The sequence below is a fragment of the Conchiformibius kuhniae DSM 17694 genome, assembly GCF_000428785.1.
Taxonomy (GTDB): Bacteria; Pseudomonadota; Gammaproteobacteria; order Burkholderiales; family Neisseriaceae; genus Conchiformibius; species Conchiformibius kuhniae.
In genome coordinates this window covers 1-57671 of sequence record NZ_AUAP01000002.1, presented here as the reverse complement: position 1 = coordinate 57671, position 57671 = coordinate 1, and the positions used below count along the sequence as shown (strand labels likewise).

Sequence of the window (57671 nt, the reverse complement as noted above, 5' to 3'; positions counted from 1 at the left end):
GGTGTTCCGCCGTGATGTGAAGCGGATAGGGGCTGTTCGGTGCGGTGCGTTCGGAGTGGTTGAAGGTTTTTTTGAACGGGCGCACGATGATTTGGTCGTATTTGTCCAACACCAGCCCGCGCATTTCCAGCAGGGCATCGTCAAAACGGTTTTCGTAAAACACGCTGCGGTGGTATTTGAGTACGCGCAGGTCGGGATAACGGCGCGAGGTTTTGGCGGTGAAGTTGCGTTGTCCGAAGCGTAAATAGTCCGCGCTGACAAAGGTTTGCCGTATCGGGTCAAACGGAGGCGGGGCTTTGGCAAAACGCTCGGCATCGGCAAGGGCTTGCGCTTGTTCCGCCGACATCGGGCGCACGGCGGGAACGTGGATTTCTTCGCGCAGGGGATTGGCGTTAAGCTTTTGGTAGGCGGCAAGCACGTCCGCTTCGGCTACGCCGTGCAGATTGGGGAAAAAATTGTGCAGGCGGTAAACTTTTGTTTCAAAACCGTGTTTGCGGGCTGCCTGAAGCAGGGCGATGCAGGCGCGGGCTTTTTGGTTGGTGTTGGAATGGACAATCAGCATCGGCGCGTGCGGCTGTTTGCGCCCGCGTTTCAGGGCTGCCTGAAAGCGTTTGCGCCCCGCTTCCTGCGCCTGGGCGAGCGCGTCCGCGCTGAAACGGTACACGCCGTGTTCATCGGTCAGCAGCAGGTCGTTTTCAATGTGGACGACTTCGCCGTTCGGATAGTCGCGCTGAAAGGCGGCGATTTGTTCGCGGGCGAATGTGGATTTGCCCGAGCCTTGGTGTCCGCGTATCAAAATAAAGGTTTGCATGATGGTTCCTAGGGTCTTGTGCCGTTGTCGGGCGCGGCAACGGCGACAATCCGCCAAGCCGTTCCGTCAAAATGCAGGCGCGACACGGCGGCGTTGGGCGGGCTTTTGTACAAAATGGCTTGGGGATTGAGGCGTTTGATGAGGGCGACAATCGCCATGCCGTGCGACACCACCAACACGCGCCCGCGTTCGGGGCTGCGCGCCGCCACCGCGTCCATACCGCGCCACAGCCGTTCGGTAAACGCTTGTTCGGTTTCCGAATGTTGCGGTTGCAGGCGCGACAGGACGCGGGCGAACAGGTTGTGTTCGGGGTGGTGGCGGTAGCGGTGCAGCAGGGTTTCGGTGTCGGCGATGCCCAGTTCGTCTGCCAAACGGCGGTACAAAACGGCGGCATCGCGCCCTTCAAATTCGCCAAAGCCGTATTCGCGCAAATCCGCCAAGGCGGTTACGGGCAAATCGGGCTGCCCCGCCGCGCTCAAGATGATGCGGGCGGTGGCGGCGGTGCGGGCAAGGCTGCTGCAAAACGCCGCGTCAAACACGGGCGCGGGCAGCTCGCGGCGCAGGGTGTCGCCCAATTGCCGCGCCCCTTCGCGCCCCGCTTCGGTGAGCGGCGAATCGGCATGACCCTGCAAGCGCAGTGCGGCGTTAAATTCGGTTTGCCCGTGCCGCACCAAGTAAACGTCCAAATCGCGCTTCATGCCCGCACCGCCGCATTGACTTGCCGCAACACGGCGGCAGGGTCGGCAGCGCGGGTAATCGGACGACCCATCACCAGATAATCCGCGCCCGCCGCCACTGCCTGTTCGGGCGTCATCACACGGCGTTGGTCATCGCCGCCCGCGCCGTCCGCCAAACGGATGCCCGGCGTAACCAGCAGAAAATCCGCGCCCGCGTCCTGCCGCAACATCTGCGCTTCCTGCGCCGAACACACCACACCGTCCAGCCCCGAATCCTGTGCCAACGCCGCCCAACGGCGCACCAGCGTTTGCGGCTCGTCCGCCCAGCCCAATTCGCGCAAATCCGCCGCTTCCATGCTGGTCAATACCGTTACCCCCAGCAGCTTCGGGCGTTCGGCAAACCCCGCCACCGCTTCCGCCGCCGCTTCCATCATGCGCCGCCCCCCGCCCGCGTGGACATCGAGCAGCCACACCCCCATTTGCGCCGCCACCTTGCACGCTTGGGCAACCGTATTGGGAATATCGTGGTATTTCAAATCCAAAAACAATTTAAAACCCTGCGCCATCAGCTGCTCCGCCAACGCCCGTCCCGTTGCGGTAAACAGCTCCTTGCCGATTTTCAACTGGCACTGCGCGGGGTCAAGACCGCGCACAAACGCCAAAGTTTGCGCCGCATCGGCAAAATCCAATGCCACAATCACCGGCGCGGGCGCGGCGGGACGGGCAAAATCACCAACCAAAGGATTCATCAAACACTCCTGATTCCGACTCAAAAAGCCCATTATACCGTCAAATTGCGTAAAGACCGCCGCCGCCGTGTTTCGGCAAGCGCCAAAACAGGCTACACTCGCACGCTTTTCACCCCAATTTTTATCCGGAGAAACACATGGGTTTGTTTGACTCGATTTCCTCACTGGCGAACGCCGCCAACCTGCTCAAAGACACCGACGGCAACGGACAAATCCAAGCCGTAGACTTGGTACGGCAACTGGTACAACAAAACGGCGGCAATTTCGGCGCCCTGCTCGGACAACTGCAACAAGGCGACTTGGCAAGCACCGTGCAAAGCTGGATTGGCAACGGCACCAACGCCCCCGCCGATGCCGCCCAAATCCAAAACGCCTTGGGCGGCGGCTTGCAGGAAGCGGCTGCCAAACTCGGCTTGGACGCCAATCAGGCGGGCAACCTGCTGGCACAACACCTGCCGCAAATCATCAACACACTCACCCCCAACGGCACCGCCGCCGATGCAAACGGCTTCGGCTTGGACGACATCGCCCGCTTGGTCATCGGCAATTTTCTGAAAAAATAAAAACAACAAAACGCGGTTTTCCCCCTGTCGGAAAACCGCGTTTGCACAAACACCATGAGCATCAAAGACTGGCACGAAAACGAACGCCCCCGCGAAAAACTGCTCGAACGCGGCGCGGGCGCATTAAGCGATGCCGAACTGCTCGCCATCTTGCTGCGTACCGGCACGCAAGGCATGAGCGCGGTGGACATGGCACGTTCCCTGCTCCACCGCTTCAACGGCTTGGGCGGCGTCATGAACGCACCCTTTGCCGAATTGTCGCAACATCGCGGCATGGGCTTGGCATCGTATGCCCAATTTTGCACCGTCATGGAAATCGGACGGCGCGTTTTGGGCGAACAACTGCGCCAAGCCCCCGTGTTCGACTCGCCCGACACCGTCTCCGACTACCTTCGGCTGCGCTTGGGACACGAACCCGTAGAAGTGTCGCTGGCACTGCTGCTGGACGCACAAAACCGCCTGATTGCCTGTCGCGAAATGGCACGCGGTACCGTGGCGGAAAACACCGTGTACATCGGCGAAATCGCCAAACACGCTCTGCAACACCACGCCGCCGCCGTCATATTCGCCCACAACCACCCCTCCGGCAACCCCGCCCCCTCCCCCGCCGACCACACCTTCACCCGCAAACTGCGTGCGGGGCTGGCACTGCTGGACATCACCCTGCTCGACCACTTCATCGTTACCGCACGGCAAACCGTATCGTTCGCCCGACAAGGCTGGCTTGCCCCCGAAGCACACGCGCCATGTTTCAAGCCGCAGGACGACACATAAGCACCGCCTTGGGCGCACCACCATCTAAATTTTTCTACTTAAAATTCAGTTCGATAATAAAAATGCGCCGTCATTCCCGCACAGGCGGGAATCCATTGTCTGATGTGTGGCAAACGATGTTTTATCACCGTTTATTGTGCTTCAACTTGGATTCCCACCTGTGCAGGCATGACGGTGCGGTGTTTTTTTCGGTCAATTGATGAATTTTCCAATGAAAATCAGTAAAATACAAAAACACCATCATGATTTCATTCGGTTCTGATACGAAATCCCCATCAATAACGCCAAAATCATCATAATGGACAGCGTTGCCGTGCCGCCGTAGCTCACCAAAGGCAAAGGCACGCCCACCACCGGCAAAATCCCCGTTACCATGCCCATGTTTACAAAAGCGTAACAGAAAAACGTCATCGTCAGTGCCCCCGCCAGCGTGCGGCTGTACACCGTAGGCGCGAGCGAAGCGATGTACAGCCCGCGCCCCAAAATCACCAAATACACCAGCAACAGCAAAATATTGCCAATCAAACCGAATTCTTCGCCATACACGGCAAAGATAAAATCCGTAGTCGCTTCGGGAATATAGTCCAAATGCGTTTGCGTACCGTTCAGCCAGCCTTTGCCCCACACGCCGCCCGAACCCACCGCTATCATCGATTGGATAATGTGGTAGCCCGCGCCCAAAGGGTCTTTGGTCGGGTCAAGCAGCATCATCACGCGGGTTTTTTGGTAGTCGTGCATGCCGTAGAGCCACACAAACGGCAAGGACGCGGCAAACAGGGCAACAGACGCAAACAGGGCTTTCCACGGCAGTCCGGCAAAAAACACCACAAACAATCCCGAAGCCATAATCAGCGTTGCCGTTCCCAAATCGGGCTGTTTCAAAATCAAGGCGCCCGGCACGAAAATAATCAGCAATGCGCCGATATAGTGAAACCAGCGCAACTTGCCTTCGTAACGCTGGAAATACCACGCCACCACCATCGGCAGGGCGATTTTCATGATTTCGGAAGGTTGCAGGCGCACGATGCCCAAGTTCAGCCAGCGCGTTGAGCCGTTTACGGTTACGCCGAAAAAATGTACGCCCACCAGCAACAATACGCCCAACACATAGGCAGGCGGGGCAAAATTGCTCAAGGTTTGCGGGCGGACGCGGGCTATCAGCCACAGCAGCGCAAATCCGAAAACGGTATGCACGGTTTTGCTGCGGAGCTGGCCGATGTCGCCGCCGTCCGCCGAATACAGCAGAAACAGGCTCATCACATACACGGTGAGCATGGCGAAAAACAGCCATTTGTCCATCGGCTCCCACAGCAGTTTGCGGAGTTTGACCAGCGTGTCGTTGTGTTTGTGGTTCATTTTGTGTCGTGGCTGCCTGAAGCGGCGGCGGGTTCGGAAGTTTGGGACGCGCTTTGGGCGCGGCTGCGGGCGAGTGCGGCATAGGGCGGCAGCGCGGGCGGCGATGCGGCGGCGGACGCGCTTTCCTCTTCCGCCAGCAAGGGATTGGCGGTGAGTTGTGCGCCTTTCACGTCTTTGTCCACGCGCCCCGTTTTGATTTTCAACAGATAAAAATCGGTCAGTTGCCGCGCTACGGGTGCGGCTTTCACGCCCCAGCCGGCGTTTTCCAAAATCACGGCAACGGCAATCTGCGGCGTTTCCACCGGCGCAAACGATACGAACCACGCATGGTCGCGGTGTTGTTCGCGCAAGGCGGCGGCGTTGTAGGTTTTGCCCTGCGCGATTTGCACCACCTGCGCCGTGCCGGTTTTGCCGCCCATGCTGTAGCGCAAACCGCCGCCGATGCGCCGCGCCGTGCCGCCGCGAATCACCCGTGCCATCGCTTCTTTCAGATAATCAAAGTGTTCGGGCGCAAACGGCAGACGGCGTTCCGGCTGCGGGTCAATCACGGTGATGGTTTGTTTTTCGTGGTTGAGCAGTTCTTTGACCAAGTGCGGGCGGTACACCGTGCCGTTGTTGGCGAGCATGGCGGTGGCATGCGCCATTTGCAGGGGCGTGTAAGTGTTATAGCCCTGCCCGATGGACACCGGCACCATTTCGGGCGGATGCCATTTGCGGCGGTTTTCAGGCAGCTTGGCAAAGCGTTTTTCTTTCCATTCGGGGCTGGGCAGCACGCCGCGATATTCGTTGGGCAAATCAATGCCGGTTTTTTGTCCCAAACCGAATGCCTGCAAATACGGATAGGTTTTTTCAATGCCCAATTCGTAGCCGAGTTTGTAGAAAAAGGTGTCGGACGACACCTGCACGGCTTTCATCAGATTCGCCGAGCCGTGTCCGCGCCGCACCGAATCGCGGAACAGATGTTTGCTGCCCGGAATGCTCCACGCGCCCGGTGCGGCCACCACGCTGTCCATGCCGATTTTGCCGCTTTCCAGCAACGCCATGCCCATAAACGGTTTGAAGGTGGAGCCGGGCGGATACAAGCCTTGCGTTACGCGGTTAATCAGGGGACGTTGCCAATCGGTATTGAGCGCATTCCACGTTTCCGTGTCAATGCCGTCAATAAACAAATTCGGGTCAAAATCGGGTTTGGAAACAAAGGCAAGAATACCGCCCGTTTGCGGGTCGATTGCCACCAGTGCGCCGCGTCTGCCGTCCATCAGGCGGTCGGCTTCCTGCTGCAAACGGATATCCATCGACAGGCGCAATGCCTGTCCCGTTTGCGGCGGCTCGGATTTAATCACGCGGATAATGTTGCCCGCCGCGTCTTTTTCCACTTCCTGATAGCCGGGCGAGCCGTGAAGCTGTTCTTCGTAAAACGCTTCCAAGCCGTTTTTGCCGATGTGGGTGGTGCCGCGATAGAGTGCGGCGCGTTTGTTTTCAGCCAGCTTGGTTTGGTCGCGGTCGCTGATGCGGCCGATGTAGCCGAGAAAATGCGCGGTGAGTGCGCCGTAGGGATATTCGCGGAAGGTGCGGGCGTTGATTTCCACGCCGGGAAAACGGTAAAGCTGCGGGGCGAGCCGCGAGGCTTCTTCGGGCGTGAGGCGCAGTTTGAGCGGGATTTTTTCGTAGGCGCGGTATTCGGCGCGGAATTTTTTGAAACGTTTGAGGTCGGTGTCGCCGATGTCGGCGTATTGGCGCAGTTGTGCAATCAAATCATCAAGTTTACCTTCCACATTGCCGATGGTGATTTCCAGCGAGTAGGCGGGATAGTTGTGCGCCAGCACCACGCCGTTGGTATCCAGAATTTCGCCGCGTATCGGCGGGGTGGGAATCAGGGTGATGCGGTTGGTGGTGGCTTTGACGGCGTATTCTTCGTAGCGGAACACCTGCAAATAGGCAAAGCGTGCCAACAGCAGCAGAAACACAAAAATAATCAAGGCAAAAGCCGCCAGCAGACGCACGCGGAAATCTTGCTGTTCCGCATCGTCGGGGCGGGTTTGACCGCTTATTTGGCGGGGGGTGCGCCAAATATCTTTCATCAACATTCCTTTTCGGTTTGAAACCCCGACCCATACGGGGCGTTCGGGCGTGTCGTCATTTCAATTTTCTACTGAAAATCAGTGAAATATAAAAACTGCCGTCATGCCCGCGCAGACGGCCTGCCAAGCAGTATTTCATCAAGGTTTGTTTCAATTTGTTTTGGATTCCTGCCTGCGCGGGAATGACGGTGCAAAGGTTTTTCGGCGGGCTTTATTTGCCCCACCGTTTGCGATGGGCGACAATGCGCATGATTTTGTTGAGTACGGGCCAGAGCAGCGCCGCCGACAAGGAAGCGTAAAATATCTGCCAGCCGGCAAAACGGTGTTCCGTCAGCCAGCGCACCAGTGCCAACACCGCTTCGTTGCCCGCCAGTGCCACCGCCACCGCCAAAGCCTGAAAGCCGTAATTTTGCAAGGTGAATTGGCGGCGGTGGCGCATCAGCCAGTAAGACGACAGGCAATAGGCAAGCGAATGGCTGCCCAAAGGCGACACCGTGCCGATGTCCACCAGCAAGCCCAGCACAAACGCCGCACCCAAGCCGATGCGGCGCGGGTTGTGTATCAGCCAATACATCAGCATCAGGGCGCTCCACTCGGGCAGCCAGTACAAAGGCTCGGTAAAGGGGATAAAATCCGCCACCATGCACAAAACAAAGCTCCAGCACACCCGCTTGAGCGGCACGTGGGCGGTGGCGGAATCGTCATAAGTGTCCATCATCACGGCGATTCGCCTCCCGTTGCGGCGGCGGCTTGCTGCGGCAGCACCAGCACGAATTTGCTGCGCTGGGGGGCGGCGGCGGTGTTCAGGCGCACTTTGTAATACGGGGTGCCGGCGTTGCGGCTGCCCGATGCGACCGTTGCCACCGGTATGCCCGCCGGATAAACGTCGTCCAAACCCGAAGTCAGCAGCACGTCGCCCGCGCGCAAATCGGCATCGGCGGGAAAATAACGCAATGCCAACGCGCCGCCGCCGCCGTACACCAGCGTACGCACCCCCGTGCGCCCGACCAAAACCGGCACGACCAAGGCGCTTTCCGCCAACACGTTCACTTCGGCACTCAAAGGCTGCACCGCCGCCACCTGCCCGAGCAGCCCGCCCTCGTCCACCACCGCATCGCCAACGCGCACCCCGTGCCGTCCGCCCTTGTCAATCACCATCCGCCCCGACGAGTGTTCTTTGCCGCCGGAAACCACCTGTGCCGTTGCGGTGGTTTGCAAACCGTAGCGGCGCAAATCCGCCAAAGTTTTCAGCTCCGCCAATTCGCGCAACTGCACGCCGTGCTGCCCCAATTCGAGACGCAAACGGGTGTTTTCGGCGGTCAGGCGCTGGTTTTCGGTCAAAAGGTAGTTTTGCGAATGAAACAGACTGTCGAAATAACGGTACAGCAAAACGGGGCGGTTTGCCACCCATTGCATCGGATACAGTGCGGTTGCCAAATATTTTTTCGCTTCCGCCACCGCCGCAAAACGCTTGTCCAGCACCAGCAGCAGCAGCGACAGCAGCACCAGCAGCGACAGTTTTACCGCCGGACGCATGCCCCTGCGGGAAAAATAAACATGATTCGGCATCACGCACCCCCGTCCCGCAAGCTGCCGTCAGGGGTTCATGATGAAGATGGAATTGAGCTTGCCGATTTCGTTCAATGCCAAGCCCGCGCCGCGCACCACGCAGGTGAGCGGGTCTTCGGCAATGGTAACGGGCAAGCCCGTTTCTTCGGCAAGCAGGCGGTCGAAGCCTTTGAGCAATGCGCCGCCGCCGGTGAGCACCAAGCCGCGTTCGGCAATGTCCGCGCCCAATTCGGGCGGGGTTTTTTCCAAAGTGCTGCGCACGGCATGGACGATTTGCGAAATCGGGTCGGCAAGCGCTTCCAAAACTTCGTTGGACGTGATGATGAACGAGCGCGGCACGCCTTCTGCCAGATTGCGCCCTTTCACTTCCATTTCGGTAACTTCCATGCCCGGAAACGCCGAACCGATTTGTTTTTTGATTTCTTCGGCGGTGGCTTCGCCAATCATCATGCCGTAGTTGCGGCGCACATAGTGGACGATGGCTTCGTCAAAGGCGTCGCCGCCCACGCGCACCGATTGCGAATGCACCACGCCCGAAAGCGAAATAATCCCCACTTCGGTGGTGCCGCCGCCGATGTCCACCACCATCGAGCCGGTGGGCGACGCCACGGGCAAGCCCGCGCCCAGCGCCGCCGCCATCGGCTCTTCAATCAGATGCACCGCCGATGCGCCCGCCGCTTCCGCCGAATCGCGGATGGCGCGGCGTTCGACCTGTGTCGAGCCGCACGGCACGCAAATCACGATGCGCGGCGCGGAGATGAAACGGTTGTTGTTGGCTTTGTGGATAAAGGCTTTGAGCATGCGTTCGGTTACGCCCAAATCGGCAATCACGCCGTCTTTCATCGGGCGCACCGCCTGTATCGTTTCGGGCGTGCGCCCGAGCATTTTTTTGGCTTCCCTGCCAACTGCCAACGTGATTTTTTTACCGCTTCCCATCGGGTCGTCCTGAACCGACACCACCGAAGGCTCGTCCAACACGATGCCCTTGCCGCCCACATAAATCAAAGTGTTGGCAGTACCCAAATCGATGGCAAGGTCGTTGGAAAAAAAGCGGGCCAAAAAAGACAGCATAAAATATTCCTGATTGATATTTTACCATTCGGTTTCAACACGGTTCGGCGGCGGCAGACGACACACACCCCGCACCGCGCCGCCGCAAACGGCAGACGGAACGCGCCCGCGTTCCGACAACGGTATGAATTTTACGGCATCTTGGCTATAATCGTGCATTGCCGCGCAAACAAGCCCGCAATGATACCCTAATTTCCCCCAATGCTAAAACAGAATTTTAAGGAAAACCGATGGCACTCACCCCCGACGACGTGGCAAAAATCGCCCGTCTTGCCCGTTTGCAGTTGGACGGCGCCGAACAAGCCGCCATGCTGGGCGAGCTGAACGACATTTTCGCCCTGATTGAAAAAATGCAGGCAGTGGATACGGACGGCGTTGAAGCGATGGCGCACCCGCACGAAACCCTGCCGCGCCTGCGCGACGACGCCGTTACCGGACACGACCGCGCCGCCGAGTTCCAAGCCTGCGCGCCCGATGTGCGCCAACGGCTGTACATCGTGCCGCAAGTGATTGAAAGCTGAACACCGGCACAGCACCCGCCCTTTTTGTTTTTCACCGGACCCCACCCGCCATGCTCCGACACACGCTCAAGCAAGCATCACAACTGCTGCAAAACAAACACATTTCCGCCACCGAGTTGGCACAAGAATATTTGTCTGCCATCAACGCCGCCAACCCCGCGCTCAACGCCTATGTGCGCCTCGACCCCGAAGCCACGCTCGCCCAAGCCCGCGCCGCCGACCAACGCATCGCGCAGGGCGACGCCCACCCGCTTGCCGGCGTGCCTTTCGCCCTCAAAGACATTTTCTGCCAACAGGGCTGGCACAGTTCTTGCTGTAGCAAAACACTCGACAACTTTGTCGCGCCCTATACTGCCACTGTGGTGCAAAACCTGCTCGATTGCGGCATGGTTGCGCTGGGGCGCACCAATATGGACGAATTTGCCATGGGTTCTGCCAACGAAACGTCTTTCTACGGCGCGTGCAAAAACCCTTGGCACCCGCAGCACACGCCGGGCGGCTCTTCGGGCGGCTCGGCGGCGGCGGTGGCGGCGCGGCTCGCGCCCGCCGCGCTCGGCTCGGATACGGGCGGCTCGATTCGCCAGCCCGCTTCCCACTGCGGCATCACCGGTCTGAAACCCACCTACGGCACCGTGTCGCGCTACGGCATGGTCGCCTACGCTTCCAGCTTCGACCAAGCCGGCCCGATGGCGCAAACCGCCGAAGACTGCGCCCTGCTGCTCAACGCCATGGCAAGCAGCGACCCGCTCGATTCCACCAGCCTCGAACGCGGCAAAGAAGACTACACCCGCGATTTGAACCGCCCGCTCAAAGGCTTGAAAGTGGGTTTGCCCAAAGAATATTTCGGCGAAGGCTTGGACGCGCAAGTGGCATCGGCACTGCAAAACGTGATAAACCTGCTGCACCAAGCGGGCGCACAAACCATCGATGTGTCGCTGCCGCAAACCGAGTTGTCCATTCCCGCCTACTACGTGCTGGCTTCCGCCGAAGCCAGCACCAACCTTTCCCGCTACGACGGCGTGCGCTACGGCCACCGTGCCGCACGGTTTGCCGATTTGGAAGAAATGTACAGCCACAGCCGCGCCGAAGGCTTCGGCAGCGAAGTCAAACGCCGCATCATGATTGGCACTTACGTATTGAGCCACGGCTACTACGATGCCTACTACGTCAAAGCGCAAAAACTGCGCCGCATGGTTGCGGACGACTTCCGCAACGCCTTCGCGCAGTGCGATGTGATACTCGCCCCCAACGCGCCCACCGCCGCGCCCCTGCTCGGCAGCAGCAGCGACAATCCCGTGCAGGCGTATTTGTCGGACATTTACACCGTGTCCGTCAATCTGGCGGGGCTGCCCGCATTGTCGCTGCCCGCCGGACAAACAAACGCGGGGCTGCCCGTAGGCGTGCAGCTTGTCGGCACACATTTTGCCGAAGCCGCCCTGCTGGGCATCGCCCACCAAATCCAGCAGCAGAGCGATTGGCACACCCTCATGCCGGGATAAGGCAGGCAGGCGGACGTAACGGTCAAGGACGCACCTGCCTGCCGCCGCACATTTGGCGGCAGCACATACGCATACAAAATAATAAAAAACCTTGCCGTTGGGGTGTGTCATCGGGTGATTGCCGTGCGCCGGCACGGACACCGCGCGATGACACGCCCCGCAGTTGTCCCGATGGATGGATTTTTTGATGAACATACCCCTTCCCAAACCCCCATTTGCCAACGCCGGCGGGCGCTATACCCTTCCGGCCGTTTCCGTATTGGTCTTAACCGTCCTGTTGGCTTCGGTTTTGGTGTTCAGCTACAGCTATGCCGACAAACTCAACCGCTTTACCGCCCAAATCGATGCCGCCAACAAATTCGGCGACGCCCTGCACCAAATCAGCGTGTCCGCGCACTACCTTGCCGCCAACAAACGCATCAGCGACATGCAAATCGACGACCTGCTCGCCACCGCACACGGCACGGACGAGCTGGCCGCCACACTGGACGGCGACAGCAGCAAAATCCGTCTCGACGCCCATGCCCGCGAACACCTGCAGCCCCTGCTGGCGTTTTGGCAGAAATACCGCAGCCTGCTGCCCGCCGCCGGTCAAACACAAACGCACAACCAAAACCAACTGCGCCAACTGAACGAATACGCCCACAGCGTCCAAATACAGCGCGATGAAGCCCTGCAAAAACTGCGTACCGCCCTGTTGCGCGACTCGCGCCGTGCCGCTTCGGTATCGCGCATGCTGCACCTGCTCGGCGCACTCATCATTGCGGCGGGGCTGGTGCTGTCGGTACTGCACTTTGTCAAGCAGTGGAAAGTGGACCGCAAACTCGAAGCGGCGCGTTTGGAAACCGATGAAATTCTCGACACCCTGTCCGAAGGGCTGTTTTTGCTCGACAAAGACATGATTATCGGCACGCAGCAGTCGAAAATGCTCGGCACGCTGCTGCCGCAAATCGGCGAAGGCGGACAAAACTTCATGGACTTGGCAGCCGAAATCCTGCCCGACCGCCGCAAATTAAGCTCGGTAAAAATGTTCATCGAACAGCTTTACAACCCCCGCGTGGTCGAACGCCTGATTTACGGACTCAACCCCCTGCGCAAAGTCGAAGTACCGCTCAAACGCGGCTCGGACGAACGCCACGTGCTGGGTTTTCACTTCACCCGCGTGATTAAAGACCGCCAAATCGTCAAAGTACTGGTGAGCGTGCGCGACCTGACCGACACCGTACGCATCGAATCGCGCCTGCAACGCGAGCAGGAACAAAACGACCTGCAAATCGAAATGATTAGCCGCATGCTCAACGCCGATGAAGTGATTATGCGCAGCTTCCTGCACACATCGTTGAAACAACTGGCACAAATCAACACCATTTTGAAAAACCCCGGCAACCACGCCGAAGATTTGCGCAACAAAGCCCGCCTCATCAGCCAAGAAATCCACGCCTTCAAAGGCGAAGCGTCCGTGCTGAACATGAGCGCCTTCGTGCTGGCGGCGGAAGCCTTTGAAGACATCATTCAGCAACTGCGCCAAAAACGCCCGCTCACCGGCAACGACTTTCTGCCTTTGGTGGTGGAATTGGAAAGCCTGTTGGAAAAAGTGGCGCAGGCCGAAGAGCTGCACCGCAAAATCACGGGGCGCCTGAACAACCCCGCCGCCCTGCCCACCGCCGCCACCGCCACCGACTTGGGCACACTGTTCGGGCGTTTCGTGGTCAATATGGGCTACCGCCACAACAAGAGCGTGATTATGGAAACGGGCGGGCTGGAATACCTGAAACAGGAATCCCCCACCTTCCCCGCCGTCAAAGACATCATCATTCAGGTGTTGCGCAACGCGGTGGTACACGGCATCGAACCCGTGCGCGTGCGCACGCTCAACGGCAAGCCCAGCGAAGGGCGCATCCGCTTGAACGTTACGCGGGTGGAAAACAAGCTGCGTATTTTGATTGAAGACGACGGGCGCGGCATCGACTGGAACGCCGTCCGTGCCAAAGCCGTGCAAATGCAGATGGCGACTTTGGAAGAAGCCACCGCTTGGCCGGAAAGCAAATTGTACGGTCTGCTGTTCCGCTCGGGCTTCAGCACCCTGCCCGAAAGCAACCAAGACGCAGGACGCGGCATCGGCATGGACATCGTCCGCGCCCGCATTCAAACCCTGAACGGACGCATTGCCATCACCACAGAAGCGGGCAAATTTACCTGTTTTGTGATAACCTTTCCCATTCCGAAATAACGTGCCGCCGCCAACACACGGCGGGCGGGCACGCCCGTGCCATACCGTGCCGCCCCTGCCGGCGGCACAGCTTCAAACCGAAAAGGAATTTCGATGAAACGTCTGCTGATTGTTGACGATTCGGACGTCATCCGCAACAAAATCGACCGCGATGTCGCCAACGGCGTCCACCCGCCCCTGCAAGTGGTGGGCAAGGCCAAAAACGGCGTGGAAGCCATCGTCATGTTTAAAAAATACCGTCCGCAACTGGTTACCATGGACTTGACCATGCCCGAAATGGACGGCCTGCAATGCATCAAAGAAATGGCGGCGCTCGACCGCAACGTCAATATCTTGGTGATTTCCGCACTGTCGGACGAATACAGTGGTTTGCTCGCCCTGCAATACGGCGCGCGCGGTTTTTTGTACAAACCGTTTAACGACTACGAGCTGCGCGAAGCGGTGGCACAATTGCTGGCGGCAAGCGATTTGGCGGAATCGAACCACCCGCGTGCATCATAGGACGGTGTGTTATCGTTGAAATGATTTATTTTTCAGACGAGGCGGCGAGCCGCAGACAGTATGGAAAATAAAGCATTTTAACCATATGATAGCGTTTTTCGTTTTTACACCAAGCCGTTCCCCGTTCGCGGCTTGGCAACAAAGGTAAGAAAGCCGAAACCATGACTTGGGAAACCGTAATCGGACTGGAAATCCACGTCCAGCTCAACACACAGTCTAAAATTTTCAGTGGCTCGTCCGCCGCCTTCGGCGCACTGCCCAATGCCCATGCGGGCGCGGTGGAATGCGCCCTGCCCGGCGTGTTGCCGGTGATGAACCGCGCGGTGGTGGACAAAGCCGTCAAGCTCGGCTTGGCACTGAACGCCACCATCAACCGCAAAAACGTGTTTGACCGCAAAAACTATTTTTATCCCGATTTGCCAAAAGGTTACCAAATCAGCCAGCTTGCGCTGCCGATTATTGAACACGGCACGCTGGAAATCGCGGTGGGCGATGCGGTAAAAACCATCAACGTTACCCGCGCCCACATGGAAGAAGACGCGGGCAAATCCGTCCACGAGGGCTTGGACGGCGCAACCGGCATTGATTTGAACCGCGCCGGTACGCCGCTTTTGGAAGTGGTGTCCGAGCCGGAACTGCGCTCCGCCGCCGAAGCCGTTGCCTACGCCAAAGCCCTGCACGGTTTGGTAACGTGGCTGGACATTTGCGATGGCAATATGGCGGAGGGTTCGTTCCGCATTGATGCCAACGTATCCGTGCGCCCGCAAGGTTCGTCCGAGTTCGGCACACGCTGCGAAATCAAAAACTTAAACTCGTTCCGCTTTTTGGAACAGGCGATTAACTACGAAGTGGAACGCCAAATTGAATTGATTGAAGACGGCGGCAAGGTGGTGCAGCAAACCCGCCTGTTCAACCCCGACACGGGCGAAACCAAAGCGATGCGTTCCAAAGAAGACGCGCACGATTACCGCTATTTCCCCGACCCCGATTTGCTGCCGATTATCATTTCCGAACAACAGCTTGAACGCGCCCGCGCCGAAATGCCCGAGTTGCCGCAGGAAATGGCGGCGCGGTTTGAAGCGGATTTCGGCGTAAGCGCTTACGATGCGCGTTTGCTGACGGCTTCGCGGGCGCAGGCAGCGTTTTTTGAAACGGCGGCGCAGGCAAGCGGTCAGGGCAAATTGGTGGCGAACTGGATGAACGGCGAGTTGGCGGCGGCCTTGAACAAGGCGGGTTTGGAGCTGGCGCAAAGCCCGATTGGTGCGGTGCGTTTGGCGGCTTTGGTCGGCAAAATCGCGGACGGCACGTTGAGCAGCAAGCTGGCGAAAACCGCGTTTGAAAAAATGTGGGAAGAAACCGATGCCGACATTGAGCAAATCATCGAGAAACACGGTTTGAAACAGATGACCGACACGGGCGCGATTGAGAAAATCGTGGACGAAGTGTTGGCGGCAAACGAAAAATCGGTGGCAGAGTTTAAGGCGGGCAAGGACAAGGCGTTTAACGCGCTGGTGGGTCAGGTGATGAAAGCCAGCAAGGGCAAGGCGAATCCGCAGCAGGTGCAGGAGTTGATGCGGGCGAAATTGCAGTAAAACGCATCAAACCGTTTGCCCCAAAACACTGCCCGATGGCTCGGGAAACCATCGGGCAGTTGTTTTATTTTTTCTTCGCGTGTTTGAGCGAGTCAATCGCCACCGCCAGCACGATGATGCCGCCTTTGATGATGTATTGCCAATACGGGTTTACGCCGATGTAGCTCAAGCCGTAGTTGATTAAGGTGAAAATAATCACGCCGATGACCACGCCAATCACCGTCCCCACGCCGCCACTGAACGACACGCCGCCAATCACACACGCGGCAATCGCGTCCAATTCGTACATGAAGCCCAAATTATTGGTTGCCGAGCCGATGCGCCCCGCTTCCAAAAAGCCGCCGAATGCGTAAAACACGCCCGACAGGGTGTAAATGCCCAGCAGGTTCAGGGTAACGTTTACGCCCGACACCCGCGCCGCTTCGGGGTTGCCGCCGATGGCAAACAGGTTTTTGCCGAAACGGGTTTTGTTCCAAATCACCCACACCAGCGCAACCGCCAGCGCGGCATAAATGGTGATGTACGACAGCCTGAAGCCGCCCAATTCCACAAAACCCTGCGTAAAGGCGGAATAACCCGCATCGAATCCGGCAACGGGCGCAGAACCGACCGCATCATAATACAGCGAATTGATGCCGTAAATAATCAGCATCGTCCCCAAAGTGGCGATAAACGGGGTAACGTTCATCACGGTAACAATGATGCCGTTGAGCAGCCCCAGCAGGGCACCGATGGCACACACCAGCACAATCACCACCGGAATCGGCACAACGTCCAGATTGGGAAAGACTTTATTGACATTGTCCATCGATTGCAGCATGGTGGCGGACACCACCGCCGCCAGCCCGACCTGCCGCCCCACCGACAAATCCGTCCCCTGCGTCACAATCAGCCCCGCCACCCCCAGCGCGATGATAATCCGCACCGAAGATTGGGTTAAAATATTGCTGAAGTTGGTCAGGCTCAAAAAGCTGGTGTCTTTGGAGACGATGACGAGCAACAGCATCAGCAAAACAAAATACAGCGCGTAATCTTTAAACAGATTCAACGCTTTTGCCGAAACATCGGATTTCATTTCAGGTTTTCCTTTTCAAAAAAATCACAGGTATTTTGCCGAAAGCTGCAAAATTTCTTCCTGATTGGTTCGGGCGGTTTCCACCACGCCCGCCACACGCCCCGCGCTCATCACCAAAATGCGGTCGGTGATGCCGAGCAGTTCGGGCATTTCCGATGAAATCACCATCACCGATTTGCCTTGTTTTGCCAAATCGGCAATCAGTTGGTAAATTTCAAATTTCGCGCCGACATCAATGCCCCGCGTGGGTTCGTCCAGCATCAGAATGTCGGGCTGCGTGAGCAGCCAGCGACCCAAAATCACTTTTTGCTGGTTGCCGCCGGAGAGCGTGCCGATGCGGGTTTTTTGGTCGGGCGTTTTCACGCGCATCGAGTCGATGACCCACTGCGTGTCCGCCCGCATCCGCGCACTGTCGAGCAAGCCGGCTTTTTCGTATTGTTTGATGTTGGCAATCAGGGCGTTGAAGCTGATGTCCAAGCCCGCGAAAATGCCCGTGCTGCGCCGTTCTTCGGTTACCAGCGCAAAGCCGTTTTTGATGGCTTCCACCGGCGTGCGGTTGTGTACCGCTTTGCCGCGCAGCAGGATTTCGCCTTCCGCCTGTTCGCGTACGCCAAACAGGGTTTCCACAATGTCGGTGCGTTTTGCGCCGACCAAGCCGCCGATGCCCAACACTTCGCCTTCACGCAATTCAAAATCTACCCCGCGCACGGAGGGCTGGTTTTTGGCGGTCAGATTGCGCACCTGCAAAACCACCTTGCCGGGCGTGTTGGTTTTTTCGGGGAAACGCTGGGTGAGGCTGCGCCCGACCATTTTTGCCACCAAAGCGTCCATATCGGTGTCGGCGGCACGAACGGTGTCTATCCATTTGCCATCGCGCAACACGGTGATTTCATCGCAGATTTTGAAAATTTCTTCCATTTTGTGCGAGATGTAGATGATGCCGCAGCCGCGTTGTTTGAGCTTGTCGATGATGGTGAACAGGTGCGCCACTTCTTTTTCCGACAACGACGAAGTCGGCTCGTCCATAATCACGATTTTGGCATCGTAGGAAAAGGCTTTGGCAATTTCCACCATCTGCATTTCGGAAACGGTGAGCTTGGCAACGGTTTGGCGCGGGTCGATATCGATGTCCAGCTCGTCAAAAATGGCTTTGGTGTCGCGGTACATTTTGGCTTCATCGACAAACCAGCCTTTGGACGGATAACGCCCCAGCCACAAATTGTCCATCACCGAGCGTTGTTTGACCAGATTCAGCTCCTGATGCACCATCGAGATGCCGTTTTCCAAAGCTTCTTTGGCGGTGCGGAACGCCACTTCTTTGCCCAGAAATTCGATGCTGCCCGAATCTTTGGCGTAGATGCCGAACAGGCATTTGAGCAGGGTGGATTTGCCCGCGCCGTTTTCGCCCATCAGGGCGTGTACCGAATGCGCCCGCACGGTGAGACGGACGCCGTCCAGCGCTTTGACGCCCGGAAAGGCTTTGTGGACGTCGCGCACCTCCAACAGCACGTTTTCCGCTTGTTCTTGCGAATCAGTCATGATGCTTGATACCTTTATCACATAAGGAAAACCCGCCGGCAAGGTGTGCCGCTTGCCGGTCGGGTGCCGCTTGGCGGATTATTGTGCGAATTGCTGCAGGTTTTCTTTGTCCACGCCCACATAGGGAATGCGCACGTTGTTGCCTTCCAGCTTGACGGCAGGATTGTGTTTCGGGTCGCTGCCCGATGCCAAGTCCACCGCCAAGGCGTAAACGGCGCGGGCTTGGTTTTCGCCGTCGTTCAGCACCGTGCCTGCCAAGCCGCCCGCTTTGACCATCTGCATGGCTTCGGGCAGGGCGTCCACGCCGAATGCGGGCAGTACTTTGCCGTGTGCTTTCATGGCTTCCACCGCACCCATCGCCATGGCGTCGTTGTTGGCGATGACCACTTCGATTTTTTTACCGCTCGGGCCGGAGAGCCATGCCTGCATGATGTCTTTGGCTTTGGCGGCGTCCCACATGGCGGCGTCCATTTGCAGTTGTTTGGTTTTGATGCCTTGTTCGTTGAGTTTTTCAACAGCGTATTTGGTACGCGCTTCGGCATCGGGGTGTCCGGGCTCGCCCTTGAGCATGACAAAATCCAAAACGCCGTCTTTGTTTAAGTCCCAATCGGGGTTGGCTTTCCACATTCGGGCAATCAAGTCGCCCTGAATTTCGCCGGACTGTTTGGGGTCGGCACCGACATAATAGGCTTTGTCGTAGCTTTTGAGCGCGGCTTCGCCGGGGTCTTTGTTGAAGAACACCACCGGCACGCCGGCGGCTTTGGCTTTTTCGATGATGGTTCCCGCGCTGGCGGGGTCAACCAGATTGATGGCGAGGGCTTTGACTTTTTTCGACAGCAGCACGTCCACTTGGTCGTTTTGGGTGGACTGGCTGTTTTGCGAGTCGTTGAGCAGCAGCTCGGCGGTTTTGTGGGTGGCGGCTTCGTTTTCCAAAGCGCGGCGCATCAGCGACATGAAATTATCATCGTATTTGTAGATGGTTACGCCGATTTTGTGGGCATTGCCCGAAGCGGCGCCGCCGTCTGCGGCCTTGCCGCCGTCCGAACACGCCGCCAAGCCGAACGCAGCAGCCAGTGCCACTGCGGTAAAACGTTTGTATGACATCATAGTGGTTCTCCAAGTGTTTTAACTTAACCAAGCCGCAAACAATGTGCAGCCCGTTGCGATTATACCGTTTGAACGGACACGGTTTCAAACCAATTCAGCCATTTATGGCATGATTTTTGCGCGGCCGCGCCCCGCTTGCCCGCCGTCCGATACACCGGCGCATTATACGCTTGAGAATAAAGCCCCCGTCAATCGCCGCCATTTGCCGCCACAGGCAGGGCGGGTTTTTGTTAAAATACGCAAATTCCCCCCACAACGGTTTGCCAGATGTTCCGCCCCGAAGACCACCCCCACCGCCGCTACAACCCCCTGCTGCAACAATGGGTGTTGGTGTCGCCGCACCGCGCCAAACGCCCTTGGCAGGGCAGGCACGAAACGCCGGACGACACCCCCAAGCCGCCGCACGACCCGCAATGCTATCTGTGCGCGGGCAACACCCGCATCAACGGCGAGCGCAATCCCGACTACACCGGCGCCTACGTGTTCGACAACGATTTTTCCGCCCTGCTGCCCGACACCCCCGCCACAGAACACGACAACGCGCAAGCGCACCCCCTGTTTTGCAGCCAAAGCGTGCGCGGCATCAGCCGCGTGGTGTGTTTTTCGCCCGACCATGCCAAAACCCTGCCGCAAATGGACGTCCGCGCCATCACCGAAGTGGTGAAGCTGTGGCAGCAACAGGCACAAGAATTGGGCGAACGCTATGTTTGGGTGCAGATTTTTGAAAACAAAGGCGCACTGATGGGCTGCTCCAACCCGCACCCGCACGGACAAATTTGGGCGGGCGACTTCATTCCCGACCTGCCCGCCCGCGCCGCCAAAGCGCAAGCGTGCTATTTCCAAACGCACCAACGCCCCCTGCTGCTCGATTACGCACAGGAAGAAGCCGCACGGCGCGAACGCGTGGTGGCGGAAACGGCGCATTGGCTGGCGGTTGTGCCGTATTGGGCGGCGTGGCCGTTTGAAACGCTGCTGCTGCCCAAATTCGCGGTGCGGCGCATCACCGCTTTGAACGAAGCGCAAACGGCGGATTTGGCACTGGCACTCAAGCACCTGACCACGCGCTACGACAATTTGTTCCGTACCGCGTTTCCCTATTCGATGGGCTTTCACGGTGCGCCGTTTGACGGGCAGGAACACCCCGAGTGGCAGCTTCACGCACATTTTTATCCGCCGCTTCTGCGCTCGGCAACGGTACGCAAATTTATGGTGGGCTACGAGCTGTTGGCGGAAGCGCAGCGCGATTTGACCCCCGAACAGGCGGCGGCACGGTTGGCGGCACTGCCTTTGCGCCATTATTCGGAAGAACGGTGATGCTCCAATGCACGGGGCGGCACATCAAGCCCTGCTTTGGGCGTGTCATCAATTAACTGAAAAAACACTTTGCCGTCATGCCCGCACAGGCGGGAAGCCACTGCCTGATGTTTGTGAAACTTTGTTTTATCAATGCTTTTTGAAATTTGTTTTGGATTCCCGCCTGCGCGGGCATGACGGCGCATTTTTATATTGCACTGATTTTCAGAAAAAATTTAAATGATGACACGCCCCGCACGCCGCCCGAATCAACGCCGATTTCCAACGGCGGGGTTGCCAACCGAAAAGGAATTGTGATGAATACGCTTGCCGCTTCGTTCCGCCAAGCCTTCCGCAGCGAACCCGCACTGCTGGTGCGCGCGCCCGGACGGGTGAACCTGATTGGCGAACACACGGATTACAACGACGGTTTCGTTTTGCCCTGTGCGATTGATTTTGCCGCCACGGTGGCGGTTGCGCCGAACGGCTTGGGGCGTTTTCGGGTGTACGCCGCCGATTATGCGGCGCACGATGAGTTTCCGGCAACGCAGTTGCCCGCACATTCGCCGCAAACGTGGGCGAATTATGTGCGCGCGGTGGTGTGGGCGTTCGCGCAACGGGGCTTGCTGCCGCCGCACGGCGCGGACATGGCGGTGGGCGGCAACGTGCCGCAGGGCGCGGGTTTGAGTTCGTCTGCCGCTTTGCAGGTGGGCGTTGCCAAAGCCCTGCAAACGCTGTACGGCTGGGACGGCGACGCCACCGCCTTGGCGCAGTTGGCACAGGCGGCGGAAAACGGCTTTGTCGGCTGCCGTTGCGGGATTATGGACCAGTTGGCAAGCGCGCGCGGACGGGCGGGACACGCGCTGCTGATTGACTGCCGTTCGCTGGAAACGGAAGCGGTGCCGTTGCCGCAAGATTGGCGGGTGATGATTGTGCATTCGAACGTACAGCGCGGCTTGGTCGGCAGCGAATACAATCTGCGCCGCCAACAATGCGAAACGGCGGCGCGGCATTTCGGGGTGGCGGCGTTGCGCGACTTGGACGAAGCGGCGTTTGAAGCGGGCAAGCGCGGTTTGGACGCAACCGTTGCCCGCCGCGCCCGCTACATCATTCGCGAAAACCGCCGCACCCTTGATGCCGCCGAAGCCCTGCGCCGCAACGATGCCGCCGCCGTCAGCCGCCTGATGGCGCAAAGCCACGCGGGCATGCGCGATGAATTTGAAATCACCCACCCTGCGGTGGACACACTGGTTGCCCTGCTCAACGACGTTGCCGGCACGCACGGCGGCGCACGCATGACCGGCGGCGGCTTCGGCGGCTGCGTGGTCGCCCTGCTGCCGCAAGCCCTGCTGGCGGAAGCACGGCAACACCTTGCCGCACACTACCACGCCCGCACGGGGCTGCGCGAACAAATTTTTGTCTGCACCCCGCAAAACGGCGCGGCGGTGCTGCCGCCCGAGTCGTGGCAAACGCCCGAACAAAATGGAAACGGCGCTGCCACAAATACCAACCGAATAAAGGAATTGCGATGAACACCCCCGCTTCCCCGCCGCCCGCCAAACGCCCCAACTATTTCGCCGTTACCGCCGCGCTGGTCGGCGCAATGGCAACGGTGGCGGTGTGGCAGCCGCAACTGCTCACCGGCACCATCGCCGCCGTCAGCGAATTTGTGTATTTGAAATTTGACTGGCTGATTATGTGGCTGCCGCTTTTGGCATTCGGTGTGGGTTTGGCGGTGGCGTTGTCGCCGTGCTGGGGCAAAATCCGCTTGGGCGGCGCGGACGCGAAACCCGATTACCCTTTCGCCGCGTGGATGAACATGCTGTTTACCGCAGGCATCGGCGTGGGCATCGTGTTTTTCGGGCCGATTGAAGCCTTGTGGCACTATTTCCATTCGCCCATCGGCGTTCAGGCAGCCCATCTGCCGCCGCACCAGCAGGTGGGCAACGCCATGAGCCTCGCCCTGCACGTTTGGGGCATACCCGCATGGTCGCTTTACATGATTGCGGGCTTGGTGATGGCGTATTTCACCTACCGCCACCGCACCGAATGCACGCCCGCCGCACCGGTTGAATACGCCTTCCGCCACAAAAAATGGGCGAAACCTTTGGGCGTGCTGATTACCGGCTTGGCGGTGTTGTCGATTGCCATGTCGGTGTCCTCGTCCATCGCGATGGCGGCGGCGCAAATCGCATCGGGCTTGAAAATCATCACCGGCGCGGCGGCGTTTGACGGCATCGCGTGGAAAGCGGCGGTGCTGACCGTGTTGGCACTGCTGTACATCGGCGGCTCGGTGCTGCCGATTGAAAAAGGCATGCGCTTTCTCGGCAACTGGACGGTGTATCTGTCGCTGTTGCTGCTGGCGTTTGTGTTTCTGGTCGGGCCCACGCATTATTTCGTCAGCACCATGACCACCGCCGTCGGCAATATTTTTACCCAAACCGTGCGCCATTCGTTTGAGCTGTATCTCTTTCACAAACGCGATTGGATTGTTTGGTATCCGATGGCGTACTGGGTGTGGTGGGTAACGTGGGCGCCGTTTGTCGGCGTGTTTCTCGCCAAAATCTCGCGCGGACGCACCTTGCGCGAATTTGTGTTGGCATCGGTGTTGGTGCCTGCGGGTTTTATCGTGATTTGGTTTTCGGTGTTTTCCGGTTTCAGCCTGCTGGACACGCTGGAAGGCACGGGACGTTTGGCGGAAATTGCCGAAAAAGGCGATTACGAAGGCACGTTTTACCACTTGCTCAATATGCTGCCGCTCGCCGAAGTTACCAAACCTTTGACCGTTATCCTGTTTTTGGGCTTTATCGTTACCACCGTTACCAGCGCGGCGATTTCGCTGGGCATCATGACGGGGCGGGACGGGCGCAGCGAAAGCAAATCCCGTGCGGTGGTGTGGGGTGTTTTGATGACGCTGATTGCCTATGCGGTGGTGTTCGGCGGCGAAATCAAGGGCATTAAGGCGGTGGGGTCGTTTGCGGGCTTTCCGTTTGTGTTGGTGATGTATTTGTGGTTTGCCGCGCTGTGGCGGCAGCTTCGCGCCGACACCCGCCGTCAAGATAAGGACATATCATGAAAGACAAACTCTATTGGCATCAGGCATGGCAGGACAATTTGATTGAAACGCTGATGATTGTGCTGATGCTGGCATTTTTGGCGTATGTGGTCAAACTGGCGTTTTTTGAAGACGACTTGCCCGTTGCCAACGACCGCGACCAAGACCGTCCGTAACGACACAAGCCGCCGTTTCAGGCAGCCGCGAATTGAACAACCCGTTTTCCCGAAAGAAAAACCATGACCCCGCCCCTGCTCCCCGTTCCCGATTTAAACGACACCATCAACCGCTTCCTCGCCCAAGTCCGCCCCCTGCTGGACGATACGGATTACGCCGAAGCCGAAACCGCCGCCCGCGCCTTTGAAACTGACACCGCGCCCGCGCTTCAGGCAGCCCTGCTCGCCCGCGCCGCCGACCGCCCCGACAGCAGTTGGCTGGCGGACACTTGGCTGGACGGCTACCTGCGTATCCGCGAAGCCTTGCCGCTTGCCAGCAACGTCGCCTTTGAACTGCAAACGCAAGGAGCGGATTTGGCGCAATGGTGCGCCGCGCTCGCCGCCGTGTGCGCCGATTGGCGGCACGGGCGCATTGACGCGCCGCTTTCGCCGCAAGGTCTGCCCGTGTGCATGGCGCAATGGCGGATTTTGGCGGGCGCGGCGCGGGTGCCGCAAAGTGTTTGTGATGATTACCGTTTTGCCGAAGATTCGCGTCATATCGGCGTGCTGCATCGCGGCTGGTATTACCGCGTTGCCGCTTTGGACGAACGCGGCGAAGCCCTGCCCGCCGCCCATTTCCGCCACGCTTTCGCGCAGATTGAACAACATTGCGAAAGCAATCCCTATCCCGTGGCGGTGGCAGCGCACATGGGCGGGGACGATGCCGCCCGTCTGCACGCCGCGTTGCGCCGACACCCCGACAACTCCGCATTGCTGGACGATTTGAACGCCGACCTGTTCCACGTCAGCCTGAGCGACCGCGCCGACACCGCCGATGACGACCTTGCCCGCGCCGCCTTTTCGCCCGACTGCGCCGTGTGGACGTACAAACCGATGACCTTCTGCCACAACCGCGCCACGCAAAGGCTGTTTTGGCATTGCGAACACACTTGGGAAGACGGCGGCGCACTCAAAGGCATCATCGCCCGCGCTGCCGCCAAGCTGCCTGAAACCAACACCGAAACCGCGTTTCAGGCAGCCGCGCCCGTGCGCCGGAGCTGGCAGCTTTCCGCCGCCCAAGAGCGCGACTGGCAAACGTGGCAGCAGCGTTACGCGGAACGCGCCGCGCACATGCGCGTGTGCAGCACCTTGATTGAATTGGACAATGAGCGCATTCCCGCCCGCACCAGCCGTGATGCGCTGATGCAGTTTGCGCTGCAATACGCCCAACTCGCCGCCTACGGGCGCGTGCGCAACACTTATGAAGCGGTGGACGCGAGCCACTTTTTGCACGGGCGTACCGAATGCGTGCGCCCCGTGTCCGAACCGTCGCTGGCTTTGGTGCGGGCGTTGGCGGACGGCAGCGCCGCAGGCGATGCGCTCACGGCGGCGTTGGCGGAACACAAGGCGCGGGTGAAAACCGCCAAACAGGGCTTGGGCGCGAACCGTCATTTGCTGGGCTTGCACGCCGAAGCGCGGGCGGCGGGCGCGGATACGGCGTGGTTTGACGGCGCGGCATACCGTTTGTTTTGCAACGACTTTTTGTCCACGTCCACGCTGGGGGACGATGCGCTTATCCGCAATTTCGCTTTTGCGCCAACGAGCGCGGGCGGTTTGGGGGTGAATTACACGCTGACGGCGCGGGGTTGGCTGTTTACCGTGTCGCACCACGCGGCGCAGGCGGAGGACGTGGCGCGGTTTGTGGTGGCGTTGCGCGAGGGCGCGGTGAAGTTGGCGGATTTGGCTGCCGAATACGCCGCCGCCCTTTGACGGTTTGCCCTGCCCGCCCACGCGATTTTCGTTATAATCCGCCCCGTTTTTCCACTTTCCCAAAAAAGGACACACCATGCCGAACCCCGTTGCCGATGCTTTGCGTTTTCTTTCCATGGACATGGTCGAACAGGCCAACTCCGGACACCCCGGCGCACCGATGGGCATGGCGGACATGGCCGCCGTGCTGTGGCGCGAATTTCTGCGCCACAACCCCGCCAATCCGCAGTTTGCCGACCGCGACCGCTTTGTTTTGTCCAACGGCCACGCTTCCGCGCTGCTCTACAGCCTGCTGCATTTGAGCGGCTACAACGTCTCCGCAGACGATTTGAAAAACTTCCGCCAACTGCACAGCAAAACGCCCGGCCACCCCGAATACGGCTACACGGACGGCGTGGAAACCACCACCGGCCCGCTCGGGCAAGGCATTGCCAATGCCGTGGGCATGGCGTTGGCGGAAAAAATCCTCGCCGCCGAGTTCAACCGCGACGGTTTGGACATCGTCAATCATTACACCTACGTTTTTCTCGGCGACGGCTGCCTGATGGAAGGCGTGTCGCACGAAGCCTGTTCGCTGGCGGGCACGCTGGGCTTGGGCAAACTGATTGTTTTGTATGACGACAACAATATTTCCATTGACGGCAAAGTGGACGGCTGGTTTACCGAAAACATTCCGCAGCGTTTTGAAAGCTACGGCTGGCACGTTGTGCCGAATGTGGACGGACACGATGCCGAAGCCGTCCGCACCGCGATTCAGGCAGCCCGCGACAACACCGCGCAGCCGTCCCTTATCTGCTGCAAAACCGTGATTGGCAAAGGCGCGGCAAGCAAAGCGGGCAGCCACAAAACCCACGGCGCACCGCTCGGCGCGGACGAAATCGCCGCCACCCGCGCCGCTTTGGGCTGGACGCAGCCGCCGTTTGCCGTGCCGGACGACATTCGCGCCGCTTGGGACGCGCGCGCGCGCGGCGCGGAACTGGAAAACGCTTGGAACGCCAAATTCGCCGAATACCGCGCCCGTTTCCCCGAATTGGCGGCGGAATTTGAACGGCGCACGGCGGGCAGGCTGCCTGAACACTTCGCCGCCCACGTTCAGGCAGCCCTGCAAAGCGTTTGCGAAAAAGGCGAAAAAATCGCCACCCGCAAAGCCAGCCAAAACAGCATTGAAATCTTGGCGCAAGTATTGCCCGAATTGGTCGGCGGTTCGGCGGATTTGACTCCGTCCAATTTAACCGATTGGTCAAACAGCGTGGCGGTAACGCGCGAAAACGGCGGCAACTATATCCATTACGGCGTGCGCGAATTCGGCATGGCGGCGGTGATGAACGGCATGGCGCTGCACGGCGGCGTGAAGCCGTTTGGCGCAACGTTCCTGATGTTCAGCGAATACGCCCGCAACGCCCTGCGCATGGCGGCGTTGATGAAAATCAATCCCGTGTTTGTGTTCACCCACGATTCCATCGGCTTGGGCGAAGACGGCCCCACGCACCAACCTGTTGAACAGATTGCCACTTTGCGCCTGATTCCGAATATGGACGTGTGGCGGCCGTGCGATACCGCCGAAAGTCTGACCGCATGGGCGCAAGCGGTACAAGCGCAAGACCGTCCGAGCTGCCTGATTTTCAGCCGTCAAAACCTGCCCTTTGTGGCGCGTGATGAAACCGCGTTAAACAACATCGTGCGCGGCGGCTACGTTTTGCGCGAAAGCGAAAACGCCCAAGCCGTCATCATTGCCACCGGTTCGGAAGTAGAATTGGCCCTGAACGCACAAACTTTGTTGGCAGAACAAGGCATTAACGTGAACGTGGTGTCCATGCCGTCCACCAATGTGTTTGACCGCCAAGACGCTGCCTACCGCCATGCCGTGCTGCCCGAACACCTGCCGCGCGTGGCGGTGGAAGCGGGCGTGTCGGACGGCTGGTACAAATATGTCGGCACACGCGGCGCGGTGGTCGGGCTTGACCGCTTCGGCGAATCCGCGCCCGCCGCCGAGCTGTTCCGCGAATTCGGCTTTACCGCCGAGCGCGTTGCCGCAGCCGTGAAAGCCGTCCTGTGAACGTGAAACGGCGCGGCATCGCCTTCCGTCTCAAGCAAGCCGTCCAACTGCTGCTGGTAGTGCTGTTGGCGTCCACCCTTGCCGACTGGTGGCGCAGCCCCGCCGTGCCGCACGACGCCGCCCGTTTGCCCATGCCCGAATCCGCCCAAACACTGGCACAAGCCAGCGCAAACGAAACGGTGGTGCTGTATTTCTGGGCGACTTGGTGCGGCGCGTGCCGCCACACCTCGCCCGTGCTGGAACGCTTGCGGCGGGACGGCGTGCGCGTGGTCGGCATCGCCCTGCAATCGGGCGGCGATGAAGACGTGCAACGCTATCTGCGCGAACACCATTTGCATTTCGCCACCCTCAACGACCCGCGCGGCGAACTGGCACGGCACTGGAACGTGCGCGTTACCCCCACCATCGTATTTGTGCGCGGCGGCAAAGTACGCCACAACACAAGCGGCATCGCCACCTATTGGGGCTTGAAAACACGGCTGGCAGCCGTTGCCCTCAGCACACGCGCCGGCAACGCCCGCCAACCGTAAAAACGGCTTGGAACGCCCAACCCCGTTCCAAGCCGTTTCCTGCACACCGTTCAAAACATTACGGCTTCTTCACGCCAAACGTCCCCAGCACCGCCGTTTCACCGCCCAAGCCCGAATGGGCTTTCTGCTGCAAACCGCTATACGTAAACAAGCCCGCCGCTTCTTCCGCCTTCGGGCCGAAAAACGCCCCGCGCAAATGATGCGCAGCGTGCGGACGCCCCTGCAACTCATTACCGTCAATCACCCCGTGTATCGCGGGCAAATCCGCAAAACGCTGCTCCTCAGGGCGGAACTCGGCACGGAACGACTTGGCATCAAAATCCACGTCCAACACCGCCGAGCCTTGCACATTCACCAAAGGACGCAAATTTTCAAAATGCGCCGCAAACCGCCGCGCATCATCGCTCAATTGCGTGGACAAAGACAGCCCCGTATAGCGCACCTTGCCCCGTTGCGCCGCCACCACCGGCGCGGGCGTGGTTTGACCTTGGAAAAACAGAGCCGAATCCACCGTCTGAAACACGGCATCTTGCTTTTCGTCCACACCCGCATACCAGCCGTAACGGGCATAACGCAAATTGTTGCCAAACGCCTTTTCCGTGTTTTTGTCGTTGCGCACAAACACCTTGCCCGCGAAATGGGCAGGCACCAAAGCAATGCGTTTGCCGTTCAACACCAGCGTATTGATTTCGTCCTGACGGCTGACGGTTTCCGTACGCACCTCGCTTTTGCGCGGCAGCACCAAGGTTCCCACCTGCGCCGCAGGCACACTGATGACCACACCGCCCAAAGCCACTTTGCCGACCGGCGTGTTGTTCGGATTGGCATCACGCGAATATTCGCCACCGGTATGGGGACGGCTGCCGCCGCCACTGCTGCCGCACGCCGCCAGCAGCACTGCCGACAACAGCACGGCAAACGTTTTTCCTTTTTGCAAGATTTTCATGAATTTACTCTAATATTTTGAAAAACAGACATTATACGGGAAAACGCTTGCCCCGTGCGTGCCTTAAAACGACACATTCACGCCAAACACCACGTTCCGTCCGGGGCGCGGAACGTAAGGCAGGTGCGAATGATGCACATAAACCTTTTGATTCAGCAGATTGTACACGTCCAACGACAAACGGTAATCCGCGCCGCCGATGCGTTTTTTGTAGGCAAGCCCCGCATTGAGCAGATGGTAGCCGCGTGATTTGTCTTCGCTAATCGGCTCGGTGGTCAAATCGCGTCCGCTAATACCTTCTTTTTCATCTGATTCTTTTTCATCGGAAGTTTTTTCGCGGATAAAGTAGGAATCGGAAACTTTGTTTTGGGCAAACACGCGGGTGTATTCCAGCGAAGCCGACCAGTTATCGCGGAAGGATTTTTCCCAACGCAGCCCCAAACGGGCGGGCGGTACGCGCGGCGCATTGCGGTTGGGGCGGGCGATGGTTTGCACGCCCAGCGATTCGGGCGGGCAGAATTGTTCCAAGCCTTCCTCATCGTAGCACCACGGATAATCGGGGTCGTCATACGGGTCGTAATCTTCATCATCGCTTTTCGGATTGGTGTCGCGAAACATTTCCCTGCCGCGCACATCGGGCAGCCCGAACAGTTTGCCGCGCACCAAATCGCCGAACAGGGTGATTTTGTGTTCGGGCGAGAAATGGTAGCCGACTTCGCCCTCAATGCCGTTGAACCGCGCTTGCGACTGAATGTAGCGGCGGGTATGAATGTTGCCGATTTTGCGGATGTTTTCGCCGTGAATATAGTTGCGGAAACGGTTTTGGTACACGCTCAGTTTCGCGTCCCATTTTTCCGAATCGTGCTTCCAGCCCAGTTCAAAATTATTGGAACGTTCTTTTTTCAGTTGGCTGTTGCCGAATTCGTAGGAATTGGTGGCCAAGTGTTTGCCGTGATAATACAGCTCCATCGGCGCGGGAATGCGCTCGTTGTGCGATGCGGTAAACGACAGGCGGTTGGCGGGGGTGATGTCCCACAGCAGCGTGCCGGAATACGACAGGGCGTTTTCTTTGCGCGGACGCAGGTCGGGCGCGGCGTGGGGTTTGTTGTTGGCGGAATCGCGCACCACCGCGTCCAGCGACAGCAGTTGTTTGTCGTAATGCACGGGCAGGCTTTGTTTTTCCCAGCGTGCGCCCGCTTCAAGGGTGAGGTTTTTGTAGCGGAACTGTTCCAAACCGAACAGGCTGAAACGGCGGTCGGTGTGGTCGGGCAGCAGACGGCGGCGCCAAGATGCCAATGCGCCGGCGGGGAAGCCGGAACGGGGAGTAAGTTCGGCTTTGCCGCGCAAGGCGGTGTATTGTGCGCCGAACAAGCCTTGCCAATTGTTGGTGGGGCGGTGATGGACTTCGATGCGGGCATTGCTGCCTTTGCTGTTGAAAATGCTTTCGGGCGTGCCTTTCAAACGGGCGGCTTCTTTTGCCAAGCGTTCCACGATGCCTGCGGATTCGCCGGGTGAAACGTAAAATTTGCCGTCATGCAATTCATCGTGGTGGTATTGGGCATGGGCGAGGGTGAGTTTGATTTTGTCGATGCCCGCCAATGGTTTGTGCCATTCGCCGCGCACGTCCCAGCGTTTGGCGGTCATGTCCACCCAAGGGCCGCCCGAGCTGTGGTCGTGGTTGTGTCCGTAGGGGCTGTCGTGGCTGTGTTTGGCATTGTGTTCGTGCCCCATGCCGCCGTGTTCGTGGGCATATGCCAAATCGCTGTCGTCCATCAGGTGGGGATAGACGTTGAGATACATGCGCTGCGGGCGGGAAGGGTCGGCGGCGGTGCTGAAGATGTGCATTGATGTGGCATCAAGCATGTGGTTGTGTCCGGGCAGACCGTATTGGTCGCGGCGCACGCTGTAGGACGCGCCCAAATAGCCTTTGCTCCCCACCCAAGACACGCCCAGCGTGCCCACCCGCGAACGGTTGTGCGAATCGGGCAGGTAGTGGAGCGTTTCGCCCAATTTGATGCCGGGAACACGGTAGTTTTCGGCACGGCGCAACAAGCCTTCGGCACGGACGGCAAAGTGTTTGCCCAGCCCCAGCGTTACGCCGCCGTTCAAGGCTTTTTCGCGGGCGGCGGTGTCAAAACGCAGTGCGGCTTCGCCTTCGGCTTTGCCCTGCGGAAGCTGTTCGGGAATGCGGCGGTCGGCGATGTTGACCACGCCTGCGGGCGAGGCGGCGGCATACAGCAAAGTCGGCGTGCCGCGCACCAATTCCACTTTTTGCGCCAGCAGCGTGTCGGCGGCAACGGCGTGGTCGGGCGAGAGTGCGGACATGTCCACCACGTCCGAGCCGTTTTGCAGGATTTTCACGCGCACGCCCTCCTGTCCGCGAATCACGGGCGCACTCGCGCCGCCGCCGAAAGGATTGCTGTGCACGCCGGTTTCACCCGCCAGTGCATCGCCCAAAGTGGCGGGACGGCTTTGGAATTTCTCGCCGGCAATGATTTTGTCGGAAGCCTTTTGCTTGCCGCCGAAGGGCAAGGCAGAAGTTTGGCGTTTGCCCGTTGCGGTAACGGACGGCAGCGACTGCCCGTCATCGGCAAGCGCATACACGCTGCCCAGCATCAGGGCAAACGGCAGACACAAAAAACGTTGGGAACACATGGTTGTTTTAATATGTTATACCATAATACTTAATTGTAAAACAAAGCCCGTTTTTCGGCAAGATTGCGTAAAGTATAACGGCACGATTAAATTTTTAAGATAAAAATCAATAAAATAGGAAAACACCGTCATTCCCGCGCAGGTGGGAAGCCACTGCACGATGCTTGGCAAGCGATGTTTCATCAACGCTTTTTTAAATTTGTTTTGGATTCCCGTCTGCTCGGGAATGACGGCTATTTAATGATGCCACGCCCCCAATCCCAACAGCACGGCACAACGCAACAATGCGCCGTTTCCGGCGGAACACGGCGCATTGGGCTTGTTGTCAATTGATGATGCGCCTTAGGGCGTGCCATCATTTAAATTTTTCCAATAAAAATCAGTACAATATAAAACATTCCGTCATTCCCGCGAATGTGGGAATCCACTGCACGATGCTTGGCAAACGATGTTTTATCACAGTTTATTGTGCTTCGATGTGGATTCCCGCCTGCACAGGAATGACGATGCCGTGTTTTTTCGGTCAATCGATGACAACCTTAAGCGGCTTTTTTAAACGCGGCATCTGCCTGCTCAAAACGCTGCTGCACTTCTTTTACCGGCGCTTTGCCCGCCAGCGACACGCCCACCACCGTCAAAGCGCACACGATAAAGCCCGGCACGATTTCATACAGGCTGCTGCCGGTAAGCGGCTTCCACGCCACCACCACCGCCGCGCCCGCAATCATGCCCGCCAAGGCACCGGCGGAAGTCATGCGTTTCCAAAACAGCGACAAGATGACGACAGGCCCGAACGCCGCACCGAAGCCCGCCCAAGCGTAGGACACCAAGCCCAGCACTTTGCTTTCGGGGTCGGCGGCAATCAAAATCGCAATCACCGCCACTGCCAGCACCATCACGCGCCCCACCCATACCAATTCGTTTTGCGGGGCATTCGGGCGCAAAAAACCTTTGTAAAAGTCTTCGGTAATCGCGCTGGAACACACCAGCAGTTGGCACGACAGGGTGGACATCACCGCCGCCAAAATCGCCGACAAAATCACGCCCGCAATCCACGGGTTGAACAGCAGGGTGGTCAGCGCGATAAAGATGCGTTCGGGGTTGTCGCCCATGACCGCCGCGTCTGCCGTATTTTTGCCGAAGTAGGCGATGCCGAAGTAGCCCACCGCCACCGCACCCGCCAAGCACAATACCATCCACGTCATGCCGATGCGGCGGGCGTTGTCCAACGATTTCACGCTTTCCGCCGCCATAAACCGCGCCAAAATATGCGGTTGCCCGAAATAGCCCAAGCCCCACGCGGCGGTGGAGACGATGCCGATAAAGGTGGTGCCTGCCATCAGGCTGCCGTATTTTTTGCCGGTGCTTTGCGCGGCTGCCTGAATCGCGGCGCTCATTTCGTCTGCACCGCCCAATGCCAGATACACCATAATCGGCGTGAGAATCAAGGCAAAAATCATCAAGGTGGCTTGAATGGTGTCCGTCCAGCTCACCGCCAAAAAGCCGCCGATAAAGGTGTAGGCGATGGTTGCGCCCGCCCCCAGCCACATCGCTTGGGTGTAGCTGATGTCAAACAGGCTTTGGAACAGCCGCGCCCCCGCCACAATGCCGGAAGCGCAATAAATGGTAAAGAAAAACAGAATGATGGCGGCGGAAATCACCTTCATCGCCTGCCCTTGCGCACCGAAACGGTGGTAAAAATAATCGGGCAAAGTCAAGGCATTGTTGTTAAACTCGGTATGCACGCGCAAACGCCCCGCCACCAAACGCCAGTTGAAATATGCGCCCACCACCAAGCCGATGGCAATCCACGATTCGCTCATGCCCGACAAATACACCGCGCCGGGCAAGCCCATCAGCAGCCAGCCCGACATGTCGGACGCACCTGCCGACATCGCGGTAACAAAGCTGCCCAAGCTGCGCCCGCCCAATATGTAGTCGTCAAAATTGCGCGTGGAAAAATACGCCGCCAAACCAATCAGCAGCACCGCAATCAGGTAGATGCCGAAGGTAATGTACATCGGATTCATAAACTTATCCTTTTGATGTGTGTTGTGGTTGCAATGGTTTGTGTGGCATACGGGGCAAACTGTTGCCGTATGGCAGGTTAAAGCATTGCAACCTGAATGCGCGGAGCAAAACCGCACCGTTATGCGTTCCCAAGCCGGAACGGAACGCGCCATTTAACCGCACTTGGGCGGCTTCCGTCAAGATTGGTGAAAAAAGGTAAAGCCGTTTGTGGTGCACTGTCCGCACTTGCTCGGGTACAAAAAAAGCGGAATCCGCTCGGGATTCCGCTTGTTGCGGTTGGTATGGGGCGTGTCAGCCTTCGATTTTCACTTCCACGCGGCGGCCTTCGGCATTGTCGCCTTTGCCCCCCATCGTGCTTTCGGGCTTGCGCAATTCGATGTTTTCGATTTTCACGCCCTGCTGAACCAAAAACGCTTGCACCGCTTCGGCACGACGTTTGGACAAACGCTCGTTCGCCGCCGCATTGCCGGTGCTGTCGGCAAAGCCGCTCAACACCAGTTTTTTGCCCGCTTTGGCGGCTTTCACCGCTTCGGCAGCCACTTGCGCGGCTTCGGGCGCGACATCGCTTTTCGCGGTGGCAAAGTAGAACTTCAGCACGCCGTTTTCCAACTTCACTTCGGCTTTGTCGGCGGCGGGTGCGGCAGCAGACGCGGCGGCAGCCGTTGCGGCGGAGGCGGCGGCGGGCGCAGATGCGGCGGGCGCGGCGGCAACAACGGAAGCAGCAACGGAAGCGGGTTTGGCAGGCGCATCGAGCGCGGCGGCGGGCGTTTTGCCGCCGACCGCATTTTGCGAATCGGTGGGCAGAGCCTTGCCGTCAGGGTGCGACTTGCCCCACACGAACGCCGTCAGCATGTGGATTTTGTCCTTACTCAAAAAGCCTTCCCAAGCGGGCATTTGGTTGTGGCGTCCGCCGGTAATCGTTTCGATAATCGCTTTTTCGCTGCCGCCCCACAGCCACACGTCATCGGTCAGATTCGGCGCCATGCCCTGATTGCCCGCACCGTTTTCGCCATGGCACACCGCGCAGTTGGCGGCAAACACTTCCTTGCCGCGCACGGCACGGTCTTCATTATGCTCGCGGCCGGACAGCGACAACACATAGTTTGCCGCATCTTTCACCCGTTCTTCGCCCAACACGGGGCCCCAAGGCGCCATCACCCCCACACGCCCTTTGGCGATGCTTTCGTGGATTTTGTCGGGCGTACCGCCGTAGAGCCAGTCGGCATCGGTCAGGTTCGGGAAGCCCCGCGAACCTTGCGCGTCCGAACCGTGGCACTGGATACAGTAGGTGTTGAACAGATTTTGACCGATTTTCATCGCCTCATCGTGCTTGGCGACTTCTTCGGGCTTCATTGCCGCATATTTGGCATACAGCGCGGCGGTGTCCTTTTCGCCGTCCGCCATTTCCTGCTCGTATTGGCTTTTGCTCGTCCAATGCTTGCCGTTAAAGCCGATGCCGCGATAATCGCCCAAGCCCGGATAAATCGCCAAATAGCCGATGCCGAACACAATGGTCATGATAAACATCCAAAACCACCAACGCGGCAAACCGTTGTCGTACTCCTCAATCCCGTCCCAAGAATGGCCGGTGGTTTTCACCTCCTCACCTTTGGGCAAAGGCTTGACCTTGTTTTGCGACAACAACACCCATGCGACATAAACAAAAGACGCGACAACGATAACAACGATATACCAATGCCAAAAACCGCTCGTGAATTGTGATTCTTCCATTATTTTGCTCCGTGGTTACGGTTTGAACCGGCAGGGGGCGCATCGGGGGTATCGGGGTCGTCCACAATACTTTGCGCCGCGTCTTCATAACCGCTTTTGTTGCGCTTGTTCAGCACGATGTACAACACCAGCGCGAAACTCACAAACACCAGCAGGGTAAACAGGCTTCTTGCCGAATTCAAATCCATAATTGATTACCTTGTGTTTTTCAATGCCAAGCCCAAGCCTTGCAAATAGGCGACCACCGCGTCCAGCTCGGATTTTTCTTCCAGCATTTCGGGGGCTTTGGCAAGCTCCTCATCGGTATAAGGCACGCCCACCGCACGCAGTGCCTTCATGTGGCGCACCACCTGCTCGGGGTCGACCTTGTTGCGCGCCAGCCAAGGGAAGGCGGGCATATTGGATTCCGGCACGACATCACGCGGGTTAATCAGGTGGATGCGGTGCCATTCGTCCGAATAACGCCCGCCCACCCGCGCCAAGTCGGGGCCGGTGCGCTTCGAACCCCATTGGAAGGGGTAGTCGTACACCGATTCGCCGGCAACGGAATAATGACCGTAACGCTCGGTTTCGGCACGGAAAGGACGAATCATCTGCGAGTGGCAGTTGTAGCAGCCCTCACGAATGTAAATGTCGCGCCCCGCAACCTGCAAAGCATTGTAGGGCTTGACGTTTTTGGCGGGTGTGGTTACCTCTTTGGTAAAGAACAAAGGCACGACTTCAATCAGCAGACCGACACTGATGACCACCAATACGAAGGCAATCAGAAAACCGACCTTTTCTTCAACCAATGCTTGTAATTTCATTTTACTAGCCTACTCTTTCTGGTGCTTTTTAGTGGTGGTGTTGAATCGGCGTAACCGCAGGAATTTGCGCATCAACGGGTTTGCCCGCCGCAATGGTGCGGTACACGTTGTATGCCATCAGGAACATGCCGCTCAGATACAGCAAACCGCCCAATGCGCGAATGGCATAATACGGCATGGACGCGCTGACAGACTGGACAAAAGAGTAAGTCAGGGTGCCGTCGGGATTAAGCTGGCTCCACATCGAGCCTTGCATTACGCCCGAAATCCACATGGAGGTGATGTACAGCACCACGCCGATGGTGGCAATCCAAAAGTGTGCGTCAATCAGCTTCACGCTGTACATTTCGCGGCGGCCGAACAGGCGCGGAATCAGGTAGTAAATCGAGCCGATGGTGACGAAACCCACCCAGCCCAATGCGCCGGAGTGGACGTGTCCGACCGTCCAATCGGTGTAGTGGCTCAAGGCGTTGACGGTTTTGATGGACATCATCGGGCCTTCAAAGGTGGACATGCCGTAGAACGACAGCGACACCACCAAGAATTTCAAAATCGGGTCGGTACGCAGTTTGCTCCACGCGCCCGAAAGGGTCATGATGCCGTTAATCATGCCGCCCCAAGACGGCGCAAACAGAATCAGCGACAACACCATGCCCAAAGACTGCGTCCAGTCGGGCAGCGCGGTGTAGTGCAGGTGGTGCGGCCCCGCCCACATATAGGTGAAAATCAATGCCCAGAAGTGGACGACCGACAGGCGGTAGGAGTACACGGGACGGCCTGCCTGTTTCGGCACGAAGTAGTACATCATGCCCAAAAACGCTGCCGTCAGGAAAAAGCCTACGGCATTGTGTCCGTACCACCACTGCACCATCGCGTCAATCGCGCCCGAATACACGGAATACGATTTCATCGGGCCGGCGGGAACGGCAAGGCTGTTGACGATGTGCAGCAGGGCAACGGCAAGGATAAATGCGCCGTAAAACCAGTTGGCAACATAGATGTGCTTGATTTTGCGCGTGGCAATCGTGCCGAAAAACACGATGGCGTAAATGACCCAAATCACGGCAATCAGAATGTCAATCGGCCATTCCAGCTCGGCATATTCCTTGCCCGACGTGTAGCCCAAAGGCAGGGTGATTGCCGCCAGCACGATGACCAACTGCCAGCCCCAAAAGGTAATGGCGGGCAGAATGTTGCCGCCAAACAGGCGCACGTTGCAGGTACGCTGGACGATGTAGTATGAAGTGGCGAACAAACCGCAGCCGCCGAAAGCGAAAATCACCGCATTGGTGTGTAGCGGGCGGATGCGCCCGAAGTGGAACCAAGGTCCGATTTGCGACAGGTTCAATTCGGGCCAGCGCAGTTGGGCGGCGGCAATCACCCCCACCAACATGCCCACGATGCCCCAAACTACCGTCATGATGGCGAACTGGCGCACCACTTTGTAGTTATAAGTTTGCGTTTCCATGAACAATCTCCATTAACATGGCAATTAAAATCTCTTAAGATGTTTGTTGGTTTGTTTGGTTTGTCCAACGCACCAAGCCGCAGCCGGCACGCGTGCCGTTTGCTGCCCCGATGTGTCTGTCCGACAGCTTTGCGTTAAAACACGCAAAGACAACCTGAACGGCATTTTAAAACAAAACCCCCTTTCCTACCAACACAAATAATGGTAAAACGCCGCCTTTGCCCGCGCCTTCACACCGAAAATACGCGGCATCGGCGGGGGTGGCGGGAAATTTCCGCACCATTCTTGACTGAAGTCAAACATCGCCCCCGCACCAACAAATCTTAACAATCGGGCAGCTTTCAGGGCGGGTCATCAACGGCTTTGCACAGCGGCTTTTCAAACAAACACGCGCCAATACACAACGGCAATCCGCGCACCGCCGCACCGGTTCATGATGCCCCGCCCCTGCTGCCGACAAGGAATCCCAGCCATGCTCCGCTACACCGTTGTTCCCGACACGCTCGCCCGCCAATGGCACGTTTGTCTGACCTTTTCCCAAGCCGATGCCAAGGCGCAAACGCTCAAGCTCGCCAACTGGACGCCCGGCAGCTACATGATTCGCGATTTTTCCCGCCACATCATGAGCATTGCCGCCACCTGCAACGGCGAACCCGCCGCGCTGCGCCAAACGGCGAAAAACGCTTGGCAAACGCCCGCACAAAGCGGCGAATGGCAAATCAGCTACACGGTGTATGCCAACGACCTGTCGGTACGCGCCACGCTGCTGGACACGCAACGGGGCTTTATCGACGGGGCGTGCTTGTTTCTGTACCTGCCCGAGCGCACGGACGAGACCCACCAAGTCGTGTTTCAGGGCATGCCTGCGGCGTGGCAGGCGCACACCACGCTGCCGCGCACGGGCGAACACCAATTTGAAGCGCCAAGCCATGCCGAACTCATCGACCACCCGATTGAATGGGGCGCCGACAACGACGTGCTGGCATTCAGCGTGTGCGGCATCGAACACCGCATCGTGATTGGCGGACACCGCCGCGCCTACGACCGCGACCGCCTGACGGACGACGTGCGCCGCATTTGCGAAGCCGCATTAAACCTGTTTCCCCAGCCCGCGCCGTTTGACGAATACCTGTTTTTGCTGCATGTCGGCGCAGACATTTACGGCGGTTTGGAACACCGCAGCAGCACCGCGCTGCACTTCGACCGCGACGGCCTGCCCGACCCGCACATCGGCGATGCCCCGCCCGACCCCGCTTACACCCAGCTTTTGGGCTTGATTTCGCACGAATACTTTCATGCGTGGAACGTAAAATCCGTCAAACCCGCCGTGTTCGCTCCCTACGATTTGGACAAGGAAACCGACACTTCGCAATTGTGGATTTTTGAAGGCATCACCTCTTACTACGACGATTTGCTGCTGGCAAGAAGCGGCGTGATTCCGCCCGAACACTATTTGGATTTGCTCGCCCAAACCATCACCCGCGTGTGGCGCACGCCGGGGCGCAAACGGCAAACTTTGGCGGAATCAGGCTTTGCGGCGTGGCACAAATACTACAAGCAGGACGAAAACAGCCCCAATGCCATCACCAGCTACTATCAGCAAGGCGCGTTGGCGGCACTGTGTTTGGATTTGCGGATTCGCGCCAACAGCCCCTACAGCCTCGACCATGTGATGCAAAGCCTGTATCAGGACTGGTTGGACACGGGCGCGGGCTTGACGGCTGGCGCGTTCGAGCGCTGCGTGCGCGAAAGCTGCGGGGTGGATTTGGACGATTTTTTCGCCCTTGCCGTCCACAGCACGGAAGATTTGCCTGTGGCGGAATGTTTGGCAACGGTGGGGGTGGACATGTGTTTTTGCGCCCGCAAACGCAGCCATGCGGGTGCTTTGGTGGCGCTTTTGCCCGCCGGCAGTGGCGCTGCGCCCGATACGGGCTGCCGTTTCCGTCAGGAGCACGGGCGGGCGGTGTTGAGCCATGTGTTCAACGGCGGCGCGGCGGAAAACGCGGGGTTGAAGCCCGCAGACGAAATCATCGCGGTGGACGGTTTTGCCTGCACCGATTTTGCCGCGCAAACCGAAACCGCCGCCGGACAACGCCACGCACTGCATTTTTTCCGGCACGGGGTGTTGCACCAAACCGAGCTGACGGTGCAAAACGCGGCTGCCGAAACCGCGTTGTTGTGCATCGCCGACTACGACGCGCTCGTCCGTTGGCTCGCGCCGTTTTCCGCGCCCGCAATGGCGTGATTTCGGTTAAAATGGCGGTTTTGTTTTTTTGAAAGCCCCTATGTCCGCCCCCTACCCCGCCGGAGAACGCGCATGAGCGCCGTTGCCGCTTTGCTGCTGCCCGCCTTGGCATTGGCACTCGAGCTGTATCTGCACCGCAACGGTTTGCCGGTGATATGGCGGCGCAACACGTTGGCATGGTCGCTGCTGTGGCTGCTGCCCGCCGCGTTTGCCGGCGGTTTGTGGCTGCTGCACGATGTCGAAAGCGGCACGGGTTTTTTTGCCACCTATGTGTTTGCCAAAATTTGGCTGTGCGCCTACGTTCCCTATTTGCACCGCGCCGCCGCGCGCTTCAAGCTGCCCGACACATTGGGCAGGCACATGCGTTGTTGCGCCTTGGCGGCGGTGGCGGGGCTGTTGCCGCTATTGTGCGCCCTGACCGCCCTTGCCGACACTTTCGCCGCGCCCGTGCTGCACCTGCTGCTTGCGGCATTTGGCGGCTACACCGCGTGGCGGCTGCTCGAACACGCCGAACGCCCCGACCACGCACGCACCGAACGCCAAGCCCGCACCCTGCTGCACCGTTGGTTTCCCGTTTGGCCGCAACTGCACGGACGCAAACTGTGGCTCGCCCCCGCCGCCCTGCGGCAAGCCCGCCGCGATTTTCCCGACGTCTGCCCGACCCGCGCCCGCCACCCCCTGCCCAACGCCCCCACCCTGACCATACTGGCAAGCTGTTCGGCAGCAGCCGCATGGACGGGCGCATGGCTGCTGCTGCAAGCCCTGCCCGCCGCTTGGGCGTTTTCCGGACAATTTGCCCCCGTGTGCAGCGCCCTGTTGTGCGCCCTGCTCGGCACACACACCCTGTACGCCCGCCCCGAAGCCGTACAACAATACGGCACGGCATGGGAAAAACCACTGGTCGTCTTATTGTTTTTCGCCTGCTTCAAGCTGCTGCTGAACTTGAGCGACCGCCTGTTTGAACACGGCAGCGCGATTGACCGCCGCGCCGCACTGGCAGTGGTGCTGCTGGTATCGGCAGCCGGCATCGGCAACGTCCTGTACCGCGCCCGCCGCGCCCCCGCACAAGACTGATTCCTTCCGCTTTGCATCATGACCCACCCCACGCAACCGCCGCTCGGCGAATTCCGCTTCAGCACCGGCAAATCGCACCTGCGCCTGACCGGCTGGACCCTGATTATCCTTGCCCCCGTTGCCCTGTTCCTGCTTGCCGCACGGGGCAACATCGACAACCTCACCGGCAACCAAATCGCCATCGGCGCCCTGCTGCTCACACTCATAGTCGCCCTGCTGCTGAACTTCCTGTTCACCCGCATCGATGCCTACAGCAACGCACTGGTACAAAAACGCTTTTTCAGCAAACAAACCATCTTCTTCAGCCCCTATATGCGCCTGTACGCCGCCCGTTGGCGCTACGGGCTGCTGACCGCCACCATCGGCAGGCACACCGCCGTTACCCTAGAAGACGAAAACAGCCATTACCACCTGCCGCCCGCCTTCCGCCAAAACGAAAAAATCATCCGCCTGATTGAACAATACCTGCTCGACCACGCCCTGCACATCCTCAACCAAATCTACGACGCCGATGAAACACTGGATTTTGGCGCAGTACAACTGAGCCGCCAACACATCACCGTAGGCAAAACCACACTGCCGCGCCGCGAACTGGCAAAAATCAGCATCACCAACGGCAAATTAAAAATCTACGCCAAAAACAAAAAAGGCCACGCCCGCTTGCGCCCGTCTGCCGCCACCGGCTTGGACAAAGTGGCAAACTTCCGCCTGCTGTGCCGCTTTGTCGAGCTGAACGAATTTGCCGACCCCAAACAGTTTTACCGCATCAAACGCATCTTGTTTTTCCTATAAAAAAACGGCTTGACCATATGTCAAGCCGTTTTGCCGCCACGCCTACAGCAAGGGGCATCGGACGCGGCGCGTTTTACGCTTCTTTATTTTCCGCCGCTTTTTGGCGCAAACGCAAACCCAGTTCGCGCAACTGCTTGTCGTCCACCGCATTCGGCGCGTTGGTGAGCAGACATTGGGCGCGTTGCGTTTTCGGGAAGGCAATCACATCACGAATCGACTCCGCACCCGCCATCAGCGTTACCAAACGGTCGAGACCGAACGCCAAACCGCCGTGCGGCGGCGCACCGTATTTCAGATTGTCCAGCAGGAAACCGAATTTTTCCTGTTGCTCTTCGGGCGTGATGTTCAGCGCGGCGAACACTTTTTCCTGAATATCGGCGCGGTGGATACGGATTGAGCCGCCGCCGATTTCCCAGCCGTTCAACACCATATCGTAGGCGCGGGCAAGACAGTTTTCGGGGTCGCTTTCCATCAAATCCTCATGACCCTGTTTCGGCGAAGTAAACGGGTGGTGCATCGCCGCAAAGCGTTGGTTTTCCTCATCGTATTCAAACATCGGGAAATCCACCACCCAAAGCGGTTTCCATTCATCGACAAAATAACCGTCCGCCGCGCCGTGTTCGTGGCCGATTTTCACCCGCAACGCGCCGATGGCTTCATTGACGGTTTTCGCCTTGTCCGCGCCGAAGAAAATCAAATCGCCGTTTTCCGCGCCCGTGCGCTCGATAATGGTTTTCAGGCAGCCTTCGGACAGGAATTTCACAATCGGCGACTGCAAACCGCTATCCTCGCCGTTGCTGATGTTGGACACATCGTTTACTTTGATGTACGCCAAACCTTTCGCGCCGTAAATGCCGACAAATTTGGTATATTCGTCAATGTCTTTGCGGCTGAGCTTCGCGCCTTTCGGCACGCGCAAGGCGACCACGCGCCCGTCTTTCAAATCCGCCGCCGCGCGGAACACCTTAAATTCCTCGCTTTTCATCACATCGGTCAGCTCGGTAAATTGCAGGCTCACGCGCAAATCGGGCTTGTCCGAGCCGTAGCGGAACATGGCTTCGCGGAACGGCATGCGCGGAAATTCGCCCAAATCCACGCCCAAAGCGTCTTGAAACACCTGTTTTGCCATGCCTTCGGTGATGTCCATAATTTCGTTTTCGCCCAAGAAAGACGTTTCCAAGTCAATCTGGGTAAATTCAGGCTGGCGGTCGGCACGCAAATCTTCATCGCGGAAACATTTGGTAATCTGATAGTAACGGTCAAAACCCGCTACCATCAGCAGTTGTTTGAACAACTGCGGCGACTGCGGCAGCGCGAAAAATTCGCCGGGGTGAACGCGGCTGGGGACGAGATAATCGCGCGCACCTTCGGGGGTGGAGCGGGTCAGCACGGGCGTTTCAATGTCAATAAAGCCCTGCGCGTCCAGATAACGGCGCACGCCCATCGCCACTTGGTAGCGCAGGCGCAGATTGTGCTGCATCTGCGGACGGCGCAGGTCAATCACGCGGTGGGTTAAGCGCACGTTTTCGCTGATGTTTTCTTCGTCAATCGGGAAGGGCGGGGTGGCGGCGGCGTTTAAAACTTCAATTTCTTTGCCCAGAATTTCAATTTTGCCGGACACCATTTTCGGGTTTTCCGTGCCTTCGGGACGGCGGCGCACGCGGCCGGTGATGCTTAACACAAATTCGCTGCGCGAGGCATCGGCGGCGGCAAAGGCTTCGGGGGTGTCGGGGTCGATGACCACTTGCACCGTGCCTTCGCGGTCGCGCAGGTCAATAAAAATCACTCCGCCGTGGTCGCGGCGGCGGTGCACCCAGCCTTTGACGGTTACGGTTTGGTCGAGGTACTGTTCGTCAATCAGACCGCAGTAGTTGGTACGCATAGTTTTTCCTTGTTAATCAGTAATCAATTTATTTTCAGGTAGCCTGAAAGTTATTTTCCCTTTTGCATATCATCGGGCATTTCGTCCCAAAAATCACTATCCAGTTTTTTAATGCTGAATATTTGTTCGGTTTGCATACCCAGACCATAATGGTAAATGTATTCTGCCAATTGTTGTCCATCAATCAAAACCAAACGTGGACTGGAGCGATTTTGTGCATATTCAAGCGCATCTTTTGAGTATCGTGCGGTAGTAATAAATACACCTTTATCTTGCGGATTGATTGCGCCCGCAAATGTTTGAATAGCCGGACGACCGATGGTTTCATGATGTTGGTAGCGTTTCGCTTGAATAAAAATACGCCCCAAGCCCAATACATCTTCACGAATTTCCCCGTCAATACCGCCATCACGACTTTGTTTGGTTACGATAGCTGATTTTTCTACTTTACCGCCATAACCCATATGTTTAAGCAAATCAATCACTAATTTTTCAAAAGCATTCGCTGTTTTACTGATAATGGTCTCTAAAATTTCATCATAAACAGCTTGACGAATAATGCGAAAGGATTGTTCCAATTGTTCCCTTGGATCCAAATTGGGTTCAACCTCATCAAAATTTTCAGTTTTTGTGTCTTTATTACGCAATGCCATTTGTTCTTTTACAAAAGCAACAATCTCAGCATCACTTTTTACAGCATATGCTTTCCCTAATTCACTAATTTGGTAAACACCACGTTTGGGGCGTAACAGTAAACCTGTCAAAGCATGATAACTTAATACCCATGAAATTTTATCTGCAAAAATATTGCCGTTACCCGATGGATATTCGGCATTCCTTTCGTCTTCATTTAAATTAAAATGCTGTGCCAACGGCTCAATCAGTTGGGATTTGCGCCATAACTGACCATCTGATAGTAATTTCAAAATAGGACGGCGCAGTTCATTGTTATGAGGCAAGGGCATGATGGGTATCCGTTTGTAGTTTCAGGCAGCCTGAAACTTATTCCTGTTCAAAAAAATCCTTTTCGCGGATTTCGGCGATTGTCCAAACCGGTTGTTGCGGCAGGGTTTTGATGCCCGTTTCGGTTTCCGCCTGCTGCACGCCGCGCCGCCAAGCCTTATTCAGCCATTCGGCATCGTCAAAATGATTGGCAAGGCTGGGAGAATCTTCAATCAAATCGCTGATTTCGTTGCGCTGGTTGAAAATGGTTTGTCGCCAACTCATGCCGCGATGCGTAGGCTGGTACTGCCATTTCAGCAAATGGGCAATCAAAACAATCATGCGGTTGAACAGTTCGCGGTGTTCTTTGCGACTCATGGCTTCCATTTCTTCAATCAGGTTTTCAACGTCCAAATCCTGCATTCTGCCCGCTTTGAGCAGGGCTGCCTGATGCGCTGCCCATGCGGCAAGGTCTTGATGATATTGGTTCATTGTACTTCCTTAACGTGGATTTTGAGCGGCAGCGATTCCGGCACGACCATACCCAGCGAAATAATGTATTTCAAGGCTTCGTCCACGCTCATGTCCAGTTCGCGGATATCGCTTTGGCGCACCATGATGTAGTAGCCGCCCGTGGGATTGGGCGTGGTCGGAACATACACGGAAACATAGTTTTCATCGGGCAGCGCGTCCGCCACCGCTTGCGGCAGGCTGCCTGAAATAAAGGCAATCGTCCAAATATCGCGCTGCGGAAACGGCACGAGTACGGGCGTTTTAAACGAACGGCTGTTGTCCGACAGCAAGGATTCGGAAACCTTTTTCACGCTGGAATAAATGGATTTGACCACGGGAATGCGCCCCAGCACCGAATCCCAGCCTTCCAAGATTTTCCGCCCCAACACGTTGGCGGCAAAAATGCCGGTAATGAACAACAATACGGTTGCCACCAGCACGCCCATGCCCGGAAAGCTGAAACCGATGTATTTGGCAGGCTGCCATTGTGCGGGAATCAGGTGAATCAGACGGTCGCCCATATTGACGATGTAGGTCAGCACCCACACGGTTACGGCAATCGGCAGCCACACCAAAATGCCGGTAATCAGATATTTTTTCACGGCCTTGCCGATGCCCAAACCCGAAGTGTCGTTTGCCATAGTGTGCGGATTCTCTTATTGTGTTGCCATGCGGAAAAGCGGGTGATTATACCCGTTTTCCGCCGCCCGTGCAGACGCGTGCCGCCCTGCCCCGTTCAAATACCGTCCCAATCCTGAAACATCAGCCCGATGCCGATGCCCGTTTGTTTGTGGTTGTAATCGCTCAAGTTTTCGCCGTAGCCGTGAAAGCCCTGCACATAGGCTTTGAGTTTGCCCTTCAGGGGAAAGGCGTAATCCACCTGCACGCCGCCGCGCCCGCGGCGCGGATTGTAGCGCAAAGTGGACGTGAGGCTTTGCTTGTCGTTGAAACGGTAAGCGATTTTCAAATCGCCGTAGCCCAGATAACGCCCGATGTCGGGATTGTCGTCTTCATCGCCTTTTTTGTCCACCCGCGCCCACCAGCGCGGTATGATGCTCAATTTGTCCCATTCCGCGCCCGCCATCACATAGGCACGGTTCCACGAGCGCGAAAGCGGACGGCTCTGCCCGTTGGACTGATGCACGATGCCCGCGCCGAGCATTCTCAGGTTTCCGCCGAACGGCAAAACCGCCCGCACCGGCTGGGTGATGAAAAACTCGGGCATATAATCGGTGTTGCGGAAAGGCGCGGACTTGCGCCCCTGATTGAAAATCTGCCAATTCGATTGCTGGGTGTAGCCGAACCACACATCGGCACGGGTTTTGAACACATCTTCCATCAGCTTGGTTTTGAACGAAATTTGCAGCTTGGTTTCCGCTTCTGCTGCGACTGGATTTCGTTCACCGCCCTGCCCCGCGTGGGCGACACTGGGCGGTAATTGGGGCTGCTGTTGTACCACGCGGGCATGATGTAGGTGGGGTGGTGTTCGCGAATGCTCAACAAACCGTCCGCGCTGTTTTCGTCCAAATCGTACAGCTCGCTCAAAGGCGTGCGCTCGGCGGCGGGCGCGGGCATCGCTTTTTCCGCCAACACAATTTGCGGACTGCGGCTTTCTTTGCTGGCAATATAGCTTTGCGCCAAATCAAGCGGACTTTTGTGCAGGTTTTCCAAAGGCGGCGACACGGCGGCGGCTTCGGGGGCGGGCGTTTCGCCCGCCACTTCGGTATCGGCAAACAGACGGTCGAAACAATCCAAACGCAAACTTCGGTTTTTCAAAGACGTACAGCTTTGCACGCCTTGCGGCTGCGGCGTTTGTTCCGCACCGGCAGACTGCGCCTGCGCCGCCTGCTGCCAAGCAATCAAAATCGACACGGGCAAAATCAATGTATGGGGCTTGCTCACCAACGGTTCCTCCGGACAATACGGTCAAGACAAACAAACCGTACAACAGCACAGGCTGTTGTACGGCATACCAAGCAGCTTCACACACGCCATCACCGCCAACGCCATGACGCGCACCGCCCGATTATTTGGCAGGAACGATTTTGGCCTTGCGCCCCAATTCGTCCACCGCCTCGTCCAACTGTGCCTGATGCAGACTTTCCTCAATATCGCCCTTCAGCCGTTCAAACGGGGGCAATTGGACTTTGCGTCTGTCGTTCACATACAGAATCAGGCTGATGTTGCCGTCTTTCAACGGCGTTTTGGTGTATTGCCCTTTGGCAAGCGGCGACACGGCAGCGTGTATTTCCGGCTCTTGGTCTGCCAAATTTTTTAAAGGGACGTATTCGGGGTCAATGCCGCCGTTTTGCTTGGCATCGGCGCGCAAACTGTATTTGGCGGCGACTTCGGCAAATTTTTTCTTCGCGCCCAACTCTTTCAGCGCGGCCTGCGCCTGTGCGGCTTTGTCGGTAACAATCAAGCCCAATTGCACTTCATCGCTGTTGCGGAAATGCTGCGCGATGCGCTCGTATTGGCTGCGAAGCTGCGGCTCGGTAATCGGGCGTTGTTTTGCCAAATGGCGGCTGTAGGTCTGCATCAGCAGCAAATTTCGATAATCCGCCCAATTTTGTTTGAAGTCCTTGTCTTTGTCCAAACCTTTGGCTTTGAGTTCTTTTAGCGCGTCTGCTTCCAAGTTTTTAAAATCCGCGCTCTGGTCGAGTTTCAAACGCCGCGCTTCCTGAGTAACCAACGCTTCCACCACCAGTTCTCGGGTGATTTCGCTGCGCAGTGCGGGGCTGTCCGGCACCTGCCCTTTGCTGTTGGCTTGGAAAATTTTGGCGCGGCGTTCCACGTCTTTGCTGTCGATGGGCGTGCCGTTTACGGTTACCACCGTTTGGGCAAGCACCGCGCCCGACAACAGCAGGCTGAGCGCCGCAAACACCCGCAGATGCGTTTTTTTGTTCATGTCTGACCTTTCTTTTTAAACACAGTCAATTGTTGAAATTCACGCCATTATAAACCAAAAAACTCGGCAGGCGTTTGCGCCGAAACGGAAAGTGCGTGAATGCGTCCGTTGGCAAACCATGCTGCCAGCCGTTGTTGCACCATGCGCTGCCGCGCCACGCGCCCGATGCCTTCAAATTGTGCGCTGACAACGGTGAGGGCGTAGTGTCCGCCGCCACGGTTGCCGGCGTGTCCGATGTGCAGGTGGCTGTCGTCGCGCAATTGAAACACTTCGGGGGCAAGGTCTGCCAGTGCGGCGGCGATTTGCTGTTCGGTGTCAGTCATCGGGCAGGGCTTTCACAAAGGGGCGTATCATCACTTCGGCATACACGCCCGCGTCCACATAGGGGTCGGACTGTATCCATGCTTCGGCTTCGTCCAGATTGGCAAAGTCGGCGATAATCAGGCTGCCGGACACTTCGCCGGCGTTGTTGTCGGGCAGGGGCGTGGGGCCGGCGGCGAGCAAGCGTCCTTGTTGCTGCAATTGGTGCAAACGGGCGATGTGGGCAGGACGGGCTTCGCTGCGGGCTTGGCTGCTGCCGTCGTTGTCGGTGGCGAGAAAAAGGTAGAGCATATCAGGCATCGTCCTGTTGTTGGTGTTGTTTGGGCAGGTGGCGCACGATGTACACGCCTTGTGCGATGGAGAAGGCAAGGGTCATCGGCAGGTAGCCCCAAAATTTGAAATTGACCCAAAACGCTTCACGTTCGGGGGTGAAGGGGTAGGCAACGGCAAGATTGACCGCGCCCATAACGAAGAAAAACACCGCCCATGCGTAGGAAAGGCGCGTCCACACGGCTTCGGGCAGTTGCAGTTCTTTGCCCATCAGGGCTTTGATGCCGTTTTTGCCGAGCAGTTGGCACACGACAACAATGAGGGCGACAATCCAGCAAATGACGGTGGTTTTGAGCATGATGAACACGGCATCTTTGAGCAAGATGGTCGCGCCGCCGAATACGACGATGACAATCAGACCGACCCATTGCATGATGCTCAATTTTTTATGCCTGTACCATGTGTAGCCCGCTTGTGCCAAGCCGATGACGACGGCAACGGCAGTGGCGGCAACCATGTCGCCGGTCAGGGCGTAGGTGGCGAAAAACAGTATCAGGGCGAGAAAGTCGCCGGATGCTTTCATCACAATTCCTTTTCGGTTGGAAACCCCGCCGTTGGCGGCGGGAAAAAATCGGTTTTTTCGGGCGGGACGCAAGCCCGCCCGCATCGGGGCGGCACTCGGTGCCGCGCTTTATTTGCCGCACCGCACGTTGTCAGCAATGTAACAAATACGGGGCAAAGGCAAACGAAAATCAAAAACAGGCATCATAACAGTGTTTGCGCGTTCGTTACAGCTTAAAATGGCGGCAAAGTGTGTCGGATATGCCCTAGTTTTTGTGCTTTTCCGTTAAGCGGTGTTAAAGAAATCGTGCTTTTTACTTGGCAGACAAGCCAGTAACCCGCTATCATAACGCCTATTTGCAATCAACCAATAACCGGCATCCCGGATGGGGGATAAATTTTGAATACCAATATCAAGATAATTGTTGCGTCCGTATCGTTGGCGGCGTCGTTCAGCGCGTGGTCGGCGATGGGCGGTTTGAACGTGCGCTCTCATTTGGGCGAACCGTTTTCGGGGAGCATTACCGTAACCGGCGATGAAGCCAAGGCGCTGATGGAGGGCGGGCGTTTGAATGTGTCGGGCGGGGTGCGCGGCAGTATTTCGAAAAACGGCAACGGTACGGTAACGGTGCATTTGCGTTCATCCGCGCCGATTCACGAACCGGTGTTGTCGTTTACGGTGGGTGCGGGGCAGCAGACGCGCCAGTATACGGCGTTGCTCGACCCGCCGCGTTATTCTCCCGCCAAAGCCAAGCCGAAGGCGGAACCCAAGCCCAAACAGGAAAAAACGGTTGCGCCCGCCAAGTCGGAAAAAGGGGTGAAAGTTCCGATTGAGCAGGATTTTATTGAGCGAAAAAAAGCCGAACAGGGCAAGCCCGCATCTGCCGAAAAAGCAAAATCCCGTCCGCAGGAAAAGGCGGAAAAAGCCGAGAAAAAACCCGCCGCCGAGTCGGCAAAGGTGAAAAAACCGAGCAAAACGGCGGTTACGCCGCGCCGCCACCGCGCTTATGCGGGCGAGAAGCTGGCGGACATTGCGGCGCGTTACCGTCCGCACAATATGAGCCAGCAGACGGCAATGCGGGCTTTGGTGATGGCGAATCCGCGCGCGTTCCGCCACGGCACGACCGTGCGCCGCAGTGTAACGCTGTACATTCCGACTGAGGCGCAGTGGCATGCGTACGCGCAACGTGCCGCCGCAACGCGCCAAGCCGCACCTGCACCCGCACCGCGCAAACCTGCGGTGCAGCATTCGGTTGCACCTGCCGCGCCGAAGGCCCAAGCACCTGCGGTCGCACCGCCGCCGCCGCCGCCTCCCCCGCCGCCGGTTGAAACCGCGCCGCCGCCCAAACCCCAAGATGCGCCGCCGCCCCCGCCGCCGCAGGATACCGCTCCGCCACCGCCTCCTCCGCCCCCGCCGGCAGAAGAAGCACCGGTGCCGCCGCCGCCCCCACCCGCAGACACGCCCGTTTCCGCACCGCCCGCAGCAAGTGCGCAAGACGCTGCCGTGTCCGATGCGGTTTCGTCCGCAGCCACGGCGCCGGTGTCCGAAGCCGCACCGCCGCCCCCACCTCCCCCGCCGCCGGTTGCCGAAGCGTCTGATGCGGCTGAAGAAACCGACGAGGAAGACGGCGGCATCATGCCTTGGGTAATTGGCGGCGCGGGCGCACTCACGGTCGGCGGCTTGGTGGTCGGCGGTCTGATGATGATGCGCCGCCGCCGTCAGCAGCAAAACCACGACGATGCGGGCTACGCCGAAGAAGACGGCTACGAAGGCTATGACGACGAAGACGACGTGCAATGGGACGAAGAAGCCCCCTTAAGCACCGCAGAACGCGCCAAAGCCGACTTGTCCCGCGCCCGCGCCGCCGTAGAAGCGCACGGCGGCACGGCGGCTGCCGCAGCAGCAGGCGCGGCGGCGGCGGGCACCGCTTCCGAATACGTTGCCGAAGAAGACGACGGCGTGTTTTTCGGCGAAGACGCCCCCGCCGTTGCCGACAGCGTCCCCCCGTCTGCCGGCAACGAAGACGATTGGTCGTGGCTGGAAGGCAGCGCCGCCACCGAAAAAGACCAAGCGGACGATGACGGCTTTGCCGTGGCAGACGACAACTGGTCTTTGGACGAAGACAGCAGCACCCTTGCCGCACCCGCCGCAGCGCCCGCCGCCGACAACGAATTTGTGGTGGCAGACGATTTTGGCGACTTCGGCGACTTTGGCGATTTCAGCGCCGACCAAACCGAACCCGCACCCGCCCCTGCCGCCGCGCCCGCCGCCGACAACAACGGCTTTGACGATTTTGGCGACTTCGGCGACTTCGACCTGTCGGACATGAACGCCGCGCCCGCAGCAGCTCCTGCCGACGACTTGGACGCCTTCGCCCAATCCGCCCTGAACGACTTGGACGCCTTCGAACTGCCGCAGCAGCACCCCGTCTCCTCCGTCTCCGTTCCCGTGAAAAACTCGGGCTTTGCCGACTTGTCTTTAGACGACTTGGTATTGGAAGACACCCCGACAACCGCGCCCGCCGCCGCACCTACAGACGATTTGGACGACCTTGCCCAAGCCGCCTTGGCGGATTTGGACGGCTTCGAGCTGCCCCCGCCCGACAGCGTGGACATGTCCGCCATGCCCGAACCAAACCAAACCGACCCCTTGGCAGACTTGGACGGACTGATGGACGGCTTGGACGGACTGGACGGCTTGTCGTTTGAAAACGAACCCGCCCAAACGCCCGCGCCCAAACCGGCACCCGCAGCAGACGACTTGGACACACTGGCAGCCGCCGCCCTGAACGACTTGGACCTGCCCGACATGAACGACCTGCCCGCCGCGCCGCAAACCACCGAGCTGCCCGATTTCGGCGACTTGGATTTTAGCGGCTTGGACGGCTTTGTCGAAGAAACGCCCGCCGCGCCCGTTGCGCCGCCCGCACCGCCGGCCGCGCCCGCCCAACCCGAAGCCCTGACCGACTTCGCCCCCACCGCCGACCCCGTGCCGACCGAAGCACCGCCGGCACTGGACGACTTGGATTTCAGCAGCTTGGACGCCCTGCTCGCCGACAACGGCATCGAAACCGAAGCCCCCGCGCCCGTTGCCGACACCGGCGGCAACCTTGACGGCTTGGGCGATTTTGGCGACTTCAGCGATTTCGACTACGACAACATCGGCAGCACAACGGCAGACGCCCCTGCGGACAGCCCCGCACCCGCGCCCGCCGCCAACAACGTTACCGACCCCATGTCGCTGCTGGACGAAAAACTCGCCGCCAAATTGAGCGACCTGAACATGACCGACGTGCTGGCACCCGTTGCCGCACAGCAGCCCAGACTGGTTGTGGAAGAACCCGCCGACACCGCCCCGCCCGCCGCCGACACCAACCTTGACGATGCGTTCGCCAACTTCGATTTGGACGGACAAGACGACTTGGGCACCAACGCGGTAGACCGCGTATTGGCGGCACAAGCGGCGGCAGCCGACACCGCCCCGCCCGAAGAACAATCGTGGCTGGACGACTTGGGCAGCCTTGACGTTGCCGAAGACGACTTCGCCGCCAACCCGCCCGACCACGGCGCACACGGCAGCACCGACCTGACCGACTTGGAAAGCTTCGATGCCGACTGGGGCAACCACACCGGCAGCGAATCCGACATCAGCGTCGGCTTCGTCTCCGAAGCGGTCGGCATGGAAGAACCGCAAGAAGCCAAGCTCGAACTTGCCAAAATGTACGTGGAAATCGAAGACCTGTTTGCCGCCCGTGAAACACTGGGCGAACTGGTTGCCGAATCCACCGGCGAAGTCAAAGCCGAAGCCGAACGCATGCTGGCGCAACTGGGACAAGGTTAGGCAGTGATTGCCTAGAGCGTGCCATCATTTAAATTTTATACTGAAAATCAGTATAATATAAAAATACGCCGTCATTCCCGCGCAAGCGGGAATCCACTGCCCGATGCTTGGCAAGCCATGTTGTATCAAGGTGTGTTGTGCTTTGACTTGGATTCCCACATTCGCGGGAATGACGGCACAGTATTTTTTGGTTAATTGATGACACGCCCTAATCCCAACCCGTCTGCACGGCAAAACGCCCGCAAGCACACCGTTTGCGGGCGTTTTCATGTCAAGCCAATGCAACATTGCGTTAAATCTTCACCATGCGGATTGTTTGGCACAGCAACATCATGCTATATTGTGCGCCTTTTCCCAACCAGCAGAAATTATTACAATGAAAAAACAAAAACTTCTTGCCATATCCACCGTGATGCTTGCCCTGTGCGGCTGCGCCAACACCCAATCCTACTCCGGCAACGTTTATCGCGGCGAACAGGCAAAAACCGCCCGCAGCATCAGCTACGGCACCATCGTTTCCGCACGCCCCGTCCGCATTCAAGCCCCGCATTCGGGCGCGGTCGGCTCGGTTGGCGGCGGCATCATCGGCGGCATTGCCGGCTCATCGGTCGGCGGCGGGCGCGGCAGCGCGATTATGAGTACGGTCGGCGCCATCGCCGGTTCGCTGCTGGGTGCCAAGCTGGAGCAGCAAGCCGCTTTGGTTCATTCTTTGGAAATGGTGATTCACAAAGACGACGGCACGGAAATCGTGGTGGTGCAAAAACAGGAAGCGGGTTTGCTGCCCGGACGGCGGGTGCGGATTGTCGGCAGCGCGTCCGACCTCAACGTTTCACCGATGTAAACGAAGTTTAGGGCACGTCATCATTTAAATTTTTCTACTAAAAATCAAAATAATACAAAAACCATCGTCATTCCCGCACAAGCGGGAATCCACTGCCCGATGACCTGCAAGCAATGTTTTTTCAAAGTTTGTTTGAATGTGTTGTTGGATTTCCGTCTACTCGGGAATGACGGCACAGGGGTTTTTCGGTCAATTGCTGCACCCGCTAACGCAAATGCGCCCCAACAGATTGTTGCGGCGCATGTTTTTATATGGCTGATGTGATTGATTTTTCATACAAGGCGAGCCAACGCCGTATAAAAACGAAAGCACATGCACTATACGTCTTCACTTGCGGGCATGCCGTCATCGTGGTAGGGCGCTTGTCGCAGCAAAGCCTCAATCTGGCGCGTGTCGCGGGTGTTTTTCTGAATGGTAATCACCGCAAACAGGCTCATCGCAAATGCAATTCCGTAAAAACCCTTTTCGCTCAATGCCAACGCCGCATTCCACAAACCCACCAGCATCAAAAACGCCGACATGCCCAACATCGCCCAACTGATGTTGTGGTACAAAGCCGACACCGGCAAACCTTCCTCACGGTCGCGAAGGCTTTTCTGCAAACTCACCGCCGCATACAATCCCAGCAGCAACACACAGAAATAAAAACCTTTTTCGCTCAAAGCCAGCGTGGGCGCGTTCCACAGCCCGAACAAAAACAAGGTTGCGCCCAAAGCCAATGCCGCCCAAGACGCGCCGACAAATGCGGCGGTGGGGCGACATTGCACCAAATCTTTCACTTCAACGGCAATCAGCGATTTTGACCTGCGCGACATGATGTTTTCCTTTCTAAATCAAGCAAGAAAACCATTATATCGGCAAATACCCCTGAAAGCCAAGCGCCGCCGCTTTGCCGTGCGGGTTTGCGCGCAAACCAATGTGCGCTCCGTCAATCTGCTTTAACAACAGCACATTATCCACATCTTTCAAATTGTCTTTGTGGCGCAAATCGTGGTCGGGCAGCAAAGTGCGCAGGGCTTTGGCTTTCGCCGCTTCCGCGCTTTCGGCAACAAACAAAGCAAAATCATGCGCTTCCGCCAAACGCCCGCGCACATAGCCGCCGACATTGACAAAATACAGGTTCAAGCCCGTGCGCGTATCGGGCGCATCAGACAGAAAAACATCATAACCGTCTGCCCAGTCAATCACTTGCCAACCGTCAATGTGGATTTTGCCGGCATCGCCGAACCACGCGGCTTTCAAAGCAGGCAGGGCATCGCGGTAATCGGCGCACGCGGCAAACTGCACATCATGCACTTCGATGTTGGAACGCCCCGCATTGCCACCCAGATAAAACATATACAATTGTTTGTTCATGAAATTTCTATCTGCCCCCACCCGCAACGGCAGGGGCGCAGACACCATCAATGGCGGAAATGGCGCACACCCGTTACCACCATCGCCATGCCGTGTTCGTCCGCCGCCGCAAACACTTCCTCATCGCGCACCGAGCCGGCAGGGTGAATCACCGCCTTAATGCCCTGTTCGGCAATCACGTCCACACCGTCACGGAACGGGAAAAACGCATCGGAAGCCGCACACGCGCCGTTCAAATCAAAACCGCCGTCCTGCGCTTTCCGCGCCGCAATGCGGGTGGAATCCACGCGGCTCATCTGCCCCGCGCCGATGCCGTAGGTCTGCCCGCCCTTGCCGAACACAATCGCGTTGGATTTCACAAACTTGGCAACGTTCCACACAAACAGCAAATCATGCCATTCCTGCTCGGTGGGTTGGCGTTTGGACACCACTTTCACGTCTTCGCGGCGCAAACGGTGCAAATCGGGCGACTGCACCAGCAAACCGCCGCCCACACGTTTCAATTCAAAACGGTTCGCCCCCGCCGCCAAGGGAATTTCCAACACGCGCACGTTTTTCTTGTTGGCAATCAATTCTTTCGCCGCATCGCTAAACTTCGGCGCAATCAATACTTCCAAAAACTGCCCCGTTACCGCTTCCACCGTGTCCGCGTCAATTTCGCGGTTAAACGCGATGATGCCGCCGAATGCGCTGGTGGTGTCGGTGGCAAACGCCAATTTGTAGGCGTTCAAAGGCGTGTCCGCCACCGCCACGCCGCAGGGATTGGCGTGTTTCACAATCACGCAGGCGGGCGCGTCAAACGATTTCACCGCTTCCCACGCGGCATCGGCATCGGCAATATTGTTATAAGACAATTCCTTACCTTGCAATTGCGTGTAGGCGCTCAAGCTGCCTGAAGCGGGATACGCATCGCGGTAAAACGCCGCCTGCTGATGCGGATTTTCGCCGTAACGCATTTCCTGCACCTTCAGCCAGCTTTGATTAAACTGCGCGGGGAACGCGCCGATTTGCGGCTCGCCGCTCAATTTTTCCGCCGACACGCTGGTTAAGTAATTGGAAATCATGCCGTCATACTGCGCTGTGTGGCTGAACGCCTTGCACGCCAAACGGAAACGGGTCTGCTCCGACAACACCGCACCGTTTTCCTGCAACTCTTTGACAATACTTTCAAAATCGCCGTTATCGGTAACGATGGCAACGTGTTTCCAGTTTTTCGCCGCCGAGCGCACCATGGTGGGGCCGCCGATGTCAATGTTTTCAATCGCATCTTCCAGCGTGCAGCCGGGCTTGGCAATCGTCGCCGCAAAGGGATACAGGTTCACGCACACCAAATCAATGTTGCCGATGCCGTGTTCCGCCATTTTTTCAACGTGTTCGCCCACATCGCGCCGCCCCAGAATGCCGCCATGGATTTTCGGGTGCAGGGTTTTCACGCGCCCGTCCAGCATTTCGGGAAACCCCGTGTAATCCGCCACTTCAATCACGGGCACACCCGCATCGGCGAGCAGTTTCGCCGTGCCGCCGGTGGAGAGGATTTCCACCCCCAGCGCGTGCAGGGCGCGGGCAAAAAATTCCGCACCGTTTTTATCGGACAGGCTGATTAAAGCGCGTTGGATTTTGGACATGGTTTTTTCCTTATCAAACAAATAACAAAACAATCAATCTTGAACAAAAAAATCAAATTGGCACAACAAACCTTAAAAAGCACACCCCCCTAGGGCATATCATCAATTAGCCGAAAAACGCCGCACCGTCATGCCCGTGCAGGCGGGAAGGGTGTAGCTTGGGTTGGAGCGAAGCGCAAACCCAAAAAATCCATAAATTTTCGGAAAAATGTTGGGTTTTCACTTCGTTTCAACCCAACCTTGTATCTTTCCAACAGTGAAATAAAAGCGCATTATTTCACAAAACGGC

The 57671-nt window shown here is 57.9% G+C and carries 49 protein-coding genes and 1 pseudogene (1 of these 50 running past the window's edge); 19 read left to right on the top strand and 31 right to left on the bottom strand.

Annotated elements, in window-relative coordinates; genetic code table 11:
• The 3 genes in view from G392_RS0102430 to pyrF are tightly spaced (at most 8 nt apart) and all read right to left on the bottom strand, a layout consistent with a single transcriptional unit that may run on beyond the window.
• On the bottom strand, positions 1-811 hold the 5' portion of the coding sequence (locus tag G392_RS0102430; protein WP_027008939.1) for an RNA ligase. The gene continues 710 nt to the left of window position 1, outside the view; 811 of the gene's 1521 nt are visible here — the first part of the coding sequence; its start codon is at positions 809-811; the stop codon falls past the left edge of the window.
• A gap of 8 nt (positions 812-819) precedes the next feature.
• On the bottom strand, positions 820-1509 hold the full coding sequence (locus G392_RS11900; RefSeq protein ID WP_034334257.1) for a histidine phosphatase family protein: 690 nt from the start codon (positions 1507-1509) through the stop codon (positions 820-822).
• Positions 1506-2237, bottom strand: a complete 732-nt coding sequence (gene pyrF / locus G392_RS0102420) for an orotidine-5'-phosphate decarboxylase (RefSeq protein WP_027008938.1) — start codon at positions 2235-2237, stop codon at positions 1506-1508. Before pyrF ends, G392_RS11900 begins: the two co-directional genes overlap by 4 nt.
• A gap of 137 nt (positions 2238-2374) precedes the next feature.
• Between pyrF and G392_RS0102415 the strand changes: the two genes are divergently transcribed.
• Both G392_RS0102415 and radC read left to right on the top strand, forming a co-directional pair.
• Entirely contained in the window at positions 2375-2800 is a 426-nt protein-coding gene (locus G392_RS0102415; RefSeq protein ID WP_027008937.1) for a YidB family protein, read from the top strand.
• A 54-nt stretch (positions 2801-2854) separates the two neighbouring features.
• Positions 2855-3574 (top strand): RadC family protein, encoded by a 720-nt coding sequence (gene radC / locus G392_RS11895; protein ID WP_051255529.1) that lies wholly within the window; start codon positions 2855-2857, stop codon positions 3572-3574.
• A 240-nt stretch (positions 3575-3814) separates the two neighbouring features.
• Here radC and rodA read toward each other — a convergent pair whose 3' ends face one another.
• The 5 genes from rodA to G392_RS0102380 form a co-directional block, all read right to left on the bottom strand.
• Entirely contained in the window at positions 3815-4930 is a 1116-nt protein-coding gene (rodA, locus tag G392_RS0102400; protein WP_027008936.1) for a rod shape-determining protein RodA, read from the bottom strand.
• On the bottom strand, positions 4927-7011 hold the full coding sequence (gene mrdA / locus G392_RS11890; RefSeq protein WP_034334311.1) for a penicillin-binding protein 2: 2085 nt from the start codon (positions 7009-7011) through the stop codon (positions 4927-4929). Before mrdA ends, rodA begins: the two co-directional genes overlap by 4 nt.
• A 211-nt stretch (positions 7012-7222) precedes the next feature.
• Positions 7223-7729 carry a rod shape-determining protein MreD gene (mreD, locus tag G392_RS0102390; protein ID WP_027008935.1) on the bottom strand — a complete coding sequence of 169 codons (507 nt, stop codon included), beginning with the start codon at positions 7727-7729 and terminating at the stop codon, positions 7223-7225.
• The gene (mreC, locus tag G392_RS0102385) at positions 7729-8580 is read right to left on the bottom strand and encodes a rod shape-determining protein MreC (RefSeq protein ID WP_027008934.1); all 852 of its coding nucleotides are present in this window, start codon (positions 8578-8580) and stop codon (positions 7729-7731) included. Before mreC ends, mreD begins: the two co-directional genes overlap by 1 nt.
• Positions 8581-8607: 27 nt before the next feature.
• Positions 8608-9651, bottom strand: a complete 1044-nt coding sequence (locus G392_RS0102380; RefSeq protein WP_027008933.1) for a rod shape-determining protein — start codon at positions 9649-9651, stop codon at positions 8608-8610.
• A gap of 230 nt (positions 9652-9881) precedes the next feature.
• Between G392_RS0102380 and gatC the strand changes: the two genes are divergently transcribed.
• The 5 genes from gatC to gatB all read left to right on the top strand — a co-directional run bounded on the left by gatC (position 9882) and on the right by gatB (position 15994).
• On the top strand, positions 9882-10172 hold the full coding sequence (gatC, locus tag G392_RS0102370; protein ID WP_027008932.1) for an Asp-tRNA(Asn)/Glu-tRNA(Gln) amidotransferase subunit GatC: 291 nt from the start codon (positions 9882-9884) through the stop codon (positions 10170-10172).
• Positions 10173-10222: 50 nt separating this feature from the next.
• A complete protein-coding gene (gatA, locus tag G392_RS0102365) occupies positions 10223-11671 on the top strand; it encodes an Asp-tRNA(Asn)/Glu-tRNA(Gln) amidotransferase subunit GatA (protein ID WP_027008931.1) in 1449 nt (482 codons plus the stop codon).
• A gap of 187 nt (positions 11672-11858) precedes the next feature.
• The gene (locus G392_RS0102360) at positions 11859-13901 is read left to right on the top strand and encodes an ATP-binding protein (protein WP_034334254.1); all 2043 of its coding nucleotides are present in this window, start codon (positions 11859-11861) and stop codon (positions 13899-13901) included.
• 93 nt (positions 13902-13994) lie between these two features.
• Positions 13995-14402 carry a response regulator gene (locus tag G392_RS0102355; RefSeq protein ID WP_027008929.1) on the top strand — a complete coding sequence of 136 codons (408 nt, stop codon included), beginning with the start codon at positions 13995-13997 and terminating at the stop codon, positions 14400-14402.
• 161 nt (positions 14403-14563) lie between these two features.
• A complete protein-coding gene (gene gatB, locus G392_RS0102350) occupies positions 14564-15994 on the top strand; it encodes an Asp-tRNA(Asn)/Glu-tRNA(Gln) amidotransferase subunit GatB (RefSeq protein WP_027008928.1) in 1431 nt (476 codons plus the stop codon).
• A gap of 64 nt (positions 15995-16058) precedes the next feature.
• Here gatB and mglC read toward each other — a convergent pair whose 3' ends face one another.
• The 3 genes from mglC to mglB all read right to left on the bottom strand — a co-directional run bounded on the left by mglC (position 16059) and on the right by mglB (position 19715).
• Positions 16059-17069, bottom strand: coding sequence for a galactose/methyl galactoside ABC transporter permease MglC (gene mglC, locus G392_RS0102345; RefSeq protein WP_034334252.1), 1011 nt, complete (start codon positions 17067-17069; stop codon positions 16059-16061).
• Positions 17070-17093: 24 nt separating this feature from the next.
• Positions 17094-18608, bottom strand: coding sequence for a galactose/methyl galactoside ABC transporter ATP-binding protein MglA (gene mglA / locus G392_RS0102340; RefSeq protein ID WP_034334250.1), 1515 nt, complete (start codon positions 18606-18608; stop codon positions 17094-17096).
• Positions 18609-18686: 78 nt separating this feature from the next.
• Positions 18687-19715 (bottom strand): galactose/glucose ABC transporter substrate-binding protein MglB, encoded by a 1029-nt coding sequence (gene mglB / locus G392_RS0102335; protein WP_245571907.1) that lies wholly within the window; start codon positions 19713-19715, stop codon positions 18687-18689.
• Positions 19716-19982: 267 nt separating this feature from the next.
• On the opposite strand from mglB, the gene G392_RS0102330 reads away from it, so the two are divergent.
• Entirely contained in the window at positions 19983-21029 is a 1047-nt protein-coding gene (locus G392_RS0102330; RefSeq protein WP_027008924.1) for a UDP-glucose--hexose-1-phosphate uridylyltransferase, read from the top strand.
• Here the strand turns inward: G392_RS0102330 and G392_RS0102325 are convergent.
• On the bottom strand, positions 21011-21214 hold the full coding sequence (locus G392_RS0102325; protein ID WP_027008923.1) for a hypothetical protein: 204 nt from the start codon (positions 21212-21214) through the stop codon (positions 21011-21013). The two genes, G392_RS0102330 and G392_RS0102325, sit on opposite strands and share 19 nt — an antisense overlap.
• A 111-nt stretch (positions 21215-21325) precedes the next feature.
• On the opposite strand from G392_RS0102325, the gene galK reads away from it, so the two are divergent.
• The 6 genes from galK to G392_RS0102295 all read left to right on the top strand — a co-directional run bounded on the left by galK (position 21326) and on the right by G392_RS0102295 (position 28574).
• A complete protein-coding gene (gene galK, locus G392_RS11885; RefSeq protein WP_084165912.1) occupies positions 21326-22540 on the top strand; it encodes a galactokinase in 1215 nt (404 codons plus the stop codon).
• Positions 22537-24084, top strand: a complete 1548-nt coding sequence (locus G392_RS0102315; RefSeq protein WP_027008922.1) for a BCCT family transporter — start codon at positions 22537-22539, stop codon at positions 24082-24084. The genes galK and G392_RS0102315 overlap by 4 nt, the downstream gene beginning before the upstream one ends.
• Positions 24081-24239, top strand: coding sequence for a hypothetical protein (locus G392_RS13895; RefSeq protein ID WP_169718728.1), 159 nt, complete (start codon positions 24081-24083; stop codon positions 24237-24239). Before G392_RS0102315 ends, G392_RS13895 begins: the two co-directional genes overlap by 4 nt.
• A 63-nt stretch (positions 24240-24302) precedes the next feature.
• Complete coding sequence (locus G392_RS11880) at positions 24303-25988, top strand: choline/carnitine O-acyltransferase (RefSeq protein ID WP_051255528.1); 1686 nt, start codon at positions 24303-24305, stop codon at positions 25986-25988.
• 76 nt (positions 25989-26064) lie between these two features.
• Positions 26065-28044: a transketolase gene (gene tkt, locus G392_RS0102300; protein WP_027008921.1), complete on the top strand. Its 1980-nt coding sequence runs from the start codon at positions 26065-26067 to the stop codon at positions 28042-28044.
• Positions 28041-28574, top strand: coding sequence for a protein disulfide oxidoreductase (locus G392_RS0102295; protein ID WP_245571906.1), 534 nt, complete (start codon positions 28041-28043; stop codon positions 28572-28574). Before tkt ends, G392_RS0102295 begins: the two co-directional genes overlap by 4 nt.
• 58 nt (positions 28575-28632) lie before the next feature.
• Here the strand turns inward: G392_RS0102295 and G392_RS0102290 are convergent, their stop codons facing one another.
• The 7 genes from G392_RS0102290 to ccoN all read right to left on the bottom strand — a co-directional run bounded on the left by G392_RS0102290 (position 28633) and on the right by ccoN (position 38211).
• Positions 28633-29520 carry a transferrin-binding protein-like solute binding protein gene (locus G392_RS0102290; protein ID WP_027008919.1) on the bottom strand — a complete coding sequence of 296 codons (888 nt, stop codon included), beginning with the start codon at positions 29518-29520 and terminating at the stop codon, positions 28633-28635.
• Positions 29521-29583: 63 nt separating this feature from the next.
• Positions 29584-32175, bottom strand: a complete 2592-nt coding sequence (locus G392_RS0102285) for a TonB-dependent receptor (protein ID WP_051255527.1) — start codon at positions 32173-32175, stop codon at positions 29584-29586.
• A 539-nt stretch (positions 32176-32714) separates the two neighbouring features.
• Positions 32715-34205: a sodium/proline symporter PutP gene (gene putP, locus G392_RS0102280; protein ID WP_027008917.1), complete on the bottom strand. Its 1491-nt coding sequence runs from the start codon at positions 34203-34205 to the stop codon at positions 32715-32717.
• Positions 34206-34497: 292 nt separating this feature from the next.
• Positions 34498-35937 carry a cytochrome-c oxidase, cbb3-type subunit III gene (gene ccoP, locus G392_RS13210; protein ID WP_084165897.1) on the bottom strand — a complete coding sequence of 480 codons (1440 nt, stop codon included), beginning with the start codon at positions 35935-35937 and terminating at the stop codon, positions 34498-34500.
• On the bottom strand, positions 35937-36125 hold the full coding sequence (locus tag G392_RS0102265; RefSeq protein WP_027008916.1) for a cbb3-type cytochrome oxidase subunit 3: 189 nt from the start codon (positions 36123-36125) through the stop codon (positions 35937-35939). Before G392_RS0102265 ends, ccoP begins: the two co-directional genes overlap by 1 nt.
• Before the next feature lie 6 nt (positions 36126-36131).
• Positions 36132-36743, bottom strand: a complete 612-nt coding sequence (ccoO, locus tag G392_RS0102260; RefSeq protein ID WP_027008915.1) for a cytochrome-c oxidase, cbb3-type subunit II — start codon at positions 36741-36743, stop codon at positions 36132-36134.
• A gap of 28 nt (positions 36744-36771) precedes the next feature.
• Positions 36772-38211 carry a cytochrome-c oxidase, cbb3-type subunit I gene (gene ccoN / locus G392_RS0102255; RefSeq protein WP_027008914.1) on the bottom strand — a complete coding sequence of 480 codons (1440 nt, stop codon included), beginning with the start codon at positions 38209-38211 and terminating at the stop codon, positions 36772-36774.
• A gap of 472 nt (positions 38212-38683) precedes the next feature.
• On the opposite strand from ccoN, the gene G392_RS0102245 reads away from it, so the two are divergent.
• From G392_RS0102245 to G392_RS0102235, 3 genes are all read left to right on the top strand, one after another.
• On the top strand, positions 38684-40456 hold the full coding sequence (locus G392_RS0102245) for a M61 family metallopeptidase (RefSeq protein ID WP_027008913.1): 1773 nt from the start codon (positions 38684-38686) through the stop codon (positions 40454-40456).
• A gap of 72 nt (positions 40457-40528) precedes the next feature.
• Positions 40529-41530, top strand: a complete 1002-nt coding sequence (locus G392_RS0102240) for a hypothetical protein (RefSeq protein ID WP_027008912.1) — start codon at positions 40529-40531, stop codon at positions 41528-41530.
• 18 nt (positions 41531-41548) lie between these two features.
• Positions 41549-42322 carry a DUF6585 family protein gene (locus G392_RS0102235; protein WP_027008911.1) on the top strand — a complete coding sequence of 258 codons (774 nt, stop codon included), beginning with the start codon at positions 41549-41551 and terminating at the stop codon, positions 42320-42322.
• Positions 42323-42395: 73 nt separating this feature from the next.
• Here G392_RS0102235 and aspS read toward each other — a convergent pair whose 3' ends face one another.
• From aspS to G392_RS0102190, 9 genes and pseudogenes are all read right to left on the bottom strand, one after another.
• On the bottom strand, positions 42396-44204 hold the full coding sequence (aspS, locus tag G392_RS0102230) for an aspartate--tRNA ligase (RefSeq protein ID WP_027008910.1): 1809 nt from the start codon (positions 44202-44204) through the stop codon (positions 42396-42398).
• 50 nt (positions 44205-44254) lie between these two features.
• Complete coding sequence (locus G392_RS0102225) at positions 44255-45169, bottom strand: restriction endonuclease (RefSeq protein ID WP_027008909.1); 915 nt, start codon at positions 45167-45169, stop codon at positions 44255-44257.
• Positions 45170-45206: 37 nt separating this feature from the next.
• Positions 45207-45638, bottom strand: coding sequence for a DUF29 domain-containing protein (locus tag G392_RS0102220; RefSeq protein WP_027008908.1), 432 nt, complete (start codon positions 45636-45638; stop codon positions 45207-45209).
• Entirely contained in the window at positions 45635-46300 is a 666-nt protein-coding gene (locus G392_RS0102215; protein ID WP_027008907.1) for a DUF502 domain-containing protein, read from the bottom strand. The genes G392_RS0102220 and G392_RS0102215 overlap by 4 nt, the downstream gene beginning before the upstream one ends.
• Before the next feature lie 95 nt (positions 46301-46395).
• Positions 46396-47453: pseudogene (locus G392_RS13205) on the bottom strand (phospholipase A).
• A 232-nt stretch (positions 47454-47685) separates the two neighbouring features.
• Positions 47686-48567 (bottom strand): peptidylprolyl isomerase, encoded by an 882-nt coding sequence (locus G392_RS0102205; protein WP_027008906.1) that lies wholly within the window; start codon positions 48565-48567, stop codon positions 47686-47688.
• 47 nt (positions 48568-48614) lie between these two features.
• Positions 48615-48890: a BolA family protein gene (locus tag G392_RS0102200; protein ID WP_027008905.1), complete on the bottom strand. Its 276-nt coding sequence runs from the start codon at positions 48888-48890 to the stop codon at positions 48615-48617.
• A complete protein-coding gene (locus G392_RS0102195) occupies positions 48883-49179 on the bottom strand; it encodes a YciI family protein (protein ID WP_027008904.1) in 297 nt (98 codons plus the stop codon). The genes G392_RS0102200 and G392_RS0102195 overlap by 8 nt, the downstream gene beginning before the upstream one ends.
• A gap of 1 nt (position 49180) precedes the next feature.
• Complete coding sequence (locus tag G392_RS0102190; RefSeq protein WP_027008903.1) at positions 49181-49741, bottom strand: septation protein A; 561 nt, start codon at positions 49739-49741, stop codon at positions 49181-49183.
• Positions 49742-50119: 378 nt separating this feature from the next.
• Between G392_RS0102190 and G392_RS14295 the strand changes: the two genes are divergently transcribed.
• Positions 50120-53560, top strand: a complete 3441-nt coding sequence (locus G392_RS14295; protein ID WP_281168316.1) for a motility hub landmark protein FimV — start codon at positions 50120-50122, stop codon at positions 53558-53560.
• A gap of 376 nt (positions 53561-53936) precedes the next feature.
• Positions 53937-54401: an outer membrane lipoprotein gene (locus tag G392_RS0102170; protein ID WP_027008900.1), complete on the top strand. Its 465-nt coding sequence runs from the start codon at positions 53937-53939 to the stop codon at positions 54399-54401.
• Positions 54402-54718: 317 nt separating this feature from the next.
• Here the strand turns inward: G392_RS0102170 and yiaA are convergent, their stop codons facing one another.
• The 3 genes from yiaA to purH are packed head-to-tail and all read right to left on the bottom strand — an operon-like array spanning position 54719 to position 57382.
• On the bottom strand, positions 54719-55216 hold the full coding sequence (yiaA, locus tag G392_RS11860; RefSeq protein WP_051255524.1) for an inner membrane protein YiaA: 498 nt from the start codon (positions 55214-55216) through the stop codon (positions 54719-54721).
• A 34-nt stretch (positions 55217-55250) separates the two neighbouring features.
• On the bottom strand, positions 55251-55757 hold the full coding sequence (locus G392_RS0102160) for a DUF1543 domain-containing protein (protein ID WP_034334246.1): 507 nt from the start codon (positions 55755-55757) through the stop codon (positions 55251-55253).
• Positions 55758-55804: 47 nt separating this feature from the next.
• Positions 55805-57382, bottom strand: coding sequence for a bifunctional phosphoribosylaminoimidazolecarboxamide formyltransferase/IMP cyclohydrolase (gene purH / locus G392_RS0102155; RefSeq protein WP_027008898.1), 1578 nt, complete (start codon positions 57380-57382; stop codon positions 55805-55807).
• Between the last annotated feature and the right edge of the window lie 289 nt (positions 57383-57671).

Excerpts from the sequence above, each read along its gene's own strand:
- G392_RS11900 (WP_034334257.1), bottom strand. The coding sequence starts at position 1,509 with ATGAAGCGCGATTTGGACGTTTACTTGGTGCGGCACGGGCAAACCGAA.
- pyrF (WP_027008938.1), bottom strand. The coding sequence starts at position 2,237 with ATGAATCCTTTGGTTGGTGATTTTGCCCGTCCCGCCGCGCCCGCGCCG.
- G392_RS0102415 (WP_027008937.1), top strand. The coding sequence starts at position 2,375 with ATGGGTTTGTTTGACTCGATTTCCTCACTGGCGAACGCCGCCAACCTG.
- radC (WP_051255529.1), top strand. The coding sequence starts at position 2,855 with ATGAGCATCAAAGACTGGCACGAAAACGAACGCCCCCGCGAAAAACTG.
- rodA (WP_027008936.1), bottom strand. The coding sequence starts at position 4,930 with ATGAACCACAAACACAACGACACGCTGGTCAAACTCCGCAAACTGCTG.
- mrdA (WP_034334311.1), bottom strand. The coding sequence starts at position 7,011 with ATGAAAGATATTTGGCGCACCCCCCGCCAAATAAGCGGTCAAACCCGC.
- mreD (WP_027008935.1), bottom strand. The coding sequence starts at position 7,729 with ATGATGGACACTTATGACGATTCCGCCACCGCCCACGTGCCGCTCAAG.
- mreC (WP_027008934.1), bottom strand. The coding sequence starts at position 8,580 with ATGCCGAATCATGTTTATTTTTCCCGCAGGGGCATGCGTCCGGCGGTA.
- G392_RS0102380 (WP_027008933.1), bottom strand. The coding sequence starts at position 9,651 with ATGCTGTCTTTTTTGGCCCGCTTTTTTTCCAACGACCTTGCCATCGAT.
- gatC (WP_027008932.1), top strand. The coding sequence starts at position 9,882 with ATGGCACTCACCCCCGACGACGTGGCAAAAATCGCCCGTCTTGCCCGT.
- gatA (WP_027008931.1), top strand. The coding sequence starts at position 10,223 with ATGCTCCGACACACGCTCAAGCAAGCATCACAACTGCTGCAAAACAAA.
- G392_RS0102360 (WP_034334254.1), top strand. The coding sequence starts at position 11,859 with ATGAACATACCCCTTCCCAAACCCCCATTTGCCAACGCCGGCGGGCGC.
- G392_RS0102355 (WP_027008929.1), top strand. The coding sequence starts at position 13,995 with ATGAAACGTCTGCTGATTGTTGACGATTCGGACGTCATCCGCAACAAA.
- gatB (WP_027008928.1), top strand. The coding sequence starts at position 14,564 with ATGACTTGGGAAACCGTAATCGGACTGGAAATCCACGTCCAGCTCAAC.
- mglC (WP_034334252.1), bottom strand. The coding sequence starts at position 17,069 with ATGAAATCCGATGTTTCGGCAAAAGCGTTGAATCTGTTTAAAGATTAC.
- mglA (WP_034334250.1), bottom strand. The coding sequence starts at position 18,608 with ATGACTGATTCGCAAGAACAAGCGGAAAACGTGCTGTTGGAGGTGCGC.
- mglB (WP_245571907.1), bottom strand. The coding sequence starts at position 19,715 with ATGATGTCATACAAACGTTTTACCGCAGTGGCACTGGCTGCTGCGTTC.
- G392_RS0102330 (WP_027008924.1), top strand. The coding sequence starts at position 19,983 with ATGTTCCGCCCCGAAGACCACCCCCACCGCCGCTACAACCCCCTGCTG.
- G392_RS0102325 (WP_027008923.1), bottom strand. The coding sequence starts at position 21,214 with ATGCGCCGTCATGCCCGCGCAGGCGGGAATCCAAAACAAATTTCAAAA.
- galK (WP_084165912.1), top strand. The coding sequence starts at position 21,326 with ATGAATACGCTTGCCGCTTCGTTCCGCCAAGCCTTCCGCAGCGAACCC.
- G392_RS0102315 (WP_027008922.1), top strand. The coding sequence starts at position 22,537 with ATGAACACCCCCGCTTCCCCGCCGCCCGCCAAACGCCCCAACTATTTC.
- G392_RS13895 (WP_169718728.1), top strand. The coding sequence starts at position 24,081 with ATGAAAGACAAACTCTATTGGCATCAGGCATGGCAGGACAATTTGATT.
- G392_RS11880 (WP_051255528.1), top strand. The coding sequence starts at position 24,303 with ATGACCCCGCCCCTGCTCCCCGTTCCCGATTTAAACGACACCATCAAC.
- tkt (WP_027008921.1), top strand. The coding sequence starts at position 26,065 with ATGCCGAACCCCGTTGCCGATGCTTTGCGTTTTCTTTCCATGGACATG.
- G392_RS0102290 (WP_027008919.1), bottom strand. The coding sequence starts at position 29,520 with ATGAAAATCTTGCAAAAAGGAAAAACGTTTGCCGTGCTGTTGTCGGCA.
- G392_RS0102285 (WP_051255527.1), bottom strand. The coding sequence starts at position 32,175 with ATGTGTTCCCAACGTTTTTTGTGTCTGCCGTTTGCCCTGATGCTGGGC.
- putP (WP_027008917.1), bottom strand. The coding sequence starts at position 34,205 with ATGAATCCGATGTACATTACCTTCGGCATCTACCTGATTGCGGTGCTG.
- ccoP (WP_084165897.1), bottom strand. The coding sequence starts at position 35,937 with ATGGAAGAATCACAATTCACGAGCGGTTTTTGGCATTGGTATATCGTT.
- G392_RS0102265 (WP_027008916.1), bottom strand. The coding sequence starts at position 36,125 with ATGGATTTGAATTCGGCAAGAAGCCTGTTTACCCTGCTGGTGTTTGTG.
- ccoO (WP_027008915.1), bottom strand. The coding sequence starts at position 36,743 with ATGAAATTACAAGCATTGGTTGAAGAAAAGGTCGGTTTTCTGATTGCC.
- ccoN (WP_027008914.1), bottom strand. The coding sequence starts at position 38,211 with ATGGAAACGCAAACTTATAACTACAAAGTGGTGCGCCAGTTCGCCATC.
- G392_RS0102245 (WP_027008913.1), top strand. The coding sequence starts at position 38,684 with ATGCTCCGCTACACCGTTGTTCCCGACACGCTCGCCCGCCAATGGCAC.
- G392_RS0102240 (WP_027008912.1), top strand. The coding sequence starts at position 40,529 with ATGAGCGCCGTTGCCGCTTTGCTGCTGCCCGCCTTGGCATTGGCACTC.
- G392_RS0102235 (WP_027008911.1), top strand. The coding sequence starts at position 41,549 with ATGACCCACCCCACGCAACCGCCGCTCGGCGAATTCCGCTTCAGCACC.
- aspS (WP_027008910.1), bottom strand. The coding sequence starts at position 44,204 with ATGCGTACCAACTACTGCGGTCTGATTGACGAACAGTACCTCGACCAA.
- G392_RS0102225 (WP_027008909.1), bottom strand. The coding sequence starts at position 45,169 with ATGCCCTTGCCTCATAACAATGAACTGCGCCGTCCTATTTTGAAATTA.
- G392_RS0102220 (WP_027008908.1), bottom strand. The coding sequence starts at position 45,638 with ATGAACCAATATCATCAAGACCTTGCCGCATGGGCAGCGCATCAGGCA.
- G392_RS0102215 (WP_027008907.1), bottom strand. The coding sequence starts at position 46,300 with ATGGCAAACGACACTTCGGGTTTGGGCATCGGCAAGGCCGTGAAAAAA.
- G392_RS0102205 (WP_027008906.1), bottom strand. The coding sequence starts at position 48,567 with ATGAACAAAAAAACGCATCTGCGGGTGTTTGCGGCGCTCAGCCTGCTG.
- G392_RS0102200 (WP_027008905.1), bottom strand. The coding sequence starts at position 48,890 with ATGACTGACACCGAACAGCAAATCGCCGCCGCACTGGCAGACCTTGCC.
- G392_RS0102195 (WP_027008904.1), bottom strand. The coding sequence starts at position 49,179 with ATGCTCTACCTTTTTCTCGCCACCGACAACGACGGCAGCAGCCAAGCC.
- G392_RS0102190 (WP_027008903.1), bottom strand. The coding sequence starts at position 49,741 with ATGAAAGCATCCGGCGACTTTCTCGCCCTGATACTGTTTTTCGCCACC.
- G392_RS0102170 (WP_027008900.1), top strand. The coding sequence starts at position 53,937 with ATGAAAAAACAAAAACTTCTTGCCATATCCACCGTGATGCTTGCCCTG.
- yiaA (WP_051255524.1), bottom strand. The coding sequence starts at position 55,216 with ATGTCGCGCAGGTCAAAATCGCTGATTGCCGTTGAAGTGAAAGATTTG.
- G392_RS0102160 (WP_034334246.1), bottom strand. The coding sequence starts at position 55,757 with ATGAACAAACAATTGTATATGTTTTATCTGGGTGGCAATGCGGGGCGT.
- purH (WP_027008898.1), bottom strand. The coding sequence starts at position 57,382 with ATGTCCAAAATCCAACGCGCTTTAATCAGCCTGTCCGATAAAAACGGT.